The sequence below is a fragment of the Nocardia sp. CA-135953 genome, from assembly GCF_050955735.1.
GTDB lineage: Bacteria > Actinomycetota > Actinomycetes > Mycobacteriales > Mycobacteriaceae > Nocardia.
In genome coordinates, this window is sequence record NZ_CP192082.1 from 5,697,059 (window position 1) to 5,754,729 (window position 57,671).

The 57,671-nt window shown below is 64.4% G+C and carries 43 protein-coding genes, 3 tRNA genes and 6 pseudogenes (2 of these 52 running past the window's edge); 27 read left to right on the plus strand and 25 right to left on the minus strand.

What is annotated here, in order from left to right; translation table 11 throughout:
- Positions 1 to 731, minus strand: the 5' portion of a protein-coding gene (locus tag ACQPXH_RS26305; protein ID WP_433599160.1) for an MFS transporter. 661 nt of this gene lie to the left of the window's left edge; 731 of the gene's 1,392 nt are visible here — the first part of the coding sequence; it begins with the start codon at positions 729 to 731; its stop codon lies off the left edge, out of view.
- 105 nt (positions 732 to 836) lie between these two features.
- Here ACQPXH_RS26305 and ACQPXH_RS26310 point away from each other — a divergent pair, with 105 nt between their 5' ends.
- From ACQPXH_RS26310 to ACQPXH_RS26325, 4 genes are all read left to right on the plus strand, one after another.
- On the plus strand, positions 837 to 1,418 hold the full coding sequence (locus tag ACQPXH_RS26310; protein WP_433599161.1) for a PadR family transcriptional regulator: 582 nt from the start codon (positions 837 to 839) through the stop codon (positions 1,416 to 1,418).
- The gene (locus tag ACQPXH_RS26315) at positions 1,415 to 3,445 is read left to right on the plus strand and encodes an FAD-dependent oxidoreductase (protein WP_433599162.1); all 2,031 of its coding nucleotides are present in this window, start codon (positions 1,415 to 1,417) and stop codon (positions 3,443 to 3,445) included. The genes ACQPXH_RS26310 and ACQPXH_RS26315 overlap by 4 nt, the downstream gene beginning before the upstream one ends.
- 199 nt (positions 3,446 to 3,644) lie before the next feature.
- On the plus strand, positions 3,645 to 4,448 hold the full coding sequence (gene cmrA / locus ACQPXH_RS26320) for a mycolate reductase (RefSeq protein WP_433599163.1): 804 nt from the start codon (positions 3,645 to 3,647) through the stop codon (positions 4,446 to 4,448).
- Entirely contained in the window at positions 4,420 to 4,833 is a 414-nt protein-coding gene (locus ACQPXH_RS26325) for an FAD-dependent monooxygenase (protein ID WP_433599164.1), read from the plus strand. The genes cmrA and ACQPXH_RS26325 overlap by 29 nt, the downstream gene beginning before the upstream one ends.
- An 87-nt stretch (positions 4,834 to 4,920) precedes the next feature.
- On the opposite strand, the gene ACQPXH_RS26330 is transcribed toward ACQPXH_RS26325, so the two are convergent.
- Entirely contained in the window at positions 4,921 to 6,774 is a 1,854-nt protein-coding gene (locus tag ACQPXH_RS26330) for a helicase HerA-like domain-containing protein (protein WP_433599165.1), read from the minus strand.
- 340 nt (positions 6,775 to 7,114) lie between these two features.
- On the opposite strand from ACQPXH_RS26330, the gene orn reads away from it, so the two are divergent.
- Positions 7,115 to 7,756, plus strand: a complete 642-nt coding sequence (gene orn / locus ACQPXH_RS26335) for an oligoribonuclease (protein WP_433599166.1) — start codon at positions 7,115 to 7,117, stop codon at positions 7,754 to 7,756.
- A gap of 55 nt (positions 7,757 to 7,811) precedes the next feature.
- Positions 7,812 to 7,884: transfer RNA gene (locus ACQPXH_RS26340), tRNA-His, on the plus strand.
- A 68-nt stretch (positions 7,885 to 7,952) separates the two neighbouring features.
- On the opposite strand, the gene menC is transcribed toward ACQPXH_RS26340, so the two are convergent.
- Complete coding sequence (gene menC / locus ACQPXH_RS26345) at positions 7,953 to 9,059, minus strand: o-succinylbenzoate synthase (protein WP_433599167.1); 1,107 nt, start codon at positions 9,057 to 9,059, stop codon at positions 7,953 to 7,955.
- A gap of 150 nt (positions 9,060 to 9,209) precedes the next feature.
- Between menC and ACQPXH_RS26350 the strand changes: the two genes are divergently transcribed.
- Positions 9,210 to 9,488, plus strand: coding sequence for a hypothetical protein (locus tag ACQPXH_RS26350; RefSeq protein ID WP_433599168.1), 279 nt, complete (start codon positions 9,210 to 9,212; stop codon positions 9,486 to 9,488).
- Positions 9,489 to 9,495: 7 nt separating this feature from the next.
- On the opposite strand, the gene ACQPXH_RS26355 is transcribed toward ACQPXH_RS26350, so the two are convergent.
- Positions 9,496 to 10,710, minus strand: a complete 1,215-nt coding sequence (locus ACQPXH_RS26355) for a L,D-transpeptidase (RefSeq protein ID WP_433599169.1) — start codon at positions 10,708 to 10,710, stop codon at positions 9,496 to 9,498.
- Positions 10,711 to 11,021: 311 nt separating this feature from the next.
- Between ACQPXH_RS26355 and ACQPXH_RS26360 the strand changes: the two genes are divergently transcribed.
- Positions 11,022 to 11,094, plus strand: a tRNA-Lys gene (locus ACQPXH_RS26360).
- Positions 11,095 to 11,235: 141 nt separating this feature from the next.
- On the opposite strand, the gene ACQPXH_RS26365 is transcribed toward ACQPXH_RS26360, so the two are convergent.
- A complete protein-coding gene (locus ACQPXH_RS26365) occupies positions 11,236 to 11,610 on the minus strand; it encodes a cupin domain-containing protein (RefSeq protein ID WP_433599170.1) in 375 nt (124 codons plus the stop codon).
- 77 nt (positions 11,611 to 11,687) lie between these two features.
- Between ACQPXH_RS26365 and ACQPXH_RS26370 the strand changes: the two genes are divergently transcribed.
- From ACQPXH_RS26370 to ACQPXH_RS26380, 3 genes are all read left to right on the plus strand, one after another.
- Entirely contained in the window at positions 11,688 to 12,158 is a 471-nt protein-coding gene (locus ACQPXH_RS26370; RefSeq protein WP_387291295.1) for a MarR family winged helix-turn-helix transcriptional regulator, read from the plus strand.
- 531 nt (positions 12,159 to 12,689) lie between these two features.
- Positions 12,690 to 13,310: a transglycosylase SLT domain-containing protein gene (locus ACQPXH_RS26375; protein ID WP_433599171.1), complete on the plus strand. Its 621-nt coding sequence runs from the start codon at positions 12,690 to 12,692 to the stop codon at positions 13,308 to 13,310.
- A gap of 94 nt (positions 13,311 to 13,404) precedes the next feature.
- Complete coding sequence (locus tag ACQPXH_RS26380) at positions 13,405 to 13,716, plus strand: hypothetical protein (protein WP_040687518.1); 312 nt, start codon at positions 13,405 to 13,407, stop codon at positions 13,714 to 13,716.
- Between the two features lies 1 nt (position 13,717).
- Here ACQPXH_RS26380 and ACQPXH_RS26385 read toward each other — a convergent pair whose 3' ends face one another.
- Positions 13,718 to 14,182: a MarR family winged helix-turn-helix transcriptional regulator gene (locus tag ACQPXH_RS26385; protein ID WP_433599172.1), complete on the minus strand. Its 465-nt coding sequence runs from the start codon at positions 14,180 to 14,182 to the stop codon at positions 13,718 to 13,720.
- Positions 14,183 to 14,240: 58 nt separating this feature from the next.
- Between ACQPXH_RS26385 and ACQPXH_RS26390 the strand changes: the two genes are divergently transcribed.
- Together ACQPXH_RS26390 and ACQPXH_RS26395 are read left to right on the plus strand one after the other, a co-directional pair.
- Positions 14,241 to 15,218 carry a pirin family protein gene (locus ACQPXH_RS26390; RefSeq protein ID WP_433599173.1) on the plus strand — a complete coding sequence of 326 codons (978 nt, stop codon included), beginning with the start codon at positions 14,241 to 14,243 and terminating at the stop codon, positions 15,216 to 15,218.
- Positions 15,219 to 15,368: 150 nt separating this feature from the next.
- Complete coding sequence (locus tag ACQPXH_RS26395; RefSeq protein WP_433599174.1) at positions 15,369 to 15,665, plus strand: excalibur calcium-binding domain-containing protein; 297 nt, start codon at positions 15,369 to 15,371, stop codon at positions 15,663 to 15,665.
- A gap of 59 nt (positions 15,666 to 15,724) precedes the next feature.
- Here ACQPXH_RS26395 and ACQPXH_RS26400 read toward each other — a convergent pair whose 3' ends face one another.
- A complete protein-coding gene (locus tag ACQPXH_RS26400) occupies positions 15,725 to 15,946 on the minus strand; it encodes a DUF3618 domain-containing protein (protein WP_433599175.1) in 222 nt (73 codons plus the stop codon).
- A 110-nt stretch (positions 15,947 to 16,056) separates the two neighbouring features.
- Here ACQPXH_RS26400 and bcp point away from each other — a divergent pair, with 110 nt between their 5' ends.
- Positions 16,057 to 16,530 (plus strand): thioredoxin-dependent thiol peroxidase, encoded by a 474-nt coding sequence (gene bcp / locus ACQPXH_RS26405; protein ID WP_433599176.1) that lies wholly within the window; start codon positions 16,057 to 16,059, stop codon positions 16,528 to 16,530.
- A 107-nt stretch (positions 16,531 to 16,637) separates the two neighbouring features.
- Here the strand turns inward: bcp and ACQPXH_RS26410 are convergent, their stop codons facing one another.
- Positions 16,638 to 17,897, minus strand: a complete 1,260-nt coding sequence (locus tag ACQPXH_RS26410) for a hypothetical protein (RefSeq protein ID WP_433599177.1) — start codon at positions 17,895 to 17,897, stop codon at positions 16,638 to 16,640.
- A gap of 313 nt (positions 17,898 to 18,210) precedes the next feature.
- Here ACQPXH_RS26410 and ACQPXH_RS26415 point away from each other — a divergent pair, with 313 nt between their 5' ends.
- The gene (locus tag ACQPXH_RS26415) at positions 18,211 to 18,831 is read left to right on the plus strand and encodes a TetR family transcriptional regulator (protein ID WP_433603587.1); all 621 of its coding nucleotides are present in this window, start codon (positions 18,211 to 18,213) and stop codon (positions 18,829 to 18,831) included.
- Positions 18,832 to 18,897: 66 nt separating this feature from the next.
- Here ACQPXH_RS26415 and acpS read toward each other — a convergent pair whose 3' ends face one another.
- The gene (gene acpS / locus ACQPXH_RS26420) at positions 18,898 to 19,332 is read right to left on the minus strand and encodes a holo-ACP synthase AcpS (RefSeq protein ID WP_433599178.1); all 435 of its coding nucleotides are present in this window, start codon (positions 19,330 to 19,332) and stop codon (positions 18,898 to 18,900) included.
- 92 nt (positions 19,333 to 19,424) lie between these two features.
- The gene (locus ACQPXH_RS26425) at positions 19,425 to 28,778 is read right to left on the minus strand and encodes a fatty acid synthase subunit beta domain-containing protein (protein ID WP_433599179.1); all 9,354 of its coding nucleotides are present in this window, start codon (positions 28,776 to 28,778) and stop codon (positions 19,425 to 19,427) included.
- Between the two features lie 385 nt (positions 28,779 to 29,163).
- On the opposite strand from ACQPXH_RS26425, the gene ACQPXH_RS26430 reads away from it, so the two are divergent.
- Positions 29,164 to 29,245: transfer RNA gene (locus tag ACQPXH_RS26430), tRNA-Leu, on the plus strand.
- A 704-nt stretch (positions 29,246 to 29,949) separates the two neighbouring features.
- Here ACQPXH_RS26430 and ACQPXH_RS26435 read toward each other — a convergent pair.
- From ACQPXH_RS26435 to ACQPXH_RS26455, 5 genes are all read right to left on the minus strand, one after another.
- Entirely contained in the window at positions 29,950 to 30,477 is a 528-nt protein-coding gene (locus ACQPXH_RS26435; RefSeq protein ID WP_433599180.1) for a hypothetical protein, read from the minus strand.
- Positions 30,478 to 30,629: 152 nt separating this feature from the next.
- Positions 30,630 to 30,950, minus strand: a complete 321-nt coding sequence (locus tag ACQPXH_RS26440) for a transposase (RefSeq protein WP_433603589.1) — start codon at positions 30,948 to 30,950, stop codon at positions 30,630 to 30,632.
- A complete protein-coding gene (locus ACQPXH_RS26445; RefSeq protein WP_433599181.1) occupies positions 30,917 to 31,342 on the minus strand; it encodes a transposase in 426 nt (141 codons plus the stop codon). The genes ACQPXH_RS26440 and ACQPXH_RS26445 overlap by 34 nt, the downstream gene beginning before the upstream one ends.
- Positions 31,343 to 32,404: 1,062 nt before the next feature.
- Positions 32,405 to 33,589, minus strand: a complete 1,185-nt coding sequence (locus ACQPXH_RS26450; protein ID WP_433599182.1) for a DUF418 domain-containing protein — start codon at positions 33,587 to 33,589, stop codon at positions 32,405 to 32,407.
- A 352-nt stretch (positions 33,590 to 33,941) separates the two neighbouring features.
- Positions 33,942 to 34,922 (minus strand): NAD(P)H-dependent flavin oxidoreductase, encoded by a 981-nt coding sequence (locus ACQPXH_RS26455; RefSeq protein ID WP_433599183.1) that lies wholly within the window; start codon positions 34,920 to 34,922, stop codon positions 33,942 to 33,944.
- 176 nt (positions 34,923 to 35,098) lie between these two features.
- Here ACQPXH_RS26455 and ACQPXH_RS26460 point away from each other — a divergent pair.
- Positions 35,099 to 35,275, plus strand: a pseudogene (locus ACQPXH_RS26460) (IS256 family transposase); the annotation flags it as partial.
- Positions 35,276 to 35,365: 90 nt separating this feature from the next.
- Here ACQPXH_RS26460 and ACQPXH_RS26465 read toward each other — a convergent pair.
- Positions 35,366 to 35,536 (minus strand): annotated as a pseudogene (locus ACQPXH_RS26465) (IS110 family transposase); the annotation flags it as partial.
- A 157-nt stretch (positions 35,537 to 35,693) separates the two neighbouring features.
- A complete protein-coding gene (locus ACQPXH_RS26470) occupies positions 35,694 to 36,644 on the minus strand; it encodes a cytochrome P450 (RefSeq protein WP_433599184.1) in 951 nt (316 codons plus the stop codon).
- Between the two features lie 1,121 nt (positions 36,645 to 37,765).
- Here ACQPXH_RS26470 and ACQPXH_RS26475 point away from each other — a divergent pair.
- From ACQPXH_RS26475 to ACQPXH_RS26495, 5 genes and pseudogenes are all read left to right on the plus strand, one after another.
- Entirely contained in the window at positions 37,766 to 38,809 is a 1,044-nt protein-coding gene (locus tag ACQPXH_RS26475) for an alpha/beta hydrolase (RefSeq protein WP_433599185.1), read from the plus strand.
- A gap of 53 nt (positions 38,810 to 38,862) precedes the next feature.
- On the plus strand, positions 38,863 to 39,210 hold the full coding sequence (locus ACQPXH_RS26480; RefSeq protein WP_433599186.1) for a hypothetical protein: 348 nt from the start codon (positions 38,863 to 38,865) through the stop codon (positions 39,208 to 39,210).
- Between the two features lie 5 nt (positions 39,211 to 39,215).
- A complete protein-coding gene (locus ACQPXH_RS26485) occupies positions 39,216 to 39,446 on the plus strand; it encodes a hypothetical protein (protein ID WP_433599187.1) in 231 nt (76 codons plus the stop codon).
- 168 nt (positions 39,447 to 39,614) lie between these two features.
- A pseudogene (locus ACQPXH_RS26490) lies at positions 39,615 to 39,716 on the plus strand (hypothetical protein); the annotation flags it as partial.
- 213 nt (positions 39,717 to 39,929) lie between these two features.
- The gene (locus ACQPXH_RS26495) at positions 39,930 to 40,091 is read left to right on the plus strand and encodes a hypothetical protein (RefSeq protein ID WP_433599188.1); all 162 of its coding nucleotides are present in this window, start codon (positions 39,930 to 39,932) and stop codon (positions 40,089 to 40,091) included.
- 123 nt (positions 40,092 to 40,214) lie between these two features.
- Here ACQPXH_RS26495 and ACQPXH_RS26500 read toward each other — a convergent pair whose 3' ends face one another.
- On the minus strand, positions 40,215 to 41,369 hold the full coding sequence (locus ACQPXH_RS26500) for a styrene monooxygenase/indole monooxygenase family protein (RefSeq protein WP_433599189.1): 1,155 nt from the start codon (positions 41,367 to 41,369) through the stop codon (positions 40,215 to 40,217).
- A gap of 165 nt (positions 41,370 to 41,534) precedes the next feature.
- Here ACQPXH_RS26500 and ACQPXH_RS26505 point away from each other — a divergent pair, with 165 nt between their 5' ends.
- The 3 genes and pseudogenes from ACQPXH_RS26505 to ACQPXH_RS26515 all read left to right on the plus strand — a co-directional run.
- A complete protein-coding gene (locus ACQPXH_RS26505) occupies positions 41,535 to 44,345 on the plus strand; it encodes an ATP-binding protein (RefSeq protein ID WP_433599190.1) in 2,811 nt (936 codons plus the stop codon).
- A 701-nt stretch (positions 44,346 to 45,046) separates the two neighbouring features.
- The gene (locus tag ACQPXH_RS26510; RefSeq protein ID WP_433599191.1) at positions 45,047 to 45,418 is read left to right on the plus strand and encodes a hypothetical protein; all 372 of its coding nucleotides are present in this window, start codon (positions 45,047 to 45,049) and stop codon (positions 45,416 to 45,418) included.
- A gap of 858 nt (positions 45,419 to 46,276) precedes the next feature.
- Positions 46,277 to 46,710: pseudogene (locus ACQPXH_RS26515) on the plus strand (IS701 family transposase); the annotation flags it as partial.
- 201 nt (positions 46,711 to 46,911) lie between these two features.
- Here the strand turns inward: ACQPXH_RS26515 and ACQPXH_RS26520 are convergent.
- Both ACQPXH_RS26520 and ACQPXH_RS26525 read right to left on the minus strand, forming a co-directional pair.
- Positions 46,912 to 47,313, minus strand: coding sequence for a VOC family protein (locus ACQPXH_RS26520; protein ID WP_433599192.1), 402 nt, complete (start codon positions 47,311 to 47,313; stop codon positions 46,912 to 46,914).
- Positions 47,314 to 47,509: 196 nt separating this feature from the next.
- Positions 47,510 to 48,559: an LLM class flavin-dependent oxidoreductase gene (locus ACQPXH_RS26525; RefSeq protein ID WP_433599193.1), complete on the minus strand. Its 1,050-nt coding sequence runs from the start codon at positions 48,557 to 48,559 to the stop codon at positions 47,510 to 47,512.
- A gap of 599 nt (positions 48,560 to 49,158) precedes the next feature.
- On the opposite strand from ACQPXH_RS26525, the gene ACQPXH_RS26530 reads away from it, so the two are divergent.
- Entirely contained in the window at positions 49,159 to 49,548 is a 390-nt protein-coding gene (locus tag ACQPXH_RS26530; RefSeq protein WP_433599194.1) for a hypothetical protein, read from the plus strand.
- Between the two features lie 949 nt (positions 49,549 to 50,497).
- Here ACQPXH_RS26530 and ACQPXH_RS26535 read toward each other — a convergent pair.
- Positions 50,498 to 51,568 (minus strand): serine hydrolase domain-containing protein, encoded by a 1,071-nt coding sequence (locus ACQPXH_RS26535; RefSeq protein WP_433599195.1) that lies wholly within the window; start codon positions 51,566 to 51,568, stop codon positions 50,498 to 50,500.
- A 365-nt stretch (positions 51,569 to 51,933) separates the two neighbouring features.
- Here ACQPXH_RS26535 and ACQPXH_RS26540 point away from each other — a divergent pair.
- A pseudogene (locus tag ACQPXH_RS26540) lies at positions 51,934 to 52,866 on the plus strand (transposase).
- A 39-nt stretch (positions 52,867 to 52,905) separates the two neighbouring features.
- On the opposite strand, the gene ACQPXH_RS26545 reads toward ACQPXH_RS26540, so the two are convergent.
- The 4 genes and pseudogenes from ACQPXH_RS26545 to ACQPXH_RS26560 form a co-directional block, all read right to left on the minus strand.
- Positions 52,906 to 55,548 carry a hypothetical protein gene (locus tag ACQPXH_RS26545; protein ID WP_433599196.1) on the minus strand — a complete coding sequence of 881 codons (2,643 nt, stop codon included), beginning with the start codon at positions 55,546 to 55,548 and terminating at the stop codon, positions 52,906 to 52,908.
- Between the two features lie 782 nt (positions 55,549 to 56,330).
- On the minus strand, positions 56,331 to 56,480 hold the full coding sequence (locus tag ACQPXH_RS26550) for a hypothetical protein (RefSeq protein WP_433599197.1): 150 nt from the start codon (positions 56,478 to 56,480) through the stop codon (positions 56,331 to 56,333).
- A gap of 33 nt (positions 56,481 to 56,513) precedes the next feature.
- On the minus strand, positions 56,514 to 57,134 hold the full coding sequence (locus ACQPXH_RS26555) for a hypothetical protein (RefSeq protein WP_433599198.1): 621 nt from the start codon (positions 57,132 to 57,134) through the stop codon (positions 56,514 to 56,516).
- Between the two features lie 332 nt (positions 57,135 to 57,466).
- Positions 57,467 to 57,671, minus strand: a pseudogene (locus ACQPXH_RS26560) (transposase); its annotated part runs 68 nt beyond the window's last position; the annotation flags it as partial.

Below are 57,671 nucleotides of genomic sequence, written 5' to 3' on the forward strand. Positions count from 1 at the left end.
GGTAATTCGGGTACGGCGAACAGCACCGGCAACGCGAAGGCGGCGAACCAGACCGCGGCCAGCATCGCGACCAATCGGATATTCGTACCGTCATCGACGGGCACACCAAGTAGACCGCGGTTGTCACCGTGGCCGGAGATGAAGCCGAAGTAGCTGATCAGCAGGATGAAGATGCCACCGAAATAGCCCATGGCCCAACCGAATCCGGAGACCCGGCCGACATCGGCCGGGGTGGAGACCTGGCGCAGCATGGCGTTGTAGGGTACGCCTGCCAATTCGAAGAATGCGGAACCGAAGCCGAGCAGGACCAGGCCGAACCAGAAGTCGTGGTAGTCGTCGTGGACGAAGAACATCAGCGCCATCGTCAGGATGGTCAGTGCGGTCAAAACGCCAAGTGAGCGTTTGCGTTTCGCACTCGCATCGAAGCGCTGGCCGCTGATCGGCGCAGTGAGTGCGACCACGAAACCCGCGATGCCGAGAGCCCAGCCGAGCCACGCGCTCGGTTCCACCCCGCCTGGCAGATCGTCGCCGACCTTATCGGTGAGGTACACCGAGAATACGAAAGTCAGGATCACGGCATTGAATGCCGAGGACCCCCAGTCCCACAACCCCCACGCAACCACCTGCCCGCGTCCGGCGGCCTGCCCGACAGTCGCCCGCGCATCAACCTCCGGTTCATCCGTCACCCGGCCACCACCCTCATCGAATCCGCTGCGCGATGCGGCGCTCATGGGCGCAGCCTAGTGCGGATTTCATCGTCGGGCGGGCCAACACTCGATATCGTCCCCGCTATGCACTCAGTTGCATAGTACCGGATGTAACGATAACCTGGCGTCATGGCACTCGAACATGCGCTGCTGGTATCGCTGACCGAGCGCGCCGGTTCGGGTTATGAGTTGGCACGCCGCTTCGACAAGTCCATCGGCTTCTTCTGGCGCGCCACCCATCAGCAGATCTATCGCGTACTCAAGCGGATGGAGGAATCCGGCTGGCTCACCAGCGAGGCAGTGACGCAGGAGGGCAGGCCGGATAAGAAGGTCTATTCGGTGAACGAGGCGGGCCGGGCCGAGCTGGCGCGCTGGATCGCCGCACCGTCCGATACCTCGATACCGCGCAATGAGCTCGGCGTGAAGATTCGCGCCGCCGCACACGGCGATATAGGCGCGCTCTGCGATGAGGTCGTCCGCCATCGCGAGCAGCACAATCAGCGCCTCGAACTGTTCGAACTCATCGAGAAACGCGACTTCCCCGCTCCGGATCAGCTCTCCGGCACCCCGCTGCACCAGTACCTCGTGCTGCGCGCGGGCATCCGCGTGGAGTCCGGCTTCGTCGAATGGTGCGACGAAGTACTGCAAGCCCTGCGACCGCGTGCAACGGCCCCGCACGCGGACCCGAAGAAAGGTGAGACTCAGCGATGAGTTCGTTCCCCCATCTTTTCGAGCCCCTCGATCTCGGCCACACCACGCTGCGCAATCGCGTGATCATGGGGTCGATGCATACCGGCCTGGAGGATCGCGCCTGGGATACCAACCGGCTCGCCGCCTATTTCGCCGAGCGCGCCCGCGGCGGTGTCGGTCTCATCATTACCGGCGGCTACGCTCCCAACCGCACCGGCTGGCTGCTGCCGTTCGGCGCCAAACTCACCAATAGATCCGAGGCCTACCGGCACCGGGTGATCACCAAGGCCGTGCACGAAGCGGGCGGCAAGATCGCCATCCAGATCCTGCACGCGGGCCGCTATTCCTATATGCCGGGCAGTGTTTCGGCATCCTCGATCAAGGCTCCGATCAATCCGTTCCGGCCGCGCAAGCTCTCCGCGCGCGGGGTCGAGCAGACCATCGACGACTACGCCCGCTGTGCGAAGCTGGCCCAGTTCGCGGGCTACGACGGTTGCGAAATCATGGGTGGTGAAGGCTATTTCATCAACCAGTTCCTCGCGCCACGCACGAACAGGCGCACCGACAAGTGGGGCGGTTCGCCGGAGAACCGGCGCAGGCTCGCGGTGGAGATCGTGCGCCGCACCCGCGCGGCGGTCGGGCCCGACTTCATCATCGTATTCCGTTTGTCCATGGCCGAATTGGTCGAGAACGGACAGACTTTCGACGAAATAGTCGCGCTGGCAAAGGAACTCGAAGCTGCGGGCGCAAGCATTCTGAATACCGATATCGGCTGGCACGAGGCGCGTGTGCCGACCATCGTCACCTCGGTGCCACGGGCGGCCTTCGTCGAATTCACCGCGAAGATCACCGAGCAGGTGAACATTCCGGTGTGCGCGTCCAATCGGATCAATATGCCCGAGATCGCCGAGGAGATCCTCACTCGCGGTGACGCGCAACTGGTTTCGCTGGCACGGCCGTTCCTCACCGATCCAGAATGGGTGAACAAGGCTGCCGCCGACCGGGTCGACGAGATCAACACATGCATCGCCTGCAACCAAGCCTGCCTGGACCACGCGTTCCAGCACAAGACCGTGTCTTGCCTGCTGAACCCGCGGGCCGGTCACGAAACCGAGCTGAAGCTGCTTCCGACTCGGCGCACCAAGCTCGTCGCGGTCGTCGGCGCAGGCCCGGCCGGACTGTCGGCGGCGGTCAATCTCGCCGAACGCGGGCACCGGGTGGACCTTTTCGAGGCCGACGACAAGATCGGCGGGCAGTTCGATATCGCCCGCCGCATTCCGGGTAAGGAAGAGTTCAACGAGTCGATCCGCTACTACACCAGGATGCTGGAGGTCACCGGTGTGACCGTGCACCTGAACAAGCGTGTTACCGCGGCGGAACTGCTCGAGGCCCGCTACGACGAGATCGTGCTTGCCACCGGTGTGCGCCCACGCATTCCGAATATCCCCGGCATCGACCACCCGATGGTGCTGTCCTATGCCGAACTGGTCCGGGAGGAGCGGCCCGTCGGCAAGCGCGTCGCCGTCATCGGTGCGGGCGGCATCGGCTACGACGTGAGCGAATTCCTCACCGTCGAAGGACATCCCACCCTCAAACTCGACGAGTGGAAGGAAGAGTGGGGCGTCGACTCCGCCGACGAACAGGCCCGCGGCCAGCTCACCGAGCCCAGGCCCGCTTCCGCCGCCCGCGAAGTCGTTCTGCTGCAACGCAAGTCGACCCCGTTCGGTAAGGATCTCGGCAAGACATCCGGCTGGGTGCACCGCGCGGCGCTGAAGGCGAAAGGCGTCGAGCACGTCGGCGGCGTCAACTACGAACGTATCGACGACAACGGCCTGCACATCAGTTTCGGCGAGAAACGCCAACGCCCTCAACTGATCCCGGTCGACAACGTCATCATCTGCGCAGGCCAGGAATCCGTCCGCGAACTCGAAGAGCCCCTGCGCGCCGCCGGCGCCGACATCCACCTGATCGGCGGCGCCGACCTGGCCGCCGAACTCGACGCCGAACGCGCCATCGACCAAGGTACCCGCCTCGCCGCCCGCCTATAGCGACTCCGCACGCCGCACCGCGCCCGAAGCCGCGCTCCCCCGCCCCAAGTCCGCCCCCTTCGGTGCGGTCCTGAATCGTTGATCACCATGTGTTGGTGGCGGCAAATATCGAGAACACCTCTCCAAGGTCGCATTCTCGATCGAATCGGCTGGGGGATGTCATCGGTGTTGGGGCGGATGGGTCGCCTAGGCTTCAGTCGTGAGTTTGCCCTCTGCTACGTCTGAGAATCGTGCGGTTGTTACTGGTGCCTCTTCTGGTATCGGGACGGCGCTTGCTGCTGAGCTTGCCGCTCGCGGGTATTCGTTGATCCTGGTTGCGCGGCGCGGGGAGGTGTTGACCGAGCTTGCGCAGCGGTTGACGTTGGCGCACGGAATTACCGCGGAGGTGCGGGCAGTCGACCTGGCCGATCGGACGGCGCGGGCGGCGCTGGTCGAGGAGTTGGCGGCCCGCGATATCTCGATCCTGTGCAACAACGCGGGTATCGCGACCTTCGGTGCGGTCGCCGAATTGGATCCGGCGTATGAGCGGGACCAGATGGAGCTCAATGCCGTTGCGGTGCACGATCTCACCTTGGCCGTGCTGCCCGGCATGATCGCCAGGGGTGGTGGCGGCATCCTGATCAGCGGTTCGGCGGCGGGCAATATGCCGATTCCGAACAATGCCACCTATGCGGCGAGCAAGGCGTTCGCCAATACCTTCTCCGAATCGCTGCGCGGCGAATTGAAGGGCTCCGGCGTGCACGTCACCCTGCTCGCTCCGGGTCCGGTCCGCACCGAAACCCCCGATCCGGCCGCGGCCTCCATCGTCGACCGCATGGTGCCCGACTTCATGTGGGTCACCTCCGAATACACGGCCAAGATCTCCATCGACGCCCTGGCCCGCAACAAGATGCGCGTGGTCCCCGGCCTGATCAGCAAGGGCATGAGCGTCGCAGGCCAATACGGCCCCCGCGCCCTCACCGCCCCGGTCGCCGGTGCGTTCTACAAGAAGCTCGGCGGCTGAGCAGCAGGTCCGCCGTCATCGGCCCAGCTCAGCGCGAGCGCGGGCCGCAGCGGGGTGCCGATGTCAGATAGAGCTGACCACCGATCTGAATCTCGCCGCACTCGTGCGCCACGCCGATCCGGAATCCGTCCACAACACCACGATGCGGACGGCAAAACCGTTGCCGCACTGGGAAACCGGGCCCGTCACGCTGATGGGCGACGCGATCCACACCATGATCCCCGCCGGGAGCAGCGCGGGGACAGCTCTGCGCGACGCCGCCCTGCTCTGCCGCCGCATTACCGCGCGGACCGGTTCACTGCGCGACGCGGTCCACGCCTACGAAACCGAAATGCTCGACTACGGTTTCGCCATGGTGGAGCGCTCGCTGCGCAGCGCTAGCTGATCCCTATTTCGGCCCATTTCGAAGGTCCACCCTCGCCTTGATCCGCAGACCAGCACCGCCGGCCCTACTCGGGATCGGTGCTCGCGCTCAGCGCTTGCGGGTGCCGAAAATGCTGCGGCTGATCTCGCGGCCCGCGGCGGTCGCGGCCGAACGCAGGAAACTCTTCACTGCCGGATTCTTCATGATGCGCTCGGCGGCAGATTCCTCCTCGGGGGCGGCCTTCGAGCGCCCCGGAGCCGGAGCTGTCTCCGGTTTCTGTTGTGCCGCAGTAGCTTTCGCGGCCATGACCTCGTAGGCCGACTCACGATCGATGGTCTGGCCGTATTTGGCGGCCAGCGCGCTGGACAGCGCCCGCGACTTGATCTGATCCTCCCCGATGGTATCCATCAGCGAGCGCGGCGGCTGAATCCTGGTCCACGCCACGGGCGTCGGAGCGCCCTTCTCGGAGAGCACCGTCACGATCGCCTCCCCGGTGCCCAGCGAGGTGAGCGCCTGCTCCAGGTCGTAGACGCCGGTCTTCGGGAAGGTGCGCACCGTCTTGGACAGCGCCTTCTGATCGTCGGGCGTGAAGGCTCGCAGCGCGTGCTGAATGCGCGCACCCAGTTGGGAGAGGACCGGATTCGGGATATCGGTGGGCAGCTGGGTGCAGAAGAAGACGCCGACACCCTTGGACCGGATCAGCTTTACCGTCTGCTCCACCTGCTCCAGGAAAGCCTTCGAGGCATTCGCGAACAACAGGTGCGCCTCGTCGAAAATGAAGACCAGCCTGGGCTTTTCGACATCACCGACCTCGGGCAGCGTCTGGAACAGATCGGCGAGTACCCACATCAGGAAGGTCGAGAACATCACCGGCCGCGCCGCCTGCGCACCGAGTTCGAACAGCGTGATCACGCCCTGACCGTCCACGGTGCGCAGCAGATCGACCGGATCCAGTTCGGGCTCACCGAAGAAGGTGTCGCCGCCATCGGCCTCGAGATTCACCAGCGCGCGCAGGATCACCCCCGCGGTGGCCGCCGAAACCCCGCCGATGCCTTTGAGATCCTCCTTGCCCTCCGGACTGGTGAGATGGGTGATGACCGCGCGCAGGTCCTTCAGATCCAGCAGACCGAGACCCGCCTTATCCGCCCAGTGGAAAATCAGTCCGAGCGTCGACTCCTGAGTTTCGTTGAGTTCCAACACCTTGCTGAGCAGCACCGGCCCGAATGCGGTGATGGTCGCACGAATCGGCACCCCGACACCGCCGGTGCCGAGCGAGACGAATTCGGTCGGATAACCGGCCGGCGCCCAGTCCGACGCACCCGTCTCGGCCGCCCTGGCGCTGAGCTTTTCATCGGCCTGCCCCTGGTGTACGAGCCCCGACAGGTCGCCCTTGATATCGGCGAGTACCACCGGAACCCCGGCCCGCGAAAGCTGTTCGGCGATGCCCTGCAATGTTTTCGTCTTGCCGGTGCCGGTCGCACCGGCGACCAGCCCGTGCCGATTCATGGTGCGCATCGGAATCCGCACGTGCGCAGTCGAATCCACGGTGCCGTCCACGACAACCGTGCCCAATTCCAGCGCTGCTCCGTCGAACGCGTATCCGGCAGCGATCTGCTGCGCCACCGACTGTTCCGCGGCCTGCGCGGTCTTGGTCGCCGCCAACTGTGCGGATTCCGCCGCCGCAGCGCTGGCAACCGCGGTCTCCGCCGTCGCGGCGGCCTTGGATTGCGCGGCCTCGGACTGTCCCACCGCAGGCGCCGCATTCGGATCCGCGCTCGCGACCACCGCCTCCTGCTCGGCCAACTCGCGCTCGGCCGCTTCGGCAGCAGCGGCGGCTTCCGCGGCCACGCGCGCTGCCTCCTCGGCCGCCTTCCGTGCCGCGGCCGCCTTCTCCTGAGGGGTTGGCGCACCCGTCGCCCGACCGCCACCCCCCATCGAATCGCTTCGCGATCCTGCGTTCATCGCGTCCTCCGTCTGGTCCGCAGTGTTAGCTGTCGTGCCGAAAACGCATACGCCGATCTCCCGCAAACTCTATCGCCGCAGCTCCCCTCGAGATGGCTCAACTCAGTGGTGACATGCACTCCTGAGCAACCAGCACTGGCACAACCTCCGGTTTCGAGCGAGACATCCAGGGGCCACGAACACGCGATGCCGGAGGCATCGCCAATAAATACAGCTGATGTTGCCGGGGTGTCCGACAAATACGTGGTGTCGAATTCGACGCTTGTGAGACACGAATGCGCTGCGACAACGCGGCAAGGTGAGAGCCCCGTCGATCACGACCACGGCTACTGTGTGTCCAGTGAGCGACAAGTACGTGGTATGGATGGATTGTGAGATGACCGGCCTGCGCCTCGACAGCGACAAGCTGATCGAGGTGGCCGCGCTCGTGACCGACAGCGATCTCAATATTCTCGGTGACGGCGTGGATATCGTCATCCACGCCGACGACGCGGCCCTGGCCGCCATGCCGCAGGTGGTCGCCGATATGCACGCACGTTCGGGCCTGACCGAGGAAGTGCGCCGCTCCACAGTCACACTCGCCGATGCCGAAAAGCAGGTACTCGACTACATCCGCGAATACGCCCCGACCGCGGGCACGGTCCCACTGGCCGGCAATTCCATCGCAACCGACCGCGGCTTCATCGCCCGCGATATGCCCACACTCGATGCGCATCTGCACTACCGGATGATCGATGTGAGTTCCATCAAGGAGCTGTGCCGCCGCTGGTACCCGCGCATCTACTTCGGCCAGCCGGAGAAGGGCCTGACGCACCGCGCCCTGGCCGACATCAAGGAATCCATCCGCGAGCTCGAGTACTACCGACGCACGGCCTTCGTCGCCGCCCCGGGCCCATCGACCACAGAGATCACCGCCATTGCGAACGAACTGAGCGGTGGCGACAAGACGGCCGAGCAAAACGCGACGTCACAAACCGATTAGGGACTCGAGGGGTTGACACGCTAATATCGACCGCGCTGGTAATTCACCGGCGATGGTGGCTGTAGTTCAGTTGGTAGAGCACCAGGTTGTGATCCTGGCTGTCGCGGGTTCGAGTCCCGTCAGCCACCCGAAGCGGGCCAGGCCGGAGCGCGTCAGCTCCGACCTGGCCCGTTGTCTATTCGACAGTGTCGCTGGTTCATATCGGCGACACCCATTCCTTGCTCGTCGTTGCCGCCTTCAGCGCATCCGGCAACGGGTCTACACCGAGGCCGGGTCCGTCAGGCACGGTGATGTATCCGGCTTCCAGCCGCAGCGGTTCGATGATGTCTCGTTCGTAATAGCGATCCGAGGCCACGATGTCCGCGGGCAACGTACAACCGGGTAGCGCCGCTACCGCCAGATTCGCCGCCTGACCGAGCCCGGTTTCCAGCATTCCACCGCAAAATGCCGGTGCGCCGTGCGTCGCACAGACATCGTGCGTCGAGCGGGCCTCGAGATAGCCGCCGACACGTCCGGCTTTGATATTCACCACCGAGCACGCCCCCACCTCGATCGCGTCGGTGGCGCCCCGGGCCGAGAGAATCGATTCGTCCAGGCAGATCGGCGTACGCAAGCGACGGGCGAGCATCACGTGATCGCGGCAACAGTCCTCGGCAAGAGGCTGTTCCAGCATTTCCAGTTCGAACTCGTCGAGACCGGCAAGGTGGTCCGCATCAGCCGATGTATAGGCGCCGTTCGCGTCGACCTGTAGCTCGAGAGTGTTGCCGAAGCGCTCCCGTACCGCCCGCACCGGCGCGATATCCCATCCTGGCTCGATCTTGAGCTTGATCCGCTGGTAGCCCTGTTCCAGATATTCCGTGACGGTATCCAGCAGTTCGGGTATCTCGTCCATGATCCCGATCGAGACACCCGCGGCAACCGAGGTGCGAGTCGCGCCGAGATATCCGGCGTAAGACTGTCGTCGGGACCGCAGCCAGGCATCGAGGATCGCCATCTCCAACGCGGCCTTGGCCATTCGATGACCACGAAATCGCGCAAGCGTGGGCGCTACATCTTCCGGGGTGAGATCGCGACCGGCCAGCGCAGGCAACAGAAACCGGCGGATGACGTCGGCGGCACCATCGATGTACTCGGACGAAAAACTCGGAGACGGCAGGGCCACGCACTCGCCCCAGCCCTCGGAGTCCGAGGCAACCACCCGCAGCAGGAGAATGTCACGCCACAATTCGACCCCGAACGAGGTCCGAAAAGGGCTGCGTAGCGGAAGGCCCAGCCGACGCAGTTCAACGCCCTCGAGCCTCATCTTCACAGCTTGGCATATCAGCGCTTGTCGCTAGCCGCTTACCATCACCGATTATCTGACATATAACTGTTTCACTCCGTAGACTGCGGGCATCAGGGGCGGTGTCACCAGGACGCCACCCCGACCGATCAGAAGGACACCAGATTCGTGATGCGTTCGGCGGTAATCGCAGCTCTCGTCGGCACAACCCTGCTCGCCGGCGCCACCGGTACCGCGACCGCGGATATCGTGGTCGAACCGGGCACCGGAGCCAGTACGGGTTCGAGCTCGACCACCACCGGATCCGCCGGTGGTGTCACCACCACCGGCTCCTCGGGCACCGGCTCGGCCGGTGCCGCGATGTCCGGCTTCGAGAATCTGCTGTTCGGCGGGCCCCTGCTGTGCGCAGCGCTCGGGAGCGCCGTCGGGGCGACGCTCAGTTGCGCGTAGGCGATTCCTAGCGATTGTCGGCGTTGCCCGCCTTCCACTCCGCCCACGGAATGTTCCAGTCACCGAGTCCGTCGACACCCGACAGCGTGCCACCCACAGTGTTCTTGACGATGGTGATGTCGCCGCGCTTGGCGTTCTGCAAAACCCACAGCGCGTTCGCGGGGCTCAGGTTCAGGCAGCCGTGGCTGGTATTCGAGGAGCCCTGCGCACCGACCGACCAGGGCGCGGAGTGAAAGAAGATGCCGGAGTAGGAAAGTCGGGTCGCGTAGTCGACCGGCGTCTTGTAGCCGTTCGGCGAACTCACCGCGACGCCGTAAGTCGAGGAGTCCATGATGATGCGGTCGAATCGGTCGCCGACAATGTAGACGCCGTTATCGGTGGGGGTGCTGTCCTTGCCCATCGAGGTGGGCATGGTCCGCACCACCTGACCGTTCATCTCCACCGTCACCTGCTTGGTGTTGTCGTCCGCGGTGAAGATCGTCGGGTCGCCAACGGTGAAGAACGAGTGGATATTGTCCTGGCCGAACAGCCCGCTGCCGAGATCACGACCGTAGACGTTCACATCGATGGTGACCTTGGTGCCCGGCGCCCAGAAATGCTCCGGCCGCCACCGGACCTCGCGCTTGTTCACCCAGTAGAAGGCGCCCTCGACCGGCGGCTCGGTGGTGATCTTGATCGCCTTTTGCGCGGCCATGCGGTCGGGGATGTTCTCGTCGAACTGCACGGCCACCGGTTGGCCGATGCCGACCACTTCGCCTTCGCCCGGCAGCAGATAGGGCTTGGTCTGGCTGTCCGGGGAGCTGGTGGTGAAACTCAATACCGTGGAGTTCGCGCCGCCGAGACCGATTGCGTCGGCCTTCAGCTTGTAGGTCTTGCCGTAGCCGAGTACCTCGGTGTTCTCCCAGGTCCGTCCGTCCGCGGCCAGCTTGCCAGCGACCGGAACACCCTGCGGGCTGGTCAATGCCACGGTGGTGAACTTGCCGTCGTCGACCTTGAAGGTCAGCGGCACGCCCGGCGAAACTCCCATGTCACCGTCTTTGACCGGCGACAACAGCTTGGGCTTCATCAGTTCGGTGATCGGATTACGGTCGATAGCCACTGGCGAGGCGTCGGTGGCGTTGGACGACGAACACGCCGTCAAGGCCAGCGCCAACACCGCGCATACGACTACCGGTCCCGTGATCTTTCTCATCGACCGATGCCGACCCTGACCAATGTTCATTACCAACCCCGTTTCAAGTCCCGATGCAGCCAGGGCACCGACGGCTTCGGATCCAACTCGACCACGCTCCTCCCGCAACGCGGAGTTTGGTCCGGACCACGCTCCAGACATTCTGCCAGCGCAACGGGCCCGGTCCAATGGAAAATCACTCCGCCACAGGCGAGTTCCACCGGTTAGATCATCCGCACCCCGCCGGGTGTTAACATCCATCGCGAACTCTCCATCACCCCCGGTCAGAAACCGATTTCACTTCTGGCCACTCGGCCTGTTAATGTTTGTCCCGCACCGGAACACGGAGCACAGCAAGACACGCGCCATTAGCTCAATTGGCAGAGCAGCTGACTCTTAATCAGCGGGTTCGGGGTTCGAGTCCCTGATGGCGCACAACAGCAAAATCCCCCGTCGGAGACCGAACCTCCGGCGGGGGATTTTTCGTTTCATCAATCCGGCTGCGCACGGCCATCGAAGCGGTGGCGCCGGGAGTGTTGTTCGTCACCCGGTCCGCCACTCGGGGGGCGGCGCGGCTCAGCCGACCCAGGGCGGGTCGATGACGGTTCCGTCGGGCAGTTCACCTTGGAATCCGACCGGGACGGTCACGACGAGCACGGCCGGCTCGACGGCCGAATTCGTCAGGGCGATCATCGAATTCGCGGGCGCCACCGCGGCGTCACCGGCCACCAGCGCCTCCGCCTGGCCATCGATCGTGATCGTCACCGCTCCCTGGATCACCACGAATGCCTCCTCGCGCAACACCTTGTGCGGCACGCCTTCCGTCTCGGCCGACACCTGGATCTGCCAAACGCAGAGTTCGGCGCTGCCGGTGCCGGGACGGATGTAGGAGGTGAATCGGGTGCCGTGCATTTCGTGGACTTCGGCATCGGCGGCGCGGGTTACCGGCATGTCTTAACTCCTTCGTTTGGTCAAGCAGCTTGACTATATAGTCAAGCAACTTGCCTATCTGTGTCAAGATGGCGGTCATGTCGAATCCGAAACCCGCTTCGACCCTGCGGCCCGGCCAGGATCTCGCGCTGCTGCTGCTCGCGGCAGGAGCGGCTGCCACCGACGCCATTCACGCCGGGGTTGTCGCGGCCGGGTTCGCCGATGTGCGGCCGACGCACGGGTTCGCCTTCGTGCGGCTGTCACCGAACGGGGCGACGGTCGGCGAGTTGGCCGAACATCTGGGAGTGACCAAACAGGCGGCCAGTCAGTTGGTGGACGAACTCGTGCGCAAGGGTTACGCCGAGCGCAACGCACATCCGGACGACGCGCGCGCACGGTTGATCACACTGACCGCGAAGGGGTGGGCCTGCACGCGCGCGGCCGATGCCGCGGCGGCCGAATTCGCTGACCAGTGGGCGTCCGTTTTGGGTGATTCCGCGGTGGCGCAATTGCGTAACAGTTTGACCCGCGTGGTGGCCCCCGGAAGGGTCCGTCCGGCCTCTTGGTGACCAAATCGAGACAAAGTGGCCTGCGTTACCCTGAAATTTCCGTGAGCTGCGTCACATAAGGTTTGACAGCAAACTCCCAGCATAGATGGGGTTTCAAGAAGCCCGACCTGGGCTTTCCAAGATCGGCAACCCCTGCCATTCACTATTCGTTCATATTGCGTTAACTGACCGTGACCAAGCTGAGATCAGGTCGCAAACAGACCTACAGTTTGGTTACACCGTGGAGCGATCCACACACAGTCGGAAAACGACCGCAACGGCAGATGGGTTTCACCCGCCGCGGTCGCTGGAGATACCAGCGGCACCACGACCGCAATCTCCCGCTCGACAGCGGCACCCGCCGGGAACCGACCCCGGGTGGCTTACACCGCGTCGCGCGCCAGGGCTCGCCTGGCCTTCACAACAAAACCCGAAAACAGCATACGGAACCGATTCAGGCGGGCCTTCCCACCGGGTGCCCCGTCGGAGATCCGCGCTGCCTCAACCGGGCCGGATCCCCTCTCTGGACACGATCAAGGAACTGATTTCGAAATGCTCGACAAACGCCTCACCTCTTTCCGCCGCCTATCGCTGCGTGACAGTGTCACCCTCGCTGTGGCCGCGGCCGGTCTTATCGCCGTCGGCACCTCCTCCGTAGTCGCGCTGGCCGACGACAGCGTTCCGTCGCGCATTGCCATGGTCGCCGAGGAGCAGCCCGCCCCCGCGGCCGCGCCAGCGGTCGATGCGGCGGCCACGCCGGTCGATGCCCCGCTCGTCCCCGGTCTGCCCGCGCTGCCGGAACTGCCGGCGGTCCCCGGCCTGCCCCTGCCTCCGCCCCCGGCCCCGGTCTACGAGGACAACCTCGACGGCTGGATCCACCACGCCCTCGACATCATGGCGGTGAACGGCATCCCGGGTAGCTACAACGGCATCTATCGCAACATCATGCGCGAATCGGGCGGCAACCCCCAGGCCATCAACCTCTGGGACTCCAACGCCGCCGCCGGTATCCCGTCGAAGGGTCTGCTCCAGGTGATCGACCCGACCTTCAACGCCTACCACGTCGAAGGCACCGCTTGGGACATCTGGGACCCGGTCGCCAACATCACCGCGGCCTGCAACTACGCGGCCCACCGCTACGGCTCGATGGATAACGTCAACTCGGCGTACTGATCCACGACTTCGCGAACAATGCCTCCCCGCCCGATGGCGGGGAGGCATTGTCGTATGGTCGACCAGGCCCGACCATCACCGAGCGGATTCCGCCATGACCGATTACGCCCACTCCGACCATGCGTCGAAGAGCCGCGCCGAGAAGGCGCGCCGCCTCGCCACCTTTATCTGGGACCGCGGCATCACCGGTACAGAACTGCTGGATATGCCTGCAGCGGTCCGCCGGAAGCTGGCGCGCGCGGCCGAGACGAATCCACCGAGCACCGATGAGACGTGGACGACGGTGGCGAAGCTGCTCGACGAGAAGGACACTTGGGCCGCTCGGCATCCGAATCACCCTGCCGCACAGCGTAATAACAGCGATGAGAAGCTGCTGTGGGTGAAGCCGCCGATCACCCCGTGGTGATTCAGTAGCCGAGTTCGGACTCGGTCTCGGCCTCGACGACCACCTTGTCGGCCAGCGAGCGCAGCGCCCGCGCCTCGGCGGGCGTCATCGGATCGACGAAGATCCGGCGCACCAGTTCGACATGGTTCGGGGCCGCCTTCTCGAGCACCTTGCGTCCCTCGGGGGTGAGTTCGACCAGAATCCCCCTGGCGTCGTCCTCGGCCGGTCGCCGGTCGACCAGTCCGCGAGCGGCCATGCGCGCCAAGTGTTTCGAGAGCCTGCTCTTCTCCCAGCAGACCTCGGCGGCCAATTCCTTGGCGCGCAGACAGCCGCCGGGTGCGGACGACAACGGCACCAGGAGTTCGTAGTCGGCGGCGGACAGGCCGTCCTGGGCCAGACCGGCCGATAGCGTCGCATCCAGGTGCTGGCGCAGCCGGATGAAGGCCTGCCAGGTCTGCTGCTCGTCATCGCTCAACCAACGCACCACGGGAATGATCCTAGCCAGCGATTGGTTGACATGGACACCAGCCACTCAGGAGGTGCCCATGCCGGCCATCACCGTCCCCGACATCATGGTGCTGCCGCGACTCCCTCGACCCACGGATTCGACGCGGGAACGCAAGGTGAGCAGCATCAACACCGCACATCAGCAGCGCGAAGGCGCGGGCTTCGAGGTACGCAGGCCGTTCCCGAGCGTGGATCTGCGCTCGGCCGATCCGTTCATCCTGCTCGACCAGATGGGTCCGGTCGCCTATGAGCCGTACGAGGCCAAGGGCGCGCCGTGGCATCCGCACCGCGGCTTCGAGACCGTCACCTACGTGATGGACGGCACCATGGTCCATCACGATTCCAATGGCGGCGGTGGCGTCATCAGTGAGGGCGATACCCAGTGGATGACGGCCGGTTCCGGCATTCTGCACGATGAACTACCCGCCGAGGAATTGGTCATCGCGGGGGGCTGGTTCCACGGCATACAACTGTGGGTCAATCTGCCGCGCGCGCAGAAGATGGCCGCACCGCGCTATCAGGATCTGCGCGGCAGTGAATTGACGCTGGTCAGTTCGCACGACGGTGGCGCACTGGTGCGCATCATCGCGGGCGAGATAGGCGGCTTCGAGGGGCCGGGTTCGACCTATACCCCGATCGCCTACGCACATGCCTCCATCACCCCGGGCGGCCGACTGGAAACCTCATGGCCGCAACGGTTTACCGCGATGGCATACGTACTGTCCGGCAGCGGAACAGTTGGCGCCGAGCGCCGGCCGATCAGCGAAGGCCAACTCGCGGTATTCGGCCCCGGCGACTCGATCACCGTCGCCGCGGATGCATTGCAACACAACCGAACCGGCGACCTGGAGGTACTGCTGCTCGGCGGCCTCCCGATCAAAGAGCCGGTGGCGCAATACGGTCCGTTCGTCATGAACACCCGCGCCGAAATCATCCAGGCCATGGCGGATTACCAGGCCGGACGCATGGGCAATATCCCGGCCGAACATCTGGCGGGTAGGCGTTTGGGCGAATAACGAACGAGGGGGCCCGGGGGGAACCTCATTGTCCCCTAATGCCCCTAATTGTTTTGCTGCGCGGTTGACAAGTACGCGGCCCGTCACAACAGTGGATGCGGCGTCTCCCCTTGGACGCTACTCCACCGCAGCACACAAACAGAGGAATATATGAACGTTCGCCGGCTCACCGTCAGCGTTGCCGCCGCGGGACTCGCCTTCCTGGCGGCGCCCGCAGCCCTGGCCGACGTCCCTACCGGTTCCGCGGGAACAGGCTCATCCGCCATCGATACCGGATCGGCCGCGACCGGTTCGGCAGGCATGTCCCAGACCGGCTCGGCCGGTGGCGCATTCGCCAACTGCGACGATGCCCGCGCGGCCGGTCGGGCACCGCTGTTCCGCGGGGAACCGGGCTACGGCCCGCATTTGGATCCGGACGGCGACGGTTTCGCCTGCCCGACGGTCTGATAGTCCTGAACGTAGAACACCCGGTGTGGTCAGCCACACCGGGTGTTCTACGTTTCGGCTCAGCGGAAGATCTTGACCAGCACCAACCCGATGACCACCGCGGCCGCGCCGATCAGGCTGTACTTCACCTTCGGCTGGTTGAGCTTCGCCAGCACCATGTGCTTGGTGTCATCGGCGATGCGCTGCGGATCGGCCCGTACGGCGATTTCGTCGAGCGTGCTCGCGAGCCGTGTCCGTGCGGCCTCGATGTCCCGTTCGATCCGCTCGGTATCCCTAGCCACGTATATCCTCCTGAATTCAATATGCCGCGAACCGCGCTGCCGACGAGTCTAGCCAGCCGGGCTGCGTCGGTGCGGCCACATTGTCGGGGCGTTCGATTACCGTGCAAGAGGTGACCGACAACCAACGACTCTCCCCCGGCGATGCCGCCCCCGCTTTCACCCTGCCCGACGCCGACGGCAAGGACGTGTCGCTGTCCGACTACCGCGGCCGCAAGGTGATCGTCTACTTCTACCCCGCCGCGAGCACCCCCGGCTGCACCAAACAGGCCTGCGATTTCCGCGACAACCTCGCCGACCTCGAGGGTGCGGGCATCGAGGTCATCGGTATCTCGCCCGATAAGCCCGCCAAATTGGCCAAGTTCCGCGACAACGAAAAACTCACCTTCCCGCTGCTCTCGGATCCGGACAAATCCGCCCTCACCGCATGGGGTGCGTTCGGCGAGAAGACCATGTACGGCAAAACCGTCACCGGTGTTATCCGCTCCACATTCCTGGTCGACGAAAAAGGCGAAATCGAAGTGGCGCAATACAACGTCCGCGCCACCGGCCATGTTGCCAAACTCCGTCGCGACCTGTCGGTGTAGACTGAAGCACAGATCGGCTCGCGCCCAACGGGTTTCGCCCGGCTCGAAGGCGCATGAAGCGAAAGGTCCGGAGCCACTGGGGCACCGGACCTCTCGAAGATCGCCCCCTAGGTGGGCTGCATCTGCTGGGCCGCCCATTGCATGAGCAGACGGACGTGGTTGTCCCACCAGTGGTAGAACTCGGGGGTGAAGGCCGCCGGCGGCGGCGCCTCACCGGGAAAAAGCATGGCTTCGTTCGGAGCACCGACCCTGGTGGTCGGCCCCTGGGTTCCGGTGCCCGGGAGTTGCTCAGGCGATCCGGCCGCCTCGTTTCCATGCTCGTGTGCATCCGGAGCGGCCGATACGGATGGCAGAGCGCCCCAGTGCTCGTTGTACTGCGGAAGGTTGTTCAGATCGAAGTCGGTCACCGTCGAGTCGGCGGTGTTGCCGGCGGCCGCGGGTTGCCGGGCCTCCGGACGATCGAACGGGCTGATATTCGGCTGCACCGAGGAACCCGCGGTCGAGCCGCTCGCCGATCCGGTATCACCGTCGACCACACGGGCGTCCGCGGTGACCCGCGCGTCCGCGACGACTGCCCCCGTGCGCGTTGTGACATACAAACCGCCCGCGACCAGTCCGCCCGCCAGCACACTGGCGGCGGCGAACATAGCCGTGTGACTGCGCGTACTTCGAACCCGTTCGACCGGCTCACTCACGCCGGTCACGTCGCTCATCGCGAACAGCGCCGCACCGACCGCCGAGGCGGAGGTCGCGATCTTGCACGGCAGCACCGGAGCGCCGAAGCCGTCCATCGCCGTGGCCACCACCGCGCCGTCCGCCGCCGACCCTATCGGCACCACCGCATCCGGCCGAACCATTGCGGCTTCGAACTCGTCCCACGCATCCGACACCGCGATATCGAGCGCCTCAGCGGTCGCGTTTCCGGAATGACTCGTCGCGGCCAGCACCCGATTGCGCTTGCGGTCGATCAGCGTGAACGCCTGATGGCCCGGGACCACCTCGCAGATGAGCAGATCGTCGAATTCATCGAGCCAGGTCATGACCCCGGCCACGCTCAGATGTGCCGACTTGGCCGATACCAGCGAGGCAGTATGCCACGGGCCGGACGCCAATTTGGTGACGATGGCACGCCGCTCGGCGGCATCGCGGTAGGTGACCGCCGCACCCACGATATCCCGCTCGGATTCCAGCTCCGCCGCTAGTGTGTCCATCGCCGTCTGGACCGCAACCGCCAGGTCCGCCTTAGAATCGCCTCGAGTTTTCACCACCCGCTGCAGCAGCACCCGCTCGGATAGCTTCTCGCCGCCGTCGGCGAGGGCTACCGCGTGAACGGCGCCGCGTTCGGTGGAAACGCCTAGAGTTACCACAGATCGAGCTCCCACTGATCACGCCTTCCCAGTGCAATTGCCGAGCTCACGAGCTTGCCGAAACCCCTGAGCCCCTTGGATTCCCCGGCACGAAACGTGCGTTGAGATGCACGCACGCTCGGTATATGTTCGGTGCCATCTCGGGCTTGGATGGGTAATGAAATGTGACAGTCATCAGCACGCATATACGGTGCGCGTGTCGCATATGTGTCGATACCGCTAGCCTTGATACGTGGATGTACGCACGGAGGCCAGGTCGAAACAGCGACGTCTGGACCCTGCGTTGGACCTGCAGGACGACCCGCAGGAGCTCATGCCGCGGCGCAGGCCGACTCAGGAACGCAGTAAACGCAAGTTCGATGCCCTCTTGCAGGCGTCCCGGGAATTGCTCGTCGAGGTCGGGTTCGAATCGTTCACCTGTGAAGAGGTGGCGGCGCGGGCAGAAGTGCCGATCGGCACGCTGTATCAGTTCTTCGCCAATAAATACGTCATCGTCTGCGAGCTGAATCGTCAAGACCTGGTTGCGGTTTCCCAGGAACTCGCCGATTTCCACGGTGGAATCCCGTCATTGGACTGGTTGCGGCATATGAACCAGTTCGTCGACCATCTGGCGAATCTGTGGATGACCGACCCGTCCCGGCGCGAAGTGTGGCTGGCAATGCAGTCCACCCCGTCCACCCGAGCCACCGGCGCGATCCACGAAAAGGAATTCGCCGAGGTCGTCTCGCAAATGCTGCGTCCGCTGACCCCGCGCACCCCCCGCGCGCGCCGCACCATGATGGCCGAAGTCCTCGTGCACGTCGTCTACTCGATGCTGAACTTCTCCGTGCAAGACGACCAGAGCAACACCGAAGCGGTATCCGAACTCAAACGGCTGATGGTGGCATACCTCATGGTTGCCGAAAAGGAATCCCGAACCGGCGGCCAGCGCTAACCTTCAGCAACGCGCATTCGAGCCGGGCATCCTGCCTACAGGGTGCCCGGCTCGAACATCGGTCGGCTACGGCGCCTCGCGACCCTCGATCAGGTCGGCGAGTTCGCCGGGATCCTCAAGGACGACCATGGCGGCGGCGGTGTCGCCGTCGTGTGTCAGGGAAAGGTGAACCCTTACGCGGGGCAGGAATTCGGCCGCCAGGCCGTGCAGTTTGATGCTCGGGCGACCCCACGCGTCATTGACCACCTCGATGAGGGGGTACGGGTTGTCGCCGATCTGCGGTGGGCGCGCGAAACGCGAAGACGCCCAAGCCTTCAACACTGCCTCTTTGGCCGCCCAGCGCGCCGCGTAACTGCGTGCCGGGTCGGTGCCCTTGCTCTGACAGTAGCGCCGCTCACCGGCGGTGAAACTCTCCCGGAGCATGGTGGTTCCGGACCGTTGCAACTGTTCGGCGAACTCGGAGATGGTCACCAAGTCCAAGCCGATACCCAGGATGGTCAATGCGTCGCCGCTCCTCAGCCTTCGAGCTCAAAATGAAAGTCAGAGTGCGGCCGCCGTAGCGGCCGCACTCTGCACGGTAATGGCCGAAGCCGCTACGCCATAGAGCCACCGGCATCGAGTTGCCCGAGAATCACTGCCCCGGTGCCACAACCCGCGCCGTCGGCCCGGTAGGTGCCGTTGCCGGACAGCCGCGCCTCCGGCGAGAGCAGCACGTCGGCTTCCAGCTGCCGCTTCTGCTCCGACGGCGTGCCGTCGGCACCGAGGCGCCGATCGGCCGGCCGCTCGTACAGCGGGGCGCCGCCGCACATGGCCTCGGTGAACCGCTGCCGTCCGGCGAGTTGACGCTGCTGCGCCCGGCGCTGGTACTCGTCGCGCCGACCCGGTTCGATCGCCTGGATGAACGCCTCCGGATGCACCACCGCGAGCAGACCCGAGACGTGGCCGAAGCCGAGCGAGGTCAGCAGACCGGCCTTGAGCGGGAACCGCTCACCGAAGCGCAGCGGTTCACGCGCCCAGACCAGATGCGGGTAGGCCTGCATCTTGTCGTCGACACAGTCCAGGCTCCGATTCGGCGGCACCACACCGTTTTCCAGCACCTGGCACAGGCCGATGAGCTGGAACGCGGCCGCGCCACCCTTGGCGTGTCCGGTCAGGCTCTTCTGCGAAACCACGAACAGCGGCGCGCCTTCGGAGCGTCCGACAGCCGTGGCCAACCGCTCGTGCAGTTCGGACTCGTTCGGATCGTTGGCCGCGGTCGAGGTGTCGTGCTTGGAGATGACCGCGATATCGTCCGGCGCCACACCGAGTTTGCGCAGTTCGGCGGCGAACTTGGATTCCCGGCCGCCACGCCCCGCACCCAGCGCGCCGAGGCCGGGCGCCGGGATGGAGGTGTGCACGCCGTCGGCGAAGGACTGTGCGAAGGCGACCACACCGAGCACCGGCAGGCCCATTTCCACCGCCACGTCGCCGCGCGCCAGCAGCACGGTGCCGCCGCCCTGCGATTCCACGAAGCCGCCGCGACGGCGGTCGTTGGCGCGGGAGAAGTACCGGTCGCTGATGCCCTTGGCGCTCATGGCCGCCGAATCCGCAGTGGCCGACATATCGCCGAAGCCGACGATGCCCTCGATACCGAGATCATCGAAGCCACCGGCGACCACCAAATCGGCCTTGCCCAAACGGATCTTGTCGACACCCTCCTCGACCGACACCGCAGCGGTCGCGCAGGCCGCCACCGGATGCACCATCGCGCCGTAGCTGCCGACGTAGGACTGCACCACATGCGCGAGCGCGACGTTCGGCAGCGCCTCCTGCAGGATGTCGTTCGGGCGCGACTCACCGAGCAGGTTGTCGATGTAGAGCGAGCGCATCGAGGACATGCCGCCCATACCGGTGCCCTGGGTGTTGGCGACCAGGCTCGGGTGCACCCAGCTCATCAGCTCGGCCGGGCTGAACCCGGAGCTGATGAACGCGTCGACGGTGCAGACGATGTTCCACAGCGCGACCCGGTCCACCGAGGCCGCCATATCGGCGGAGATGCCCCAGATGGTGGGATCCCAGCCGGTCGGGATCTGACCGCCGACGGTGCGCGACAGCTTGGCCTTGCGCGGTACCCGAATCTCGGTGCCCGCCTTGCGGATCACCTGCCAGTCACCGGCATCGGCGACCGAAGTGATCACCGTGTGCTCCGGATCAGCGGCGTAGAAAGCGCGTGCCTCGGCTTCGCCGCCGACCGTGAAGGTCAGATCCTGGTCCAGGAAGACCGAGGTCATCAGCGGCGCGGCATTGTCGATCATGGCGCCGTCGTCCTGGTAGCGGCGCACACCGCAGCGCGCGACCACCGCGTCGTGGTACTTCTCGGCGAGCTCGTGTTCGGGGACGTAGTCACCGGATTCGGCGTCGTACCAGCCGGGCTTGGGATCGTTCTCCCAGACGACCAGGCCGGTGGTCCAGGCCAGTTCGAGCACACCGGCGGCCGAGAGCTCGTCGGAGACTTCCATCTCGAACCGGGTACGCGCCGAACCGTACGGGCCGAGCTCACCGGCACCGACGATGACAACCATATCGGCGAGATCGGCGGTCACCGAACCCCATTCGGGCACCGGCAGCGCCGAACTCATGGTCGGCGGTGCGGGCAGCGCCGAAATCGTCCCCGCCGCAACGGCTTCCTCGGTCTCGGCGGCGGCGGCCTCCTGAGCCTGCTTGGCCAGTGCGGGCAGGTCGAGCTTGACCCTGGCGAGTCCGCCGGTGAGGTCGATCTGCTGCGGTCCGGTGGCGGTCACCTGACGGGCCCGCGACGTGCACCACTTCAGCAGCTCATCGGCCATCTCGGCGGTGGACCAGGTGTGCACGCCGGCCTGCTCGACCGCGGTCACCATCGGATCGTTGTGGCCCATCAGCCCGGTGCCGCGCACCCAGCCGATGAGTGCGTGTACCAGGGTGACTCGGCTCGACCACGACTTCTCGGCCCGCCACTTGGCGACCACCGCGTCGAGTGCGGCCTTGGACTCACCGTAGGCGCCGTCGCCGCCGAACATGCCGCGGTTGGGCGAACCCGGAAGCACCACATGCAGTTTCGCGTCGACATCGTGATCGATGCCGATCTTGGACAGCCCACCGATCAGCCGCTCGACCGACCAGAGCAGGACCCGCATCTCCATTTCGGCGCGGGCGCCGGCGTCGGCGAGATCACCGGCGACCCGCGGTGCCGCGAACGGCAGCAGCAGGGTCGGGGTCATCGCGTCCTTGATCTTGACCTTCGCACCGCCCGCATTGTCGACCTGCTCGCCGCCGACCCAGTCGATCAGCGCGTCGACGTCCTGGTAGGACGCCATATTCGCGGGGACGACCCAGAGCGCGGCACCGTGACGCGCGTTCTCGCGGTAGAGCTTGCGATAGAAGCCGAGCCGCTTGTCGTCGAGGCTCGAAGTGGTGACCACCACCGTGGCGCCGCCGCCGAGCAGTCGACCCGTGGCCGCCGCCGCGATGGAACCCTTACTGGCACCGGTGATCACGGCGATATCCGAGGACCACAGGCCGGACTCTTCGGTGTTCAGCGCCGCCTCGGCGATGCGCTCGTACAGGCCGGCGAGTACCGAGCGGGCCTCGTGCTTGGCCTTCTCACGCCACCAGTTCGCCTGTGCCGCAACGGCTGCACCGGCACCGAGGAAGCCGTCCACCGACTCCTCACCGGAGCCGATGTCGTCGAGCAGCCAGAGCTTGGCCAGATCCTCGCGTGCGGTCGCCCAGCGGTCGTCGATCAGCACGGCCTTGCGGGCGTCGAAGGCGGGCGCGACCAGACGCGGCCAGTCCGAACCCAATTCGGCCGAGACGAGGTCGACCAGGGTGTCATCCGAGGCCTCCGGCGCGGATACCTGTTCCGTCAGGCCGAGCTGTTCGAGCACCACGCGGGCCGCCGTGGCCAGCACACCGTCGCGACCGGTGATCTGTTCGGTGAACTCACCCAACGCCGCGGCGTCCACGGTGGCGCCGCCGCCACCGCCCGCACTCGGCAGCGATACCGCGACACCGCGACGGGCCGCGACGGCCTGCACGGCGGCGTCGATGGCCGCATCGACCGAGGCGGCGTCGCTCACACTCGCGACAAGTCCGCCGAGATCGCCACCGCGCACGCTGACACCCTCGCGGGTGCCGAGCGAAACCTCGGCGGTGACATGGTTGGCCCAGCCGTCACCGAGCTCCCAGACCTTCTTGACCCGCTCGGCGATCGCGGCGGGCCGCTTACCGGACGGACCGAAGACCTTGCGCAGGTGATCGCCGATGGCATCGGAGAGCACCGAACCAAAAGGCTTGTAAGTGCGGGCAAGCCGCTCGACGGTGGCCGAGAGCGCACCCATATCGGCGTCGGCGGCACCGTCGATCGCACCGAGCGACAGCTCGGAGCCGAGGTCGACGAGCAGCTGGTTGCGCCGCGACGAGACACCGTCGCAGAGGCCCTCGATGGTGTCGACCGGGCCGATCTGATCCAGCCGCAGCTTGGTCCACAGCGCGATCAGTACACGGGTGGCGTCGGCGGCGGTGAACGCGATGTCATCCGGACGCGGACCACCCGAGCTCGCGATCGGAGCGGCTACCGGGGCCGCCGCGACCGGCGTTGCGGCCGAAGCGGTTTCGACCGGCTCGTCCGCGGGCTCGTCGACCGGAGCGGGATCGGTATCGGTCGAGTAGACGACCGCGGCCTCGCGCTCGATATTCAGCACCTCGACGGTGACCGTGCCGAAGGCGGGCAGCTTCAGCGTCTGGCTGGCCAGGTTCGCCACCGTCGGCGTCGCGCCCAAACCGATTTCGACGAAACGCTGCACCCCGAGCCCACCGTCGGCGGCATCGGCGAACAGCAGATCCTGGGTCTCGATCCAGCGCACCGGGCTGGCGAACTGCCAGGCCAGCAGCTCGATCAGCACCACGCGGCACAATTCGGTCGGGCGGGCGGCCCAGTTGTCGAAGTCCGCGAGCACGGCGGCCAGCGGCTCCGAGGGCACCAGATCGGCGATCTCCTGGATGAACGCGCGCTCCAACGAGAACGGCTTGGGCACCAGGTTCGGAATGTAGCGTCCGAGCAGGATTTCCGGGTGCAGGTCCGCCGGCAGCAACTGTTCGAGCTTCTGCCGGAACTCCGGCACACCCTCGCGCAGCACGGTGGAGTGGAACGGCACATCGATGCCCGGGACCAGGATGAAGGCCCGCTTACCGCCGAATTCGGCACGGCGGCGGTCGATTTCGGTCTCCAGCGCATCGAGGCCCTTGACCGTGCCTGCGATGGCGTACTGCGAACCGCGCAGGTTCAGGTTGACGACCTCGAGGAATTCCCCGACGGTCTCGCCCACCCCCTTGACGAAGTCGATGACCTCGTCATCGGGCAGACCGATCTGCGACGGCCGGATGGCGGCCATCCGATAGTCACTGCGGCCCTGCGCATCCCGGGGCACCAGCTCGTGCATGGCGGAACCGCGCTGGAAGACGACCTCCAGCACCGCCTCCAGCGGCAGCACACCGGCGACGGCCGCGAGCGCGTTGTACTCACCGACCGAATGTCCGGCCAGCATGGCGCCCTCGACGTAAGCGCCGGCCTCACGCAACTCGGCGACCTGGGCCACACCGAGCACAGCCATGGCGACCTGGGTGAACTGGGTCAGGTGCAGCACGCCGTCCGGGTGCCGGTGTTCGACACCGCGCGCCTTGAGGTAGGTCGGGTTGTCCCGCACCACGGCCAGGATCGAAAAGCCGAGTGCCGCACGGGTGTGCTTATCGGCGCGCTCCCAGATCTCCTTGGCGGCCTTGGAGCGGGCACGGGCGTCCAGGCCCATGCCCTTGCGCTGAATGCCCTGGCCCGGGAAGGCGTAGACGGTCTTCGGGGTGGCGGTGCGGCCGGTCGCGGTCATCACCAGATCGCCGTCGGCACGGCAGGAGACCTCGATGATCTCACTACCCGCGTCGACCGCGATCCGCTCGACGCGCACGTCGATCTCCGCGCCCGGGCGGACCATCCCGAGGAAGCGGGTGGTCCACGCCGTCAAAGTCCGTGCCGGAGTGGAGCTTTCGGGATCCACTGCGGACACCGCGTGCTGCGCGGCGGCCGAGAGCCACATGCCGTGCACGATCGGGCTGCCGAGTCCGGCCAGTTTGGCGGCCGAATCACTGGTGTGGATCGGGTTGTAGTCACCGGAGACCGCGGCGAAGGCACGCATAGTGCGCGGCGCCAGGATGGTGACGTCACGACGGCGGCGACGCGGGGTGTCGGTGGCGGCATCGGAGACCACACCCGCCGCGCGCGGCGGATCGGTCAGCTCGCCGGCGCCGTTGCGTCCCCGGATGGCGAAGCGTTCGGTCAGCGTCGCCAGCGGCACCACGTCGAGGCCCTGATCCCGCATCTCGCCGACGGACACCCGAACCTCGACGACACGTCCCAGGTCGGTGTCGACAACGTCACCCGATTCGGCGCGGACAACGAGAATGCTGGTGTCGTGCGGCAGGTCGCGCTCGAGTGCGATCTGGTGATCGAGGTGGACCAGATCCAGCATGCCCTCGATGACACTGTCGCCGTCGGCGCTGCGCGCGGCACCGAGTACCGCGAAGACGGCGGGCCAGCACGCACCGACGAGCACATCGGGCACGCTGCGCCCGAGCGTGCTCAGTGCGCCGGGCAGGCCCGAACCGGTGACGCCCGCGTGATCGGCGATGAGGTCCGGGGTCCAGGCGACATTGAGGTGTGCGACCTTGCCCTTCACCTCCGGCAGCGCCTGGCCCGCGGCGACCGCGAGCAGCGCGGACATCGCGGTGTCGGCATCGGTTTCGGTGATGACCGGCGCGCCGCCGTTGTAAAGAGAGGTCGGCACGGTGATGCGCAGACGGACGCGCACGGCGTCACCGCCGAACAGCGGCACCGTGAGCTCGACGTAGGCGTGATCGGCATCCGGTCCGGTGGTCTCGGTGATCGTCGCACCGGTCGGCGGATGGACGGCGCCCTTGTCGTCGACAGTCCACTTGGCGAGGTCGCCGAGGCGATGGATCGGGTTGATTGTGGTGCGGCCGGACCATTCGACATCCGGCGCGGCCAGCACCGCATCGACCGGCCCCTCGGTCACGCCCGCGGAGCGGCGCGCGTCGACCGCGACCGGCGAGACACCGGCACGCACCAGCGCGTGCGCCGTGTCCTGCTCGAAGCGATCGAGCAATTCGCCGACGGGCTCGTCGACGCGGGTGATACCGGCGACCGAGACCGTGCCCGGAATGACACAGACCTGATCGGCCGAATAACGCGGATCGTGGGCCTGCCACAGCGAATCCGAACGCCACCAGCGACGCACGTCACCGTCCACGACGGGCACGAAGTTCACCGGCTTACCCGGGGTTTTGCACAGGCTGACGAAGAACGGCACATCCGCCGGGTGCAGCAGGGTCTGCTCGGCCGCCGGGTACTGCTGCTTCAGCGTGCACAGCGCCTCGACCGGGTTCTCGAATACCGCGTCGGATTCGAACAGCGTCGGGATCTCACCGCGGTCGGCCGGATGCAGCCGGGATTCGGTGCGGCGCATCATCTCCACGAACCGGTCCCGCCAGGTGATGTCGAGCCAGACCGAACGGGTGGCGTCGAGGATGGCTTCGCCGAGGTCGCTGCCGCAGTCGAAGTCCTGGCGGCGGTCCAGGCCGACCGCCAGCTCGACGTAGCGTTCCAGCCACTCGAGGTAGGTCATGGTCCTGACATCGCCGAAGTACGGCTTGGCCGTGGCATTCAACGCGGCGATGATCTCGTCGCGACGCTCGGCGACCGCGTCGGCGTCACCGGCGACCTCGTCGAGCAGGCGGCCGGTGCGCGAGGCCGCATTGTCGATCTCGTGGATATCGGCGCCCAATTGGCTACGGCCGGAAGCCATTCCGCCGGTCGCGGTGCCCGCCCCGACCCAGTCCGGGGTACCGGGGGTCTCGACGAGCAGCTGCTTGACCTCTGGCGCGGTGGTGGCCTCGAGCGTCGCCATGGCGGCGGTGCCGACCAGCACGCCATCGAGTGGCATCACCGGATAGCCGTGCGGCACGGCCCATTCACCAGTCAGGTATTCGGTCGCGCGCTCCGGGGTACCGATGCCGCCGCCGACACAGACCACCACATTGTCGCGGTTGCGCAGCTCGGCGTAGGTCTCGAGCAGCAGGTCGTCCAGGTCCTCCCAGGAGTGGTGTCCGCCGGCCCGGCCGCCCTCGATGTGCATGATCACCGGGTAGTCCGGCACCTCGTCGGCGATGCGCAGCACCGCGCGGATCTGGGCGACGGTGCCCGGCTTGAACGCCACATGCGTGATACCGACCTCGGTCAGCTCCGCGATCAGCGCGACGGCCTCTTCCAGCTCCGGAATGCCCGCGGTGACGACGACACCGTCGAACGGCGCACCCGCGGTACGGGCCTTCTGCACCAAGCGCTTACCGCCGAGCTGCAGCTTCCACAGGTACGGGTCGAGGAACAGCGAGTTGAACTGCACCGCGCGACCCGGATGCAGCAGCGTCTTCAGCTCGGCCACCCGGTCGGCGAAGATCTGCTCGGTAACCTGACCACCACCGGCCAGCTCCGCCCAGTGGCCCGCATTCGCCGCCGCCGCAACGATTTTCGCGTCAACGGTGGTCGGGGTCATACCCGCGAGCAAGATCGGCGAGCGACCCGTCAGCTTGGTGAACGAGGTCTCGACCACGACGCGTCCACTCGGCAGACGCACCGGGCGCGGCGCGAAGGCCGACCACGGCTGAGCCACCTCGGGCGCGGCGCCAGGGGTCAACAGGCTGCGCTGACCCGCGCGGGTCGCGGCCGCGAGGATGCCGACGCCGGTGCCCTTGAGCGAGCTGCTGGTGAGCCGACTGAGCAGATCACCGGGGCCCAGATCGAGAATCCACTGCGCACCGGCGGCGACGATGCCGTCGACCTCCTCGACCCAGTCGATCGGGTCGACGAGGATCTCCTTGGCCAGCGAACCCGCAAGCTCGGCATCCAGACCACACTGGGACGCCCAGCCGCTCACGATGTCGACCGTCTCGGCGAGCGCGGGGTGATGGAAGGCGACATCGACGGCCAGGTCCTCGAAGACCGGCGCGAACACCGCGCCACCGCGCGACTTCGCATCGCGCTCGCGCGTCTGCTCGTTATGGATCTGGGCGCAACGCTGACGCACCCGCTCCAACTGGGTCGGCGTACCGGAAAGCACCACGCGCCGCCGACCGTTGCGAATCGAAACCACCGCGGCCGCGGCGGGGTCGACGCCCGCGGACACCTCGGCCACCACCGTGCGCAGATGCTCGGGATCGACATTCGATACCGCGACCATCGACGAACGCTCACCCACCGGCATGAGGCCGCGCCGGCGAGCAACCAAACCCGCTGCGGCGCCGATCATTTGGGCGATGGCGAGCAGTTCGGCGTCACGCTGTCCACCGGCCTGCACCGACGTCGCGGCGAGGCGGCCCTGCGAGTGGCCGACGACCGCGACCGGCGCGTGCTCGTTGGCATCCAGACCCTGCAGCCGCAGCGCGCGCACGGCGGCCACCTGTGTCAGGAACACGCCCGGCATCGACACCACGGCCGAGCGGAGCACCTGCTCCGAAAGCGCGGCGGAAACCTCCGCCTCGTCACCGTCGGCGAGCTCGTTCTCGAGCATCCAGCCGATCGGGTCGAAACCGACCGGTCGCACCACAAGTAGTTGTGCCGCAACAGGTTCCAGCAGTGTCGCCGCTTCATTGACCAATGCGGTCAGTTCGGGCTCCAGTGCGGCATCGCGCCCGATTTCCTCCAACTCACCCAGCCAGCGCGCACCCTGCCCACCGAAGGCCAGCGCGTAGGGCGTTCCACCCAGCAGTCGATCCAGCAGCGGAGCCCTGGACCCCCCTTGCTGTGGCGCCCCAACCACTTTCGGGCTCTGTCCGGTTCCGGCCGCAGTGCTCTCATTGATCGTCAAGACGCTTCGACTTCCTTCTCTGGCGACATGCCGTCGAGACACGCCGCTCCCTCCGGTGCGCAGGTGTTCCTCACCAATGAGCCCTGATGACTACAAGGATTCCAGAAAATCATGAGGAAATCCTCACGTTTACTCACGAGACTCCCTCCTACCGCCGGGTATTTCCGTACTCTCGTACCAGAATGCCCAGAAACATGACTCTTCCTCATGTTCAAAGCCGCTGGTCCACCTGGTTACCAACGCGTACGAAACATGAGCACTCCTCATGTTGAACGTTATCGAATCGTTATAATGCCAGGTGGGGTTACTGGCGAGTACGACATGCCGGGGCTGCGCTTCGCGATGTCGGTTAAGCCCGGTAGAGTTTGGACGGTCGTACCATCAAGCGCGAGTGGCGAAATTGGCAGACGCGCCAGATTTAGGTTCTGGTGTCCACGGACGTAGGGGTTCAAGTCCCCTCTCGCGCACTACTCGAGCACGTATTTGCATCAAATTTGATGCGAATACGTGCTCGATCACCTCCTCGCACACGCTCCCCGCTGGCTCGGGCAGTCAGACCTGGCTCAGATGCGACAGCGAAGCCGCTCGCAGCACACAGTTTCGTCATTGGTGACGTATCTGCGTGCGCGAGTAGAAGGTCGCTCCCGCTCTAACACGCAGCAACGGCACAACTGAGACGGACGCGTGCATGAGCGATCCCTCACACCCCGCTGACGCGCGGATCAGTGCGCAGTTGCACCACCCCGGAATGTTTGCTGGACAACGTCGAGGACCACGGACATCCTGATCGAGTTAGGGCGGAGTTCCTCCACATCCAGTAGGTAGGAATCGCGCAACCACCTGCGGACAGAACGTGAGAACAGCCCAATGCCGGCGACCCCTCGCCGACTGGCGCCGCCACATCCCTGAGTTCCATTTTGGGGTAAGCCACCAGGACCGAACTCCTCACTCGCGGACATTCGCCTCACAGCCCAGACGTTGGGCGCATCCGCTTCGCCACTACGACGCCTGGATTACCCTCGGGACCTGAATTGCTGACGCACGTCGATGCCGCTCTGGACATCTAGGGCAGCTGACCAGGCACGAACTACAACTCGAGGTGTCATATACAAAGTCTTGGGCCGAAACTTCACACGTCTGGCCCATGTGCGAAGTTTCTTTCCATATGGCTTTAGCCCGTGGGCTCGGTCCTGACCAGCAGTTTCAGGAACTCGCGGTTGATGAACAACCGGTCGCGACCGATCTTCAGGTCCTGAAGCAGGCCTGCCGTCACAAGATCCTGAAGCCAAGCGGTCGCGGTCGGTCGTGAAACTTTGCAGCGCTCGACCACGGTCTTGATCCGGCAGTAAGGCTGCTCGAACAGGATCAACTGCAACTCCGAGTTGGAACCGCCCTTCGAGGCTTCACGGGCCCGCTTGTTGAAATCATCCTGGAGCGAGCGAATGTCTTCGATCTTCCGCAGAGTCGAGCGCGACGTCCGCTCGATTCCGGTCAGGATGTACAGAATCCAACAGCCGTGGCTCGGCTTCCGACGGGCTGGTCGCGACGTTGACGTGGTGCCCCGAATCAACGAGCACCTGGAGAGTGCTGGTGGCGCGGAATAGATCGACGACGACCGCACCAGCCGCTGCGGGCGGGGGGAGTGAGTCTGCGGGCGCCATAGCCGCATCTGCAGTCGCTCTCGTTCTGACGTGTCCATTTCAGTACCCAATCCGGTGGTCGACTTAATCTAAGCCGTCTGCGTCGTGGGCGGGAGTCCAGATGTGCTTGGGATCTTGTTCACGGCCTCGACCAGGGTGTCGCTGAGCCCGAAGCCGAGTGGGTATTGCACTGCTCGGGCTTGGCAATACTTCACGAATTCGTGGGTGCCGCCACCAGCGTCGGTGCGCACCAGCACTTTCCGCCCTGCCCGATTTCCGGGCTGCCACGGCAGCTGGTCCAGCGCGGCGGCCAGGACCCGCTTGTGGTCGACCGCGGTGTTGGCGCCGGCGTTACCGGCCGCAGCATGGCCGCAGCCGACTCGCCCGCGCCGGCGGCACCGTGGTCGATGAACGCGAACAACGGGTGATAGCCGAAACCCTTCTTGAACGTGGGAGCGGCCCGCTCCTTGTCCGAGTGCATATCGAGCAGGCTCGCGTCTAGATCGATGACCAGCGGATTCTCGGCGTCGATGCCGTGATCGGGCGCATGTTCGCTGGCCTGTTTCCACGCCGCCGCTCCGGTGGTGCGTGCGCCCGCGCGATGGCGGCCAACACCTTCGGGGCGTCCTTGGCCAGGACGGCGACCAACCGCGACACCGTCGGGTCCGAGGCCACCCGACCGAAAACGCCGGGCTCGCTACGTAATACCGCAAGATCAGCGACACAGTCCCCGCCGACCGCCAAGTCCAGCACCACGTTGCCCGGATCGTGGGTGGACAGGGGTTTGCGCCACAGCGACAACGCCCGATCCAGCCCGACCTTCTGCGCGGTGGCCAGCAGCGTCACCGCCCTGGCCTGCGACACAACTCCCGAACCATCCCCGTCAACTGTCAGCGACGGATACCACGACGTAGACTTGCCCACCAGAAAGGTGCTCCCGAACCTTGATAATCAACCCTCAGCAAGTTGAATTATCGTAGGTCAGAGCACGTTTCGCCATTTCCGGCGCGAAGCGCCAGAAATGCATGAATGGGCGAGGCTAACGATCTCCGAAGGTCGATGGCCCGTCGCCGACATCTTCGTGGACTCCCGCGTCAGCTACCGCACGCAGTGCACAGGAATCCTGAATCGACTCGGCGACACAGTGTTCCGCAACAGCAGGTCATGATCCGGCAAGGTCACGACCTGCCGTTTGGATATGGTCGAACGCTGCAGTTACGCGCCGGCAAGACCGGCTCGGGTCAGGGCGCGGTCTCGATGGTCACCTATGCCATCACGACGGCCCGCAAGGCGGGCGACCCGGGCCCATCCTGGTGCGCGGTGGCTCTGTCCACGGCAACGGCATGATCGTCACTGCGCCATCCGGCATCGTGTCCATCGGAGTGCGGCGTGCGAAGAGCGGGATCGCATCACCTACCGCATACCTATGCTGCCGTGGAAATTACCGATGTGGTCGCAAGAAAACTCTGCTGTAGTTCGATATCGGGCGCGACGTTGACAGCGTCTCGAAATCGTGTTCTTCAATTTCTGGAAAGCAGGGGAAATGAAGTCTGTCGTAGCGAGGGCCGTAGCTGTGTCCGCATTCGTTCTGGCAGGAACCATGACGTCGGCTTCTTTAACCCACGCCGATGTGACGGTGGCACATCAGGCCCGGGACGGGGACGGCTGCAACGTAGACAACAGCGTGAATAAGAACCAGGGAAATTTCGTGGGATTCTATGCGTCCTGCGAAATATGCAACGAGGCCGGGGACTGGCGGTGGCGCACGCACGAGATTGTGGCATATACCTGCGACAGTATTCCCGGTTCCGGTGCCGACTTGTATACGCGCCGATAACGCGGTAGGTGGTGTCCACATCGGCGCTCGAAGCTCGCCCGACGCGCCGAGGTCGGGCCAATCGTCTGCCGCCATTTCAGGACAACCACTACCACCGTCGATGATCTGCACTCGGACCGACGGCCGTACCCTCGCTGACGCCGGGCCTCTCATGGTGACGGCCGTCGCGCGTACGTGATGACGCGCAGGACCCACTCGAGCGGTCCGTATCTGTGGCGGCCCATCCACCACGCGCTCATCGCGAGCTGGCAGCCGAAGATCGCGAAGGCGACCAGGATGACCAGCGACGGCGCTATTCGCCCGACCAGGCCGAAACCGCACCCGGTAAACACCAGAACGCAGATCACCGATTGGCCGACATAGTTCGACAGTGCCATACGGCCGGCTGCGGCAAGGCCTCGTACCGGCCGACTTCCCATACGGGAGCGCAACAGTAATAGTGCGGATGCGCCGTAGGCCGCGGCGAGCAACGGCGCCGTCAGGAGTCCGACCGCGAGCGTTCCGGTGTTGCGGGTACCGCCGCCGGATGCGAAGACCAGCGCTCCGGCCAGCCCGACCGGGTATCCGATCCACTGGATTCGCCGCAGCAGATGTGCGTAGCGGTCGAGGTCGGACAGGACACGACCCCGGCCCGCCGCCAGTCCTACCAGAAACGCGGACAGTGCGAGCGGTGCCTGTCCGGCGTTGCTCGCCAACTGCGCGGGGACTAATCGCAGATGCTCGGCGATAACGCTGCCCGGTCCACCACGGAACGCGTCGGTAGTCCGAGCACCCTCGATCAGCGCCGCGGTGGAATCCACGGCCACGGGGTTCCCAGCCAGTAGCACGGTGACAGCAACCGCAACGGTCAGCATGAGCGCGCTCGCGAGGGCGACGGTCGTAGAGACTTTCCTGAACGTGAGCAAAATCAGTCCGAGCAATGCGTAGGTAGTGAGGATGTCCCCGTGGAACAGCAGGACGGCATGCAGGATCCCCAGGACGAAAAGCCCGCCGAGACGGCGTAGGAATCGGGGTGTGAACCTGGCGTCCGCTCGTGCCGCGGAGTCGATCTGCAACGTGAAGCTGTAGCCGAATAGGAAGGAGAACAGCAGGTAGAACTTCGTATCGATGAGGAAGGCGATCAGCCACGTGGCCGCACTGTCCAGCCGAGAAGCATAGGCCGGATCGGCGGCGAGATGAGCTGGGTAGCCGGACGCGAAGAACACGATGTTGGCGAGGAGAATGCCGAACAGAGCGAAACCGCGCAACGCGTCGATCTCGGCGATGCGATCAACCGCGCGAACGCCGGTCACCTTCGAGTCGGCAGTGGGTGTCCTGCCGTCGTATCGCCACATCGCAGATCCCTGAATAGTCGTCGACCGTGCCGGAATCCGACGGTATTGATACGGAGCGGTTCAGCACATCGTGCTAACGACTCGGATCCCTGCGATACCCCGGTACGATTCGACCGTCACCCGTGATACCAGCGACCGAGCCGGGACAAGTTCGGAGTGCGTGTGGTGGCCCGCGCTCACGCAGGTGCCCTGGAACGGCCTGTACTACGCGCAACTCGACTTCCGCTGATCACCGACGCCGTCCTTGCCCGGGCTTTGCCAACCCCACCGGTCCGGGACCGAGCGACAAGCCCTCTACCAGTTGACCTGACCCGGTTGCCCGCAGTCCGGCACGAGCGCGGGGTTCCTGCGATCAACCGGCCAGCTCGGCGACTGCTTGTTTTGCCGGGATCACCCCGTTGATCCGGAGCGCGGACTCACCGGCATACAACGCGGCCCGATCAACCCAGTCCTCGGGCATCCCTTCCAACGGTGCTGCCGGGCTGAACAGTGGAATCGCGGCCCGCTGCATCCGCAGCACCGAACTTTCGCTGTTCTCCGGCGCCCAACGCGACAGTGGGGCACTGAGCGAGTTGACCAGCGCCGGAAGCCGACGCGCGGCCCCGTCCGCGCGGCACCAGCGATCGGTGACAGTGTTGGGCACCACCCGATGCCGGGCAGGCCAACTCAACCCGAACAAGGTTGTTTCCAGTGTCTTGTCCGCGGCGAGGATTCGGCGCTGGTATTCACGGTGAGCGCCGGACTCCTCGGTCAGGACGAAGCGGGTCCCGGCCACCACTGCGGCCGCACCGGCAGCCAGCGCGGCGGCAGTGTCAGCGCCCGTCGCCACACCTCCAGCTAGAAACACCGGACGCTCCCGCGCAACCGCCAGCGCTCGCGGCAGAAACTCGAGGGCCGCAACGGTTCCCACCAAATGTCCACCTGCCTCGCGGCCCTGAGCGATGAGACCGTCCGCGCCCCAGGTCACCGCCTCACGAGCTTGATCCTCGGTTCCGACCATCACCAGCACGAACACGCCAGCATCACGAAGCTCACGCACCAGCGCGGCATCGCCGCCGAAGGAGACCACCACCACATCGACACCGGCTTCGACACAGGCCTGGACATGACGGCGCCGCGCGAACTGCATCAACAGGTTGACCGCCACACACCGACCGGGAGCCTCGTCCCGCACCCAACCGACTGCGGCCCGCAACTCGATCGGAGCCATCAACCCGATCGTCGCGAGCCCGCCCGCGCTGGCCACGGCAGCAGCCAGACGACCGCCCGCGATGCCGGGCATGCCCGCCAGCGCGACGGGAACATCCAACCGAAACCTGTCCAGAACATCCATAATCCCGCGCCTAATCGCTCGAGCCGCAACCCGACCGGACAATATTTTGCGGCGACAATCCAGCAACGAACCGGAACCGAGACTCGTCACCTACTTGACGCACCGCTGACCACAGGCGTCAGCCCATGCCAGGTCGACCGGCACAAGACACGACGAGCCCGAGGCCCACTTCCGACAGCTCGACCGACTGTGCACCCGCGCTGGAGCAGTTCCTGGGTATCGGATCGAGCCCATCGGCCTCGGCGATCGGCCGACTGACCTCGTAATGGCAAGACGAGACGAAAGCCTTTGCCGCCCGGAACCTTTCGAATGTGGACTATGTGTACCCGTGGGTAGACGGCATCCACCTGAAATCCGCCTGGAACAGTAAAAACTGTCCCCCGCACCTGGTCGCGCTCGTCCGCAACGGCGCCGTATTCCACAAGGGCAAGCTTCTCCAATCACTGCCAATACCGAGTACGTTCCCGGATGAGATCGGTACGCAACCGCGTGTAATCACGCAGATTCCGGATCGACTGCGGTGGAACGAAATTGGGGCCGCAGCATTCCCGTTCGGTGAGCTTGGCCAGCCACACCGCGTCCAGCTTGTCGGTCTTCGCACGTCCCGGCACGGATCAGGGGGAGCTCTCAACAAACACCACGCCGACCGGCGCTGGTCTAAACCCGAAGCCGGTCCTAACCCGTGAGGCTTCATTTGTGAATCTGTTCGTGCGGCCCGCGGATCCGGCCACTTTGGTCCAAGCCCTCTGATCACCTTCCGATCGAACAGCATCAAGCGCTCTCTGGCAGCGTGGTTGGAGGGAACGTCACAGGTAGGGCGGTCAGGGCGCGGTGGAAAGGCCCGGGCCGCCACGTGAGTTGGTCCGTGGGGACGGTGAGTCGCATATCGGGCAGCACATCGAGGAGTTGTTCGATGGCGTCATGGGCGACGAGGTAGGCGATCGATTGGGCCGGGCAACTGTGCGGGCCGGCCCCCCACGCCAGGTGTGAGCGGTTTCCGATGTTATAGCCGTTGTCGATGGCGGGATCGGTATTGGCGGCGGCAATGCCGATGACGACTGGTTCGTCGGCAGGCACCCAGAGACCGTTGACCAGGATCGGCTGCCTTGGATAAGTGATGGAGAAGTTGGCGATGGGTGGATCGTCGAAGAGGAGTTCATCGAGGGCATCGCGCGTGGACAGACTGCCACCGAGGACGACGCCGCCGAATCGATCGTCGGTGAGCATCAGCAACAGAGTGTTGGTGATCAGATTTCGCTGCGGTTCGATGCCTGGGCCGTACAACGTGGCCAACTGATGGACCATCTCGCTGTCATCTAGCCCGGCAGGGTGGTGCAGCAGGCGAGTGGTGATGTCGTCACCCGGTGACGATCGCTTCATTTCGATCAAGGTCAGTAGGGCCTCACTGACCATTTTGTTTCCCTGCTCGGAGTCGACGCAGTCCAGCATGGCTCTCAGACCGTCGGCTACACGAACGCCGATGTCGGGTGGGCACCCGACTAGGGTGTTGATCGCCTCGAAAGCGATGGGAAACGCATAGTCGCCGATTATTTCGGCCCGGCCAGTCCGGCAGAACTTGTCGATGAGCGAGAGGGCAAGGCGTTCAATCGTGCTGTGCAAGGCGTGGAGGTCGACTGCGTTGATGGCGGCGACGTTGGCCTCGCGATAGCGGGTGTGCTCGACGCCGGCGCTGCGCAGGGCACAGGGCCGCCATTGCATCATTGGCAGGACCAGGCAGTCGGCGGAGATACCGGCCTCCCACCGACGTGGGTCGGCAGGAAAATGTTCGGGATCATGCAGAATCCGGACGGCTTGGTGGTATCCGAGTACAAGGGTGGCTGGTACGTCCGGTGCCAATTCGATGGGCGCGAATTCGCCGTATCGGTCGCGCATCTCGCGGTATGCGAGGTGAGGGTCATTGGCGAACATAGCCGAGTGCAGCGACACCCGGGCGCCGTCCGCATGCGGCCGATGTTCGAACAAACCAGCTGGCGACGCCGACGGCGTTTGTGTTGTCAATACTTGCTCCCGGAACGAATCGTCAGACAGCGCTGGACGTGGTGGACCGCCCTGCTAGTCGAAGACACCCTGCACTCGGCAACGCGACGTCGCATCGGTAGTTCTTAGGTAGAACCACCGATTGATCCGAACCATGCCATGCTGATTCGGCGGGTAGTTCGATCGGTCGCAGTGTATCGACGCCGGTATCCGCGGCGCCTCGGCAACAAAGAAATCCCCGATCAGTGCGGTCACCTCGCCAGGACTCACAAGTGCTCGCCTGGATTTTCCACCATTATTGGTTACGAGAGCTGATACCAACGGCATGCCAGTCGGCGGTGTGGACAGTGGCAAATCCTCCACCAGCTATGTATGGGGACAGCCGCTGGCATTGCATGGAAATGACTTCGCCAAGTGGCCATTGTCGTCAAACTGATCAACTCCACTCCAGACGACTTTGTTTTGGGAATCAGAAGCCGCCCACAACACATGCCGGGATGAGGCGAGCAGACTTTCGCCACCGAGCGTACCCACACGCTCGGCAACGTGCACGGAAGCCGTCGCTACCCGAAATACCCCAGCCGGCATCCGCTCCGATGCTCACTACTGCGCCGGTAGCCAATTCATACGTATTACGTAGGTATATAATAGGTGGTCAGACTTTCGTTGCCCCCAATGGTGGGAATTGCGGACTCGCCGTGTTCAATTGCAATGTGTCTTGCGACCTCGGAGTGCCCACCGCATCAGCGGTTGACAACCAAACGTTGTGGAAATGGAAGGAATCGACCGAATGCCGACGTAATGCTGGCGAGCGGCGCATGCGGCGGAGGCCTTTTGTGCAACGCATGCGAGCGAGGCAGGCAGCCAGCGCGGTTGCCTCAGCAGTGGGGGTGTCGTTGCTGCTGTTCGGGGTGGCGGCCGCCGAGCCACCGACGTCGGGTCCCGACCTCGGCCCGTCCGGTGGATACCACGCTCCCGCCGAGAGCGACGGTCTCGCCGCCCAGGCGGTCATCACCAGGATCGAGCCGATCACCAGCCGTTGGCTACGGGTGTTCGTACAGTCACCGGCGATGCATCGAGTCGTGCAGGTGCAGGTACTGCTGCCCGCCGACCGCGGCCGGCCGCGACCGACGCTGTACCTGCTCGACGGCCGCGGTGCCCCGGAAAACGAGAGCAGCTGGACCGCACATGGGCATGCGGCGGAGTTCTTCGCCGACAAGAACGTCAACGTCGTGCTGACCACCGGTGGCCCGGCCAATCTCTACACCGACTGGCAACGCCGCGACCCCGTACTGGGCACCAACAAGTGGGAAACCTTTCTCACCCGCGAGTTGCCTCCGCTGATCGACGCACAGTTCGAGGGCATCGGCCGCCAGGCCATCCAAGGGGTATCGATGGGCGGTGAGGCCGCGATGATGCTGACCGTCCGCAACCCAGGCATGTACCGGGCAGTGGCCGCGCACAGCGGCTGCTACACCGTCGCTCCTGGCCCCGGTCAGGCGCAGGCCCGTGCGATCGTGGAAACCTATCGCGGCAATCCGGACAACATGTTCGGCCAACCGGATGACCCGGACTGGCTCGCCCACGACGTCATGACTCATGCCGACGCCCTGCGCGGCACCGCGATCTACCTGTCCAGCGGCAGCGGGATCCCCGGCGAACACGACGTGCCCGGGCAAGCCGGTCTACCCGACGACATCACCATCGGCGGACCGTTGGAAGCCGGAGCCTACGAATGCGCTCTCGTGTTCGCGAACCGGCTCACACAACTACAGATCCCCGCGACGGTAAACCTGCGGCCCACCGGCACCCACTCCTGGCCGTACTGGGCCGACGAACTGTCCCGGTCCTGGCCGACCATCGCCCACGCACTGGACATGAACACGTGACTTTCGATCAACGGCCACGCGCAACGCGCCGTCCAAGCAGAACCGGCGCCGAGATGAGCGTGGCGGAGATCCTGGAGCGGTACATGAGCGCCCATCAACAGGTTCACCGCTACGGGTACCGGCACCATGAGCCGATGCTAACGATGCGGCTGCTCATTAAGGCGTTGTACGGCAACACATTTGAGACGGCTGAGGTTGTCGATGGCGATGGGTGCGCGACGAGGATTCGAGTCTCGTGCGGATACGTACCTCTGCCGGGTTCTCCGAACTTCGACATGGTGTTGCTCGGCCCCGTCAGCACCGACCAGGCACACAACACGGCCTACCACCTCGACGGCGGACACGTCTATGTCGGCGAGGCATCCAATGACCTGAACGCGCACGACGGCACACCGATCTGAACGCGTTGAGCCATGCGACCCTGCACGGCGGTCAGGCCGACCCCGCCGACCCGGATTTCGGCGCCACCCGCATCAAAGCCGGAACACCGCCGAGCCACTCCTCACCGCTCGCTGAGGTCGTGGAAGCGGACGGCGGAGGCCGCCTGCAGAACCAGATCCGCCAGCAATTGAGCGTTCTCGATCCGAGGAACCAAACCCTTGAGTTCCACACCACGAAAGAAATGCCATCGAACTGATACAGGAAGCGCGAGCCATGGCGTGAGACAAACCAGAAACAAGTAGGTCAAATGACTGGCAGACGCCACGAATTTTGAGGTCTACAAGTCGGTTGGCCTCGTCGGTCCCGCGAGGTACTGCGGAGCTGTTTCGGTCGGCCCTGCGCAGCGTCTTGGACGATGGGCCTGATCGGCCGCCACTCCCATCCCAAGGCGAAACCCGAAACACGTTCGCCACCAGCGAAGCCCAGCGGCATCGACTATGCGCGACTGATCGAGACCGCCCTGGCCGAAATCATCGGCGAGTACGCCTTTCCCGTCCCTTTTGAGACCGTCAACGCCCTCGTCGGGTATCTCCCCGGCCGCGGCGCTCGGGTGGCCGACGGTTTGACCGCCATGCTGGATTGCGTCGACTCCGACCATGGCAACAAGATGATCAGCGATGCCCTGCTGGCCTTGTCGAGCTGAAGCGGTTCGAGCCGGGTAACGATCCCACCACGCGCCGTGCTGTATCAGCCAGCCGGTCTCGACGACAACGAGTTGGTCCATCAGCTGGCCACGTTGTACGGACCAGGAATCCAGCCGCAGCGCAATCTGATCGCCAACACTCTGTTGCTGATGCGCACCGACGACCGATTCGGCGGAGTTGTTTCTCGTCGCCCATGACGCCATTGACCAGTTGCTTGACGTGCGGCCCGATGTGCGACTCGCCGTCCCGGCGGATCAACCCACTGGCGGCCCGGGCCTTTCCACCGTGCTCTGACCGCCTTGCCAGTGAGTTTCCTCCGACTAGTCTGCCGCGCCTTTGAGTGCTGTTCGAGCAGAAGATGATTCGGCGTTCTCGAGCAGTCCGGGCAGATTTGCTGGCCGCACGAACACATTCACGAACGCATCGGCCAGCGCCGAATTACCTGCGGCAGTCAGCATCAGCTCCTGCAGGGGTGCCGGCGGCTCCAGCACGGTCATCGTCCAACGCGCCGCCGGATATGCGACCCCGGTCAGCCAGGGCTCGGCCGTGGCCATCATCCATTCGCGATCGTTTGTGTCGCCGACACCGGCAACGATGCGCTGCGCGTAGGTCGCCGCGCAGTGCACGGCATTGTTCGCCCCTTGCGCGCCACCGGGGTCCATGCGGACGACCACGTCGCCTCCGCCGAGTACCGAGCGTCCCGACGGTAGTGTGCCGACCGCCTGTCGCACATGTGGGGTAACCGCGCCCACCAGGGTCGCTCCGGCGTCGGTCAGGTCCGCGTGGCGATACCGATCGGCGATGTCCGGCGGGATATGTTCGTCCAGCAGCCGTCGCGCCTGGCGCAGCCGCTCCGTCGCATCGCCGCTGCTGTCGAACACATCCAGCGCCTGTCCGGGTATCGCCTCGAAGAGCAGGATCTCGCAGGCGCGCTCTCGGCCCGGCGGCCCGGTCAGCGCCGCATAGGAGATGATCTCCCCGATTCCGGGAAGGGCGAGGTAGTGGCCCAGGCGCTCCGGATGGGGAGCCACGCCGTCGAGATAGAGCACCGACAGTTGGCGCAGCGGCCGACTCGAGAGATTCCAGCTGTCATCGATCGGAAAACAGGCGAGCACCTCCCGGCTGCCCCTGGTGACAACGGTCAGATCGTCACGGCCCGCACCGTCATCGATTGTTCGCAGGCCCAGGTCGCCGACGAGTTCCACATTTCCGCCCTGGCGCACAAAATGGTCGAGCCACGCCGAGAATACTGTCCGTTGGTCCACACTCTGCGCCGGCCGCGCGAATTTCCCCGACCAGTCACAAATTCGCGCGCCGTCCGCGACGATCGTGACCTGCATTCCCCACAACTCAGGAGCAGCGGCCCTCCAGAAATCCAGCTCGGCGGCGGACTCTATATCCAGCGTCGCTGGGAATTTGGCCTGCGTACTGGTCACCGAGCCAGCCAGTACCGCCTCGGCGGTCCGATCCGTCACCACCGTGACCGGCCACCCGTGCCGGTGCAACAGATGTGCCAGGGGAAGGCCACACTCTCCGGCCCCTATGATCCGCATGTTCTGCATGTGCCTACCTTCTGGCTCGAAGATCGTCCCGCATCAACAAGTTTCGGAACACGGGAACGGCATCCACATCGGTAGGACATGAGGGTCTACACCTATCCGAACTCGTCCGACGCGGTCGACGTCGCCCGACATCGCATTCGGTATCGGGGCTCGGTGCAGGGCCGCGACCCGCAGGTCCACACACACCGATCGGCAAGGGATCCGGTCACGCTCGAACGCGGTGATGGGGTGCTCGACCGGGCGGTATCGTCTGTAGTCATGTCCACGACACGTGGTCACCTCCCCGGTGACCCGAACGCGTTTGTCGGCCGCGAGCCGGAACTGAGCAGGGTTATCACATTGATGCTCGGCTCCACGCGACTGATCACGCTCACCGGCCCTGGCGGTATCGGCAAGACCAGGCTTGCCACGGAATTAATTCGCCGATACCAGAGAGCGAACAATACCGTGGTGCACTGGGTACGCCTCGCACGCATGGCTCGGGGCTCGACTCGGGCGGCAATCGAAGCAGAAATCGCGCAGTCGGTGATCGAGGCCGATTTTTCGGACCGAACGGCATTCGATGCCTTGACCGATACGTTCAGCTCCACCGATATTGCCGGTCGAGGAGTCGCGACCATCTTGGTGTTGGACAATTGTGAACACCTTGTCGTCGGGGCGGCGCAATTGATCGCCGATCTTCTCGAAGCAGTACCGGAATTGACGATCCTGGCCACCAGCCGCCAGGCAATCGGATGGGCCGATGAATGCCTCGTCACCATCCCCCCGCTGACACAACACGAGGCCGTGACCCTGTTCCGGCAGCGTGCCACACTGACCGATCGCGCCCGCATCGCCGATGACAAACTGTCAATGGTCGAGGAAATCTGCCGGCACATTCACAACCATCCCCTGTATATCCGGCTCGCCGCGGCGAGGCTTCGCCACCAGCCCCTGCCGATGATCCTCGGGGAGCTGACCGGGCAATCCAACGACAGGCGGATGCAGTGGGCGGACGGTCCACGCGCCGGCGTCGATCCCCGTCATCAGGCCGTGCCCGACGTAATCGCGTGGTCGTACCAGCTGTGTGACGAGCAGGAACGCATGCTGCTGTGCCGCATGTCCGTCTTCGCGGCAGGTTACGACGTCAATCCCGAAGAACGCGGCGATCACTATGTATCGGAGGTTGGCGCCGAACTCCGCGCGGTGCAATCCGTCTGCTCCGACGAGATCGGCGCCGATCACCCGAACATCCTCACCGCAGCGGAAATCGTTCAGGTTCTCGAGCGTCTGGTCGACAAGTCGCTCGTTATATCTCATATCGGCGCGAACACAGTCAGATATTCTCTTCTCGAAAGTATCAGACTGTTCGCGCAGCAAAAGCTCCGCGAGCAGGATTCAACCGACCTTGATGAATGCGACCGATTGGCCGAACGGCACCTCCGCTATTATCATCAGCGGGTTTCCGAGGCCCGCGCGACTTGGTTCAGCCCCCATGAACGGTATCTGCTCGATTGGGCCCGAGCGGAATGGGACAACATTCTCAGTGCGATAGAGTTCAGTCTGACGACACCACCGCTGATCGAGACGGGGCTGGAGATCTGCTGCGGGCTGATCGCGTTGCGCGTGCCGTTCTTCAGAGCATCGATGCGGGAAATCCGGCGCCTGACCGAACGCAGCCTGGAAGCCCTCAGAACGCTTCCCCGATACTCGACCATGCTCGAGATCGATGCGCTGTCACAACTAGTGCTGATAACCCTGTGCCAGGGCCAGCACGAGGACGCTGAACGCCGACTGGACCGGTGCATGACCATCTGCCTGTCCGACCTCGAGCTCGACGTCGATTGGCGGTGCCGGCCGGAAGCGGATCTAGGCCTACCCGCACCGGCCGAGTTTGCCTGGGGCGCCGAACTCCTCCTCGCCCAGCGCGATCCGAGAGCGATAGCGGTTCTGGAGCGCGCCCGGAACAAGTGCGATGCCGTCGGAGAACACGGCGGTTCGGCCATGAGTGAGATGTTCGGCGCGATGTCCGCCGCGCTGCTGGGCACCTCCGAGCAGGCCTATGCCCAGGCGCGTGCCTTCCGGGACCGGTCGGCCGAGTCGGGCGCACTGTGGATGCGGTCCTGGGGGGAGATGGTCTGGGCGATTGCATTGACCAAACACGGAAGGCCGAGCGAGGCTCTGGGGTTTGAGCGCACGGCGCTCGAGCATCAGCTGCCGACCCGGGACCAGTGGGGCGCGCTGTGGGTTGTCGAGTTCAAGGTCTGGACGTTGGCGCAGATGATCTCCGATGGAATGGCGCAGCGGAACGTCGATCGAAAAAAGTTGCGCCCCTTGGCCGTCGAGACCGCTTGCCTGATCGGCGGAACGGCGGCACTGCGCGCCCGAATCGGTGTGGACATCGATGAAATGGGACCGTTCGGAGACGAAACGCGCCACGCGATGGCGGTCGCTCGTCGCGTCCTCGGGACGGCAGCCTATTCGGAAGCAGAAGCTCGTGGCACATTGCTCAGACCCGAGCATTCCGAGGTGCAACGATTCGCGCTCGGCACATTGTTGATCAAACAATCGCAGGGGAGCGCACCACAGAGCGGCATTCAACCCCAGTGGGCGGAACTGTCCATGGCCGAACAAGATGTTGCGATCCTGGCGGCAGCGGGATGGACCAATAAGAACATCGCCCTCCGACGCGGAAACTCCGCCAAAACCATCGACGCCCAGATCGCCTCGGTACTGCGGAAACTACTACTGAGATCGCGCGTGGACATCGTCCGATTCGTGCCCGACGATCTAATGGAAGCGGTATGGATCGAGGCGGATCGCCGCCCGAATCGGTCCGGTGCGCGCGGGCCGCGGCGCGGCTCGGCAGCGACCGGGCCTACCTCCTCCAACGCGCCCTCACGTTCCTGACGGGACGAACATCCGCATCAGACAATCCAATCGACAAGTGGGTGCCCGGTCGGACCAATGCGCTGGAGGTTGGCGCGATTGGCGGCGGGGCAGCCTCGGAACGGACGTCGCGAGCGGCGGCGGAACCGCCGTGCTCGTCACCTGGTGTAGGCGTTCGATCATGTCCGCGGCGAGCCGGCCTCGCAGCGCGCTCCGCGATCCGGGTGCACGTCCGGATCAGGGAACGATACGGCGAGCAGTCCAAGATCAGAACGCCAACGACCGCGACGCGCATCAGGATATGCGATGTGCTGGGTAGGCGGATGGAGTGCCCACAAGAAACAGGGGACACTATCTCACTTTCGGTACCACCTTGCGGCTGAATCGAATACCGTCTCAGCGCCCGTATCGCCGCACCGACAGCATCATTGACGGATTCCACACCGAAACGGCCTCACCCTCGACCCCGATAACCACATGACCACAAGCTCGGTAAGCATAACGCTGCGGAACTGTCAATGCCTGCGGGGTCCATGGCGAGTTCTCACCGGAAGCCCAGATACAAGCTGCGCCCGGCAAAATCGAGAGTTGCCGAGGAACTACCTATCCGTTGCTGATGCCGATGGATCGCGCGGCAACCACAATCGTTCGCAGGAGAGATCAATCGAATGCACACATTCCAAACATTGCCCGACCTTTGCGTTTCCCGGTAAAGGAAGTATATGAAAACTGGAACAAAAAGGATTCTACTTGCGCTGGGATCTGTTGTCGGAATAGCGTTGGCGATGCCCGGACTTGTACATGCCGACGAAGGTGGCACTTGTCAGGCAGCATCTGAGTGTACTCTTAAGAATTTCGCTATCGGCGGCCCTTGGTTTGCCGACATGGTAGTGGACAACGGACCGCACGGCGGCAAGATAGCATGGCTTGTGGTGGACGGCTACCATAATTTCCTCTGCAGCGGTGAGCAGGACCTGGACCAAAATGGCCACCTTGCGGCCTCGTTTCCGTGTCCAGATGGGGTTGGTCCCTATCAGTTCAGTGGCGCGTCCCATCCGAATCTGATGGACTGGCATCTCGGACATCACATCTAACGATCTCCAAAAGTTAATGGCCCGCCTCGCCGACGTCTTTGTGGACTGGCACGTTAGCTACCGCACGTAGTTCGCAGGAATCCTCAATTGACTCTGCGACATATTGTTCCGTAACGGCAGGTGATGATCCGGCCAGGTCACGACCTGCCGATTGGACATGGTCGAACTGGTGCGGTTACACGCTGGCAAGACCTGCTCGTGCAAATGCGCGGCATCAATGGGGCATCCATGCCATCACGACCGCCCGCAAGGCTGGCGCGACTTAGCACCATCCTGGTGCGCGGTGGCTCTGCCCATGGCATCGGCATGGTCGTCACTTCACGCCATCCGACATCGTGTGCATCAGAGTGCGGCGGCAGAACAGCGGGGTCGCATCACCTACGAAATACCTGTGCCGCCGTGGAAATTACTGATGTGATCGCGAGAAGACTCTGCTGCGATATGACATCGAGCGCGACGTTGACCGCGTCTCGAAAATCGGTGTTCTGCAAATTCTGGAAAGCAGAGGAAAATGAAGGCTATCGTAGCGAAGGCCGTAGCTGTGTCCGCATTCGTTCTGGTAGGGAACCACGGCGTCGGCTTCTTTCGTCCACGCCGGTGCGACGGTGGTACATCAGGTTCCCTTCCGGCGGGACGGTGGCCGCTGCAACGTAGACAACAGCGTGGATAAGAGCCAGGGAAATTTCATGGGATTCTATGCGTCCTGCGAAATATGCAACACGGCCGGGGACTCGAGGTGGCGCACTGACGAGATTGTGGCATACACCTGCGAAAGTATTCTCGGTTCTGGGGCCGACTTGTATACGCGCCGATAACGCGGTAGGTGGCGTGCTCGGCTGGTCACCGATGGACACGGCGGCGAACCGGAGCCCGAGCGTACTGCTGGTGCGTTGGGCCTCGTCGTGGCAGAGGCTGTCGGTCGGCACGGGCGCGCACGGTCCCCGCGATACGACTGGGTCCGCAAGCCGATCGACGGGACCTGCGCCAAGGGGCGCGGTCACTGGCTGCTGGCGCGCCGCTCGATCAGCGACCCGACCGAGATCGCCTACTACGTCTGCTACGGGCCGAAGAACTCCCGTCTGGTCGACCTGGCGTGGGTCGCGGGGTCGCGTTTGCATGTCGAGGAGGCATTTCAGCAGGCCAAGGGCGAAACCGGGCTAGACCACTACCAGGTGAGAACCTATCGGGCCTGGTACGCCCATACCGCCCTGTCCATGCTCGCCCTGGCTTGGCTGGCCGCCTCCAAAGCCATTGCCGCAAAGGGGGAACCAGCTAACCCGATGAACGCATGATCGCGCTGACGCTACCCGAGATACATCGCCTACTCGTGAATCTCGTTCTGTGACTACACCAAACCACCCGAACACGTGTTGGCGTGGTCGGCCTGGCGACGGCGCCGACAACACCAGGCCCGCCTCAGCCATTATCGACGGCGAGGACACCCCCTTACATAGGGGCAGCCCCACCGAGACGATCCCGGACCGGCATCGTCCTCACTCGGCGAGACGAGCCAGCCCCGGGTTCTTGCGATAGTCCGTCAGGCCGATCACGTTGCCCCAGGGATCAGCGATTTCGATGGTCCAACCCGTATTCACCTCGAAAGGCGGGGCGAGCGGCTCAACCCCATGTGACGCCATTTCCTCGGCCGCGGCCTGGGCGTCGGGAACCTCGAGCCACAACCGCATCGCTGGCTTCGTGCCCTGACCTGCCAGCGGATCGGTCCGGACCAAGATCCCAGGAGCCTCGTCACCGACCTTGAACAACGCGATGCCGTGGTCGGCCAACACAAACTTCACCGACAGACCCAGCTTGGTCTCATAGAAGTCCCGCGCCAGCCCCAAGTCACCGACCGGAACCAGCACATTATCGATACCCAGCACCTTCACAGCCACCATCTAACCAGGCACCCTCACACAGGTGCCGTTGCAGTAGTAGGTCGTGCGGATCGACCAGAGATGGCCACCAAGTACCCGGGCAGGCCCGTACCAGCGCGGCGGCCGAGGCGGAGGGCTGCGAGGAAACGTTGCGAACCTGTCCGGGAATCGGCAGAGCACATCGGTCGGGGGCGTGCCGAGCCGCGGCCGTCCGGAATTAGTGGCTGATGAAGCATTCCCGGATGCCGGCCGGCACGTGGCCGACGGCCTCGGCGAGCAGTTCATAGGAGTGAATTCGGCTCGCGTGGTCGTAGACCATGGTCACGGCCATCAGCTCATCGGCCCCGGTGGTCCGGAATAGCTCGGTCACCTGGTCGCGGACCCGCTGCGGCGAACCCCACACCTGATGATCCAGTCTGTCCCGTGCCCACACCCGCTGGGCTGGAGTGTAGGGAAAGTCCGCGGCTTGCTCCGGCGTCGGGAACAGCGCGTCCGGACTGCCCGAACGCATCTGCACCTGGCCGGCGAGGAACGGTGCGGCTAGTTCCCGGGCCGCACCGTCGGAGTCGGCGACGAACACCAGTGAGGCGATGATGGCGTATGGCCGCTCGAACCGCGTCGACGGCCGGAACGTCTCATGGTAGGCGGCCAACGACGCTACCGTGGCCGTCGGGTTGATGTGGTGTGCGTAGGCATAGGGCAGGCCGAGCCCGCCGGCCAGCCGGGCACTGCCGGGGCTGGAGCCCAGCAGGACCATCGGCGGCCGGTTCTCCGCCGCCGCCCCGGCATGCGCGGAGGCTGCCTGCTCGTCGCCCAGCGTGGAGAAGTAGCTGGTCAGCTCTGCGATTTGCGCCTGGAAGTCGTCGTCGGAGTCGACCTCGGCCCGGCGCAGAAGTTGCGCGGTCAGTGGGCTGAGGCTGCCCGGCGCCCGGCCGACGCCGAGGTCGATCCGGCCCGGGTGCAGCGCCTCCAGGGTGCCGAACTGCTCGGCCACGATCAGCGGCGGATGGTTGGGCAGCAGCACGCCGCCGGAGCCGACCCGGATGGTCGATGTCGCCCCGGCCACCGCGCCGACCAGCACCGCCGTTGCCGCGGTGGCCAGGCTCGGCACGTTGTGGTGCTCGGCGACCCAGAACCGGACGTATCCGAACTCTTCCACCCGTTCGGCCAGCGCGATCGTATTGCGCAGCGAGTGGGTCGCCGACGAGTCGGTCCACACCGGGGCGACATCCAACGCCGACAACGGAACACGCAAGTACCCGGTCACGAAGAGAGATCCTCTCCGCTCTGATGCTGTCCGTCCAGCCTGCCCGAGCCACTGCTGGTAAGAGCCCGAATTCTGATCTGACATCGTCGCAGTCGACACCGCACTGATTCGTCGGCCGAGACTGCCGGACCCGCTGTGATCGATATTCAAGAACGCGTGAGCCCGCTGAACGTGTCGGTGTTGCAGCGAACAGTCACTCTGGAGGAGATCGCGCTCGGTGGCGTCGTTGTGTACGGACGAGTTCGATTTCATCGTCGGCTCGACTGTGCTGGTCGGGGGTAGACCCTTCGTCGGCGGCAAGACGGTGATGCCAGCCGGATTTCCGAGCCAATGATGCCTGCCCCTGTCGGCATGCTGCTGCGCGGCACCATGGCGAGGCTGGAGGACATTCCGTGGCAGGTCGAGCTGCTCGCGATTGATGCTGGCGGCCGGCGTCGTCCTCCGATGGTCGTCGAATCGTGTCGGGGCCGTGCTACTCGAGGATGATCGGAGAGCCTCGAGGATCGTTCGGTCGATGCGACCTGATGGCGATGCCGGCGACAGTGTGGACGCGCGACGATGGCTGCGTCGTTTCGGACAACTAGCGTGGAGGAGCAGCAGTGACGGCAGCGAAATCGGGGGTTTACATCGGAGCCACTGCCGCGGAGCTACGCGACAAGGGTGGTGCGGACAAGGCTGCCGGTGTGGTCAGCCAGAAGGCCCTGTTTCATCGTCGCGGGAAGATCATGCTGGATGCCGACACCTTGGTGTTGTCGGCATGGAGCGACTCTGGTGATCTGATATTGCGGCGCAACGAGATCTACGCGATAAACCGGAAGTTCACTGAGCTGTACGGGCGGTTCATGGGTGGACTGTTCGATACCGGTAAGCCGCTGATTCTCGATACTGCACCGGCTGGTGCAATCTATCTGCTCATCGATCGCAAGGAAATGATGGAGACCACACGGAACAGAGAGTGGTTCGCAGCCATCGTCCAGTGGCGGGGATGAACGGATCCGTCGGACCAGCTACACATCCCGAGCCACCGAACTGGACTACCGGAGGACGAAGAAGTTGCCTTTGAGCTAACTGGGGCGTGGTTGCTGTCGCTTCCATACGCACGTCCATCACCTCGCGGAATCGAGTCGGGTGAACCAGCGCGCGGCCAGAGCGGTCCCGGCGATGCCTGAACCATTGTGATCGACCGGGCCGACGTCGACGATCGGGGGATCGACACCGTGTGCTGGAGGGCGGTGCGGCACTGTGCACTGTTCTCGGTAGCGACGTCGGTGTCCGTCTCCGGTGTACAGCCGGATGGCCATCTGTGGGCCCAGTCGATGCAGATGCTGTCGGAGACTGTCGGAGACATGCAGTGCGTCGGCCAGCGGGCCAATCGGTTTGGTGGGCGCGGAGGGATTGCCGCCTGGCAGCGCGACCGCGAATTGTGCTGGCGTGCGCGGAGTCCTCGGCAGTCAGCAAGCAGATCGCCGCGGCATGGTGGGGACGCGAGAGCAGTGGCCCGGTGGCGCGGCCGGTTCGCGCGAAATCGCCGGCAAGGCTTGGTCGATGAGCGGCGCGGCGCTGCCGCGGCCGAGCTATCGCGTCGGCCGCAAGATCCTCGTGCACCGAGGATCCAGCGTGAACGGCCGCCCAACCTCATGCGGGCGAGTTATAGCCGTCTCTACGATGTAGGCTATCTCGTCATCGGTGATCCGACGGGGACGCTGCGTAAGCTCGCGGAGACTACTTGGTGCACAACCCTGCTCGCATGGTGGTAATCGGCCGGGAGCGGTTGCGGCAGATTCTGCACTCCCACCGGATCAGCTTCCAAGCGCACCCGCACCAGATGCAGGCCCAGATCGCCGACGGGCCGGGCAAGCCACCCATGAGGGAATCTCGGGGCTGCTCGGCGAACATCCGGGACCTGGTTGTATTGCAGCCGATGTACGTTGTGCATGGTCAGGGTTTGGGCTTGGTGGGGGTGCTTTCGCACAGTGCGGTCGTGAGGGCGGTGCGCATGCCCGTCGCGGTTGCGTCGGTGCTGCCCGGGTACAGGTTGGTCATGACAGTGACGCTGCGGCCGTCGGTGGTGGCACCGCCAAGGGCCTGAAATCCTAGGATGCCGCCGTCGTGGCCCCAGTACACGCCGCCGCACGGTAGGGGCGAGCTCTCCAGGCCGAGGCCATAGGTACCACTGGATGAATCGCCGGTCGGATGGGTCGTCATCATCGCCCGCAGTTCGGAAGGCTGCAGGAGCCGGCCGTTCACGAGAGCGTCGAGGAACCGGTTCAGGTCCGCGGCACTGGAGATCATTGCTCCGGAGGCGCCTGCGACGGAGGGGTTGACCTCGGTCATGTCGACGAGGGTGTTGTCCGGCTTGGCGTATCCCTGCGGGTGGGTGCCCGGGATTGCCGTTTCGTCCCCAGGGATGGAGGTGTCGTGGAGGCCGAGCGGTGCGATGACGCGATGTTCGATCTCCTGCCCGTACGGTCGGCCGGTGACCTTCTCGATGAGCATTCCGGCCAGCACATAGTTGGTGTTGGAGTACTGCTGGCCGGTCCCGGGCGCGAACAGTCGCCGGTGGTTGAGCGCGAGCTGCACCAGTTCCAGCGGATCATGGTGTGCGGCAGGAGTTGTCAGTACCTCGTTCAGGTCGAGGTAATCCAAATAGTCGGGCAGGCCGCTGGTGTGCTGGAGGAGCTGCCGCACGGTGATGTCGTGCCCGTCGTTGCCGTTCCCCGTGATCACGCCGACTAGGTACTGCTCGACCGGTGTGTCGAGCCTGACCCGCTGCTCAGCCACGAGTTGCAACACCACCGTGGCCACGAACATCTTGGTCATGCTGCCGATGCGGAACCGGCTGTCGCCCGCGATCGGTGCGTGAGTCTCGGTGTTCGCGACGCCGCTCGTCAGCACTGTCCGCCCGTGCGCGTCGCTCACCTCGAGCAGCGCTCCGGGTGCACCGTCAGTGCCGGTCAACCGCTGCAGGATGGCGCGCACGTCAGTGTAGCCGGGTGGCGGGGTAGTCACGTGGCTGCCCGTCCCACACGCACACAACGTCAACACCGCCGCGACGCACACAGAGCCGAAAACCTTGGCATATCTGAGCATTCCGTCCTCCAACAGCTGTCGGACATCATGCTAGGCAGCCCAGACCGGGGCGCACCTCATCCTCGAGAGCCAACTGACGCGCGGGCTCTCGATACTCGAGGGCCAGGCGTGCCCCACCCTCGAGGTGTATCCGGCGCGTCGCCGCCATCGCCGAGCGCGTGACTAGCCTCGGCCAATCACGGTAATTGCGGCTGACCTGTGCCGGAAATGGTGAAAGGTGCTCTGACCTGCGATAATTCGACTTGCCTAAGGTTGAATTGATCGAGTTCTGGAGCACCTTTCTGGTGGTGAAGTCTATCTCGCCGTATCCAAGGCTGTTGGTTGACGGTGATGGTTCGGGTGTTGTGTCGCATGCCGGGTCTGTGGTGTTGTTGCGCACGGCGGAGAAACTCGGCCTGGTCAGGGGTTTGTCGGCGGCGTTGAATCGGTGGCGCAAACCCCTCGCCTTGCATGATCCGGGCAAGATCGTGCTGAATTTGGCGGTCTCGCTCGCGATCGGCGGTGACTGCGTCTCGGATCTGACGCTGTTGCGGGCCGAACCGGGCGTGTTCGGGCTCGTCGCGTCGGATCCGACAGTGTCGAGGCTGGTGGCGGTGCCGGCCGAGAATGCGCCGAAAGCGTTGGTCGCCATCGCCTCTGCTCGCGCCGATGCCAGGGCTGCGGCGTGGGCCCCGCCTACGACGGTGACGGGCAGGTTCGTGATGGCGCCTGGGTCACCGAGATCACCAGCATGATCGATCTGAGCAGCTGGCCCGAGGGCATGCACGTCATCGTCAGAAAAGAACGCCCCCATCCGGGCGCGCAGTTGCGGTTCACCGACCGCGACGGCATGCGGCTGACCGCGTTCGTACCAACACCACCCGAGGCCAACTGCCCGACTTGGAACTGCGTCACCGCCACCGCGCCCGCTGCGAGGACCGCATCCGCACCGCGAAAGGCACCGGGCTGCGCAACCTTCCGTTCCACCGCTTCGACGCCAACCGGATCTGGCTGGCCATCGTCGAACTCGCGTTGGACTTGACCGCGTGGATGCAGACCCTCGCCCTGCGCGACCACCCCTCGCGACGTTGGGAGCCGAAACCCTACGGTTGCGACTGTTCTCCGCGGCCGGACGCATCGCCCGCCACGCCCGACGAACCCGACTACACCTGGCTCGCCACGCACCCTGGGACACCGCTACTCACCACCGCACTGTCCCCGACTCGACCCCACCATAGCGGTCAGCGTGTATCCTCAACCCCAAGACGCGGCGGCCGTTATCGTAGTAGCCTTCTTATCAGAGAAAAGTTGCTTGCCCAGTTCCGAGGTGTCGCGCCACTCATTGGCTCCAGGGAATTTGAAGGCGGCAAAGGAGCGCTGGTCGCATAAGACTCGGTTTCTTGCACGGCTGCCACGCTCAGATTGACCTCGCGCAGGAGCTGATAGTTGGTGGGATCTGCGATCAGTTTCTCCACGCTTTTGTAGGTGTTATTGGCTTGCTGTGCACCTATCCAGGCACGGATGTTTTTCGCATCATCTGGTGTAAGACTCGCTATTGCGTAGGTCCCAGAATCGCCAGCAGCCCGGTCCATTAGATCTTTCATCGCCTCGCGCTGGCCCGAGCCCAGAAATGCGATGTTATTATTCATATACGCATCGGCCCAAGCTTCCTGGCCTGCGGAAAGACGTATGTCTCCGTCCTTAGACCTGTCTCGCCGGTATCGGAACGCAGCTGACCTCAGTGTCGCGATATCGGCTGCCACTTCTTCGAATGACTGATTCGTATCGTTGTGCACTACGCGCCGTCGTGCCGATGATTGAAGGCGCTGTGTCGCTGCCACCATCTGGGTGACACGGTCGTCGGACAGGGAATAATTTGCAGCATTCCCGAGGGTAATTCCCAAAGATTTATGGGTATTACTGACGACTCTTTCGTCTTCAAAACCGGCTCCGTACAAAGCTCCACGCACGTCACCCAGGGTTCCACCATTGTCGAGGACTGCCCGTGCAGCAGCACCGGCGCCGAGATATGTATCTATCCCTCCGTATGACGTAGCAGCTTTTTTGGCCATTCGGGAAAATGTTATGCGATTAGCATAGGATCCGCCGTAGGCGGTTGTTCGGCCGCCGCCCAATTCAGGGTCGTTCCAGAAGTCGCCTTGAGCCTCCTCCTTCTTCTTCTTCATTCGTGATTGAGGATGCAACCAGCCCGGAGTACCAGCTGCAATCCATTCGGGCAACGGAGAGTTGGCAATGGTGCTCAGCCCGCCGAGCATCGCCATCGTGCTCATCGCGTGAGTGACGCCCATCTGTCCCATACCGAGCGCCCGGCCACCTCCACTCCCGCCCCGGGTACCAGCGTTCTGAGCGGCTAGGGCAACCCGGTTGGCGACCCAGTCGTTGGCGCCGTCAAGACTGTGGCTCAACTTCCGTAAATGGACGACAGCGATAATCTGCACGATTGCGGCCATGACGAGCACGGCCATGACCTGGCCCTTCGCCTGGCGGAATAGATCGCCGAGAATGAACATATCGATACCCAGAAAGCCGGTAAATACCGCCATGCGCCCTGCAGCGATGAAACTGTCCACGACATCGCGGATCAGCGCAGTTTGCGTCGGTCCGTAGATGAATCCACCGGCGGCGAATCCGAAGATGGCCCGAATTCCATGATAGATCGCGTCCATTGCGGCCTTGATCACCTTGAGGCCCAGATAGGCGGCGAAGCCCAGGAGTACGACTCCGGCAAGTAGCAGAATCAGTCCCGTTGCGATTTGTCCTACGTTCGGGTTGTCGGCTGCCGCATATGCGGCAGTGTCACCGCACGTTTTCATGCCGTTCTTGATCTGGTCGCTGTTGCTGGCGTTTATGCCGGCCGTCCATATGGCCTGGCAGGCCGGCCGCTCATCGACGACATGCCCGAAGTTCCACACCTGCAAGGGCTTTCGCACGAAGTTATCGGCCATCTCGGCCTGCAGGGTCTCGATCAGCGCGCTCGGGTCAGGGCTGCTACCTCCGTTGAGCCCGGCAGCAACTGCTATTCCGACATTGCGCCCTTGGGCCAGGAACCCGTTCGACGACAGTACGTCACCGAGCGGGTCGGCCAGGAACATGGCACCGAATATCGCCACCGCAAGCATGCTCACCACTTGCATGGCCGCCTTCGTGTAGTAGCCTCGCGTCACGAAGTATGCGACGAAGAAGGCGCCAATGGTAGCGGCAGTCACCAACATCAGTGACGTCGCGATCTGACCGGTGAGATTGACAGCCACATCGCGTAGTATCGAATCGAGCCAATCGAGCCACGCGAAGCTCAAAACCCACCCGATGAACCAAATTACCGACGTCTGGATGACGTACCAACCTGCATACAACAGCAGCAATGGCGTCGAGATGATGGTATTGCCGAGGTGCATTACACCACCGGTGTTGGTGACAAAGGTGTACTTCGATAGTTGGACTCCCTGGGAGTCGTGGACGCCCATCCAACTGAGTCCGCTGCTCACCGAAGACACCTGCTCACCGGTGCCGGTCTGAGCCGTCGCCACCGCACCGATCACGATCGGGACAACTACCAGGACGACGAAGGCCAGAAGAACCCGCACGGCCCACCGGCGTCCGCGGGTTGCCCAGCCCCACGCGCCGAACCGCCGGATTGTTGCGTCGAGCGACCGGCGGTCCGGATCGAGCCACCGATACAGCCACGTGCGGTGTGTCTCTCGCCCTGCCGCCTCGGAAAAAGACAGATCAATTTCGGTCAGCCTGCGAAAACCTGCAAGCAACACTGCCCTGACTCCACAGTTCCGCCAGAGAATCAATGCGCAAGCCACGCCGACACGCAACTGTCCGATACGTGCCGTCTCCCGCGGTTCCTGGCACAACAGTTCAGCGGGATTACGCTCAACCCGCGACTTAGTCATAACGTGATCCGCAACCTGTAGTCGCGGATAACGCTTTCCGCGATTAGCGACAACTGCCTCGTGGCCGCGTCTCCAGACCCCATGATCATCAGCTGGCTACTACTGTGCCGCAAATCCGAGGTCATCGGAGATCCGACGAGGAGCCTCCTTACTAGCATGGGCTCCCTCGTCATTACCGCGATCAAGGTTGCCGGCCCTTTCTCAGCTGGCCCGAGGCAACAACGCAGTACTCGACTGATACCACTGACTCCGCCGGATTCGAACAGAAGATTCGATCTTGTTCCGCGAGCACCGCGTTCGAGGAAGAAGATTAGTATCCCAATAGAACATTGCCCGCCGACCCTGCGCATCAGTAGACGTTAAGTAATACCGCAGTGGTCATGATCCGATCCAACGTAAGGGGCGCAGGTTCCACGTGGCTGGCTGGAATTTCGCTATGTGTTCTATGTGATAGCCACCCGCTGCGATCATCAGGTGAGGCCGGGGCCGACGCACTGGCGGGGAGTTCGCCGCAACGTCCTGGCAAAAGCTCTCGGTCGGTGCCGGCGCGCATGGACCACGTGGCCGCGCGGAGCGGTACGGCCGGGTCGATTCCGATGTGCACGAGCATGCTCGGCGGCAGTCTGCGTGGCCGAGAACTGATCATCGGCACCACGGATAACCCCGTTGTCTACCCGGCTTCGGTTGTGTCGTCAGCAGATTCGATCGTCTGCAACGATGCTGGTAGCGGACACGTGATAATGGCTCGGGCACAAAGTTGTTGGTGGCGTTGGTGATCGGTGTCATATGTTGAGTAGCAGGCGGCGGCGCAAGAGATCGAAGTCGGCCAGTTCGACCCGGGTGCCGGGTTTGCTGCAGGCGCCCGAGCCGGACTGGCACAGGCTGCCGATCATGCCGCCGGTGCGCAGGATCGACCCGGACCTATTCGTCACCGTGGTTGATCATCCGCGCGGGCAAGGCGTCCCCTACTCGTCGGGTTCCTGCTCGACCCGCTCGGCAGCCTCCGCCCGCGCTGCCAACTCAGCAGCCAGGGCCGCCAACTCGGTAGCGTCGGGCAACTCCGCCAACTTGGCAGCCTCAGCCGCATAGGTCGCATAGGTCGCCCGCTCGGCTGCGGGGGCCGATTCGGCCCACCCGCCGAACTCGGCGGCGTCGGCCTCCAACTCGGCACGGGCGGCTGCCAAGACCGCAGCGCCGGTTGACTCCACAATCTGATCCATGGCGGCCTTATCCCATGACGCCCAGATTGTGTGGAACACGTCGCCCTCGCGGCACGCGACGGCGCGGACCACGGCCTCCCACGGTGACAAGGGTTCGAGGTCGAGCTCTTCGTCCGGCATCACCAGGGGCGGATCGGTATCGTCCCAGGTCGTCGACCACCCCCACCTCCAACCTCCTCCGTTGCGGAGAATCACTATGCCGAAGTAGGCGGAAAAACCCTCATAGAATGCCCGCGCTTCGGGTGCGGTCAGTTGGGCAGGGTCAGAAAATCGTCGCAGGAGTTCGGCCTCGAGCCGGAGAAGTGATGAGGGGCTGAAGTCCAACCCCAGGTCTGGAGGAAGCTCGGCCACCAACCGATCGGCCATGCGAGCTGCGTCGCGCGGCCAATCCCGGGTTTTATAGACAGCATTCATGGCGAGAACCTTGCCATCACGCGCCTGCGATTCGCGGTACCCAGCGATGGGAGGCCACGATCACTCCGGTTTCTGAGAGCTGAGGTGTCCCGCTCATTGAGGTCCGGGCCGGAACTAATCGCAATCGATAAGCGCGACGCGCCGTCGACCACGTCGAACGACCCCTACCCGCACGGCAATCCGCAACCTAGATCCGAACAAACGAAGCAACGGAGAGAGGCGAACCATATTGCGGATCGCAGGTCACATTTCCATGAGCCGCAACGTTGATCCGAACCGGACACGAGCACTGCCCGGTGCAGCCGCCGCCACACACCGGCCTTCGTCCACACGCTGAATCGCCGGTGCGCGGTAGGGACACTGACCCCGAATGTCAATGGCAGCATCCGCCACGCGCAGCTACTAGCCAGCACGTACACCACCGCCGTGAACAACGACCGCTGGTCCACCGGCGCCCGGCCGCCACCCTGCACACGCGACGAGAACTCC

What these genes read in the sequence shown, in the direction of transcription:
- ACQPXH_RS26365 (WP_433599170.1), bottom strand. Translation starts at nt 11,610, where the DNA reads ATGCCGGTAACCCGCGCCGCCGATGCCGAAGTCCACGAAATGCACGGC.
- menC (WP_433599167.1), bottom strand. Translation starts at nt 9,059, where the DNA reads ATGAGGCTCGAGGGCGTTGAACTGCGTCGGCTGGGCCTTCCGCTACGC.
- ACQPXH_RS26520 (WP_433599192.1), bottom strand. Translation starts at nt 47,313, where the DNA reads ATGGTGGCTGTGAAGGTGCTGGGTATCGATAATGTGCTGGTTCCGGTC.
- ACQPXH_RS26555 (WP_433599198.1), bottom strand. Translation starts at nt 57,134, where the DNA reads ATGGCCGATCGGTTGGTGGCCGAGCTTCCTCCAGACCTGGGGTTGGAC.
- ACQPXH_RS26375 (WP_433599171.1), top strand. Translation starts at nt 12,690, where the DNA reads ATGCTCGACAAACGCCTCACCTCTTTCCGCCGCCTATCGCTGCGTGAC.
- ACQPXH_RS26435 (WP_433599180.1), bottom strand. Translation starts at nt 30,477, where the DNA reads ATGGACACGTCAGAACGAGAGCGACTGCAGATGCGGCTATGGCGCCCG.
- ACQPXH_RS26545 (WP_433599196.1), bottom strand. Translation starts at nt 55,548, where the DNA reads ATGACTAAGTCGCGGGTTGAGCGTAATCCCGCTGAACTGTTGTGCCAG.
- ACQPXH_RS26470 (WP_433599184.1), bottom strand. Translation starts at nt 36,644, where the DNA reads ATGATGCAATGGCGGCCCTGTGCCCTGCGCAGCGCCGGCGTCGAGCAC.
- ACQPXH_RS26395 (WP_433599174.1), top strand. Translation starts at nt 15,369, where the DNA reads ATGAACGTTCGCCGGCTCACCGTCAGCGTTGCCGCCGCGGGACTCGCC.
- ACQPXH_RS26510 (WP_433599191.1), top strand. Translation starts at nt 45,047, where the DNA reads ATGAAAACTGGAACAAAAAGGATTCTACTTGCGCTGGGATCTGTTGTC.
- ACQPXH_RS26475 (WP_433599185.1), top strand. Translation starts at nt 37,766, where the DNA reads ATGCGAGCGAGGCAGGCAGCCAGCGCGGTTGCCTCAGCAGTGGGGGTG.
- ACQPXH_RS26355 (WP_433599169.1), bottom strand. Translation starts at nt 10,710, where the DNA reads ATGAACATTGGTCAGGGTCGGCATCGGTCGATGAGAAAGATCACGGGA.
- ACQPXH_RS26310 (WP_433599161.1), top strand. Translation starts at nt 837, where the DNA reads ATGGCACTCGAACATGCGCTGCTGGTATCGCTGACCGAGCGCGCCGGT.
- ACQPXH_RS26350 (WP_433599168.1), top strand. Translation starts at nt 9,210, where the DNA reads ATGCGTTCGGCGGTAATCGCAGCTCTCGTCGGCACAACCCTGCTCGCC.
- ACQPXH_RS26370 (WP_387291295.1), top strand. Translation starts at nt 11,688, where the DNA reads ATGTCGAATCCGAAACCCGCTTCGACCCTGCGGCCCGGCCAGGATCTC.
- ACQPXH_RS26450 (WP_433599182.1), bottom strand. Translation starts at nt 33,589, where the DNA reads ATGTGGCGATACGACGGCAGGACACCCACTGCCGACTCGAAGGTGACC.
- ACQPXH_RS26455 (WP_433599183.1), bottom strand. Translation starts at nt 34,922, where the DNA reads ATGGATGTTCTGGACAGGTTTCGGTTGGATGTTCCCGTCGCGCTGGCG.
- ACQPXH_RS26390 (WP_433599173.1), top strand. Translation starts at nt 14,241, where the DNA reads ATGCCGGCCATCACCGTCCCCGACATCATGGTGCTGCCGCGACTCCCT.
- ACQPXH_RS26505 (WP_433599190.1), top strand. Translation starts at nt 41,535, where the DNA reads ATGAGGGTCTACACCTATCCGAACTCGTCCGACGCGGTCGACGTCGCC.
- ACQPXH_RS26415 (WP_433603587.1), top strand. Translation starts at nt 18,211, where the DNA reads ATGCCGCGGCGCAGGCCGACTCAGGAACGCAGTAAACGCAAGTTCGAT.
- ACQPXH_RS26480 (WP_433599186.1), top strand. Translation starts at nt 38,863, where the DNA reads ATGAGCGTGGCGGAGATCCTGGAGCGGTACATGAGCGCCCATCAACAG.
- ACQPXH_RS26315 (WP_433599162.1), top strand. Translation starts at nt 1,415, where the DNA reads ATGAGTTCGTTCCCCCATCTTTTCGAGCCCCTCGATCTCGGCCACACC.
- ACQPXH_RS26330 (WP_433599165.1), bottom strand. Translation starts at nt 6,774, where the DNA reads ATGAACGCAGGATCGCGAAGCGATTCGATGGGGGGTGGCGGTCGGGCG.
- ACQPXH_RS26380 (WP_040687518.1), top strand. Translation starts at nt 13,405, where the DNA reads ATGACCGATTACGCCCACTCCGACCATGCGTCGAAGAGCCGCGCCGAG.